A 57671-nucleotide genomic window follows, 5' to 3' on the forward strand; every position below is an offset into this window, starting at 1 on the left:
ACAAAGTATTCATATTCCGACTGTGAAATAAATCGCTAACAATATTCTGCCATTTTTATCCTTGGTTCCTGTATGCACGTAGCTATATTCTTCCGGGAAAGCGAATGGTTCAGTAAAGTAAACTGCATTTTTATCGTATTTTTGAACAAATGCCTTATCAATACTTTCAATACCGTTTATCGCCAATCCTCTCCCTATTTCCATTTGATAACCAATACAATAAAATAACGCATTTGCAAGAATATACCCTGCGCTATTAAACGCTCCATCAACTACCATTGAAACCTCAACATTATCGCCTACTATTTCTTCATACTTACTAAATCCAAGTGTATTATAAACTAAGCATTCTTCAAATACATTTTCATACTTTAAAATTTGTATACTGGGCATTTCTTCATTATTTTTAAACACCTCTCGGTCAATTGCTCCCCTAAAAATTTGTTATAATTATCGTAGTAAAGTTCTCCATAGTTAATATCCTTTTTTACTCCTTTATAAGTTCCTTCTACTCCTTCAAATTTATGACTAATATTACATTCATAATCTAAAAACAGCCACAACTTTTAAACAAAGCTGTGGCATTATATGCTTTAATTTTATTCTATTGGCCCCATAAATTGGGTTATTAAATAAATATGTTCTTTTAATTTTACCCTTTGAAGATTCTCTACCTTTTCAGATCCACCTATCCCCAAAAGTGGAACATATCCAAAGCATTCTTCGTATTTTGGAATCCCATTTTTTTCAACTGCTTCTTGATATGGCATCCAATCCAAATCTTCTATTCTAAAATCTTCATCCTTAATATTTTGAAAAAAGAAATCAAAAGTAAATAAAATCGTTTTTACTATACCACGGCGATAATTTAATAATCTAACATAATTATTTGACCATATAATTAAATCACCCATACCTGTTGAAAAAATCGGAATTGCATCTTTCTCTCTTAAATATGATTCATTAACAAGTTCCGTAAATTCATCAGGGTTAATTATTTTTAAATAACCATTCATAAAACTACCAAAGCCATAATTTCTCCATACTTCTAACAAATCCTTAGGTAGTTTATCTTCATATTTATCAATAAGTTCATTTGTAACATTATTATTTAAAATAAAATCACTTAAAACTTTATTATTCACAAAAATCCTCTCCTAATGTTTTAATTTAACATTTAAATAAATATTCTTTTGCTGCTCTTCTGTCATTCCTTTTCTTAAATTACTAATCATTTGATCTACTTCACCAATTTTATGCTTCCATTGAGAACCAATTGAAGAATTAATTGCTTTATCGCCTAATCCACCAATATCTAAGGGGTTCCCTCCAGCTATTTGGTCTGGATTATGTAAAGCAGCTTGGGTTTTTATCCATTCAGATGCTTTTTTCTTAGCTTCTTTTAAAGAGAGGCCTTTTTGTTGTAACTCATGTACTTTTTGTGCTAGAGCTTCTTCTCTTGCTGCTTGTTGAGCCGCATTTCCTTCAGGCGCTCTTCCTTTTTCTAAATATCTTTCTCTGTTACTTAAATATTGATCAACTGTAAGTTTATTCATGCCTTCTTCCTGCGCCTTTAATTGTCTAGCAAATTCTTCAGGATCATGCTTAGGGTTTCTTTTAAATTTAACTTCAATTTTATCTAAACGTGATACCCCATCAACTTTTCCTACAAAGCTACTTGATCGAATAGCAGAATTACTTGAACCTTCTTCAACCCTCCGAGCAGTAGCCCCACCGCCGCCTTCTCTACCAACAGCCTTCATCATAGTGTCTTTAGCACTTTTAAAGACATCTCCGACAGTCGTTTCCACTTTCCCTATTCCCGCAAATTCCGGTTGTAAAACCTGCGGGAGGCGGATGTTTCCTACCTTTTTAACAATCTGATTTGTTAAGCCGAGAGATTGGTGTTTGACTGCTTGAAAGGTATTGCGAAAGGCGTTCTTGATGAGATTGGGGTGAAGGACATTTTTGACCCCTTTAAAAAGCTTGGCTCCTTCTTCACTCATCTTAATCATTTTAACACCTTTTATGCCGGTTTTCACAAGCAGTCCGGCTCCTCTTGCCGGCGGGAAAAATGATGAGGCAACCATGCCAAAGGCTAGAAGCCTGTCTCCAAAGCCTAATTTTTCACCGGTGACTGGATCATACTCGCCAAATAAGCGCTGAAAGTCATGAATAGGCAGGACCTCTGCTACTGTATCCCAGATATGCCCCAGTGCGGATTCATCTGCTTGACGAAACTGCGCTGCTGTTCTTTTCACAATAGCTTGAGATTGGTCCAGAAGGTCTTGATAATGTTCAATATGGTTGATTAATTGTTGATGAAGAGAGCTTGCGTAGCCCCCTTCGATGTCTGTTACTTCGGCTATAAGGGAAGTAAAATGCCATTTTAATGCCGATAATGCATCGCCGCATGAACTTTTTGCATCACCGAGCTTGTCAGCAAGCTGTTCCAGACGGTCTGGCTCTACTTTAATTTGTCCCATGGCGTTCTCCTAATCCACATGGCTTGCCTTTTGGCGGTATTCTGCTGCTTTGCGGCGCAACTCTTGGATTAATTCTTCTGCGACGTTATGTGCGGCAAACTTTGTGGCATTTAATTCATGTTGATGAGATAGAAATTGCTGCTTCTTTTCCCCTTCCCAATCCGAACCATAGGTATTAACCCCTTGTTCATATTGATTCGCTGCTTGGTTAAATGATTCGAGCGCCTGGCGGACATTACCTGTAAAGCCGTCAATGGCGTCAGCTTCCAGATTATATTTTGCCTGCTTGGCTTTTTTCTCGAGCCAATCAATTGGATTGCCCATAGACAACTCCTCCCCTGATTTCACACATACATTTTCGAAAAATTTCTATTAAAATTTAATTTTATAGCTTCTTTAAATTTAACTTTACGAAAAGAAAAAGAATTCACTTCCAATTATAAACAACTTCTTTCCAAAGCGGATTGCCGTTCATGAAATCAATACTTTATACCCATGGCTCAAGGGCAAGTGTTTTCGGACTATTGTCGCATAATATAGGACATTTTTATCAGCAGATATTACTTAAAAGGAAAAACCCCGCACCAATAAACGGTACAGGGCATATTGCTTCAATATTTCTATTATATCTTCTCAATTTCTTCAAGAATTAATTTGTTAACCATAGGCGGATTAGCTTTGCCTTTACTTGCTTTCATCACTTGTCCGACAAGGAATCCGAGCGCACGGTCTTTACCGTTTTTATAGTCGATCATTGATTGTTTATTTTCTTCAAGGATCGGAATGACAATTTTCCGCAGTTCACTTTCGTCGGAGATTTGCACGAGGCCTTTGGATTTAACGATTTCTTCAGGGTCTCCGCCTTTTTCAATGAGTTCTTTGAAGACTTTCTTTGCGATTTTCGATGAAATCGTGCCTTTTTCAATCAGCCCGACCATTTTGGCAAGACCTTCCGGCGTTAGAGCAACATCTTCAATTTCTTTGTTGTTAGAGTTCAAGTAAGCGGAAACCTCGCCCATCATCCAGTTTGATGTAAGCTTGGCATCGGCGCCTTCTTTAATGGCTGCCTCGAAAAAGTCGGACATAGATTTAGATGCTGTTAATACTTGTGCATCATAAGCCGGCAAGTTCAATTCATTAATGTAACGTTCACGGCGAGCGTCGGGCAGTTCAGGAATATCTTCTTTGACCTTGTCCATCCATGCTTGGTCGATGTTTAATTTTACAAGGTCCGGTTCCGGGAAGTAACGGTAGTCGTCTGAACCTTCCTTAACACGCATAAGAATCGTCTTCTTCGACGCTTCATCATAACGGCGGGTTTCTTGTTCAATGACTCCGCCTGATAACAGCACTTGTTCTTGGCGTTTTTCTTCATATTCCAAGCCTTTTTGGACAAAGCTAAATGAGTTTAAGTTCTTAAGCTCCGTTTTCGTGCCGAATTCTTCTTGACCGTACGGACGTATTGACAGGTTCGCATCGCAGCGAAGCGACCCTTCTTCCATTTTACAGTCAGAAACACCTGTATATTGCATGATAGCTTTCAGCTTTTCAAGATAAGCGTACGCTTCTTCCGGCGTGCGAATATCCGGTTCTGAAACGATTTCGATCAGCGGTGTGCCGACACGGTTAAAGTCTACGAGTGAATGGGCACCGTCATCAGCGTGTGTCAGCTTGCCGGCATCTTCTTCAAGGTGCAAGCGTGTGATACCGATGCGTTTTTTCTTTCCGTTCACTTCAATTTCTATATAGCCGTGTTCGCCGATTGGTTTATCAAATTGAGAGATTTGATAAGCTTTCGGATTATCTGGATAGAAATAGTTTTTCCGGTCAAATTTTGTTTCTGTTGCGATTTCACAGTTAAGCGCCATTGCCGCTCTCATGGCAAATTCAACGGCTTGCTTGTTTAAAACAGGCAAGACGCCAGGGTGGCCTAAGCAAATTGGGCATGTATGCGTGTTAGGCGGCGCGCCGAATTCTGTTGAACAGCCGCAGAAGATTTTTGAATTTGTTTTTAGTTCTACGTGAACCTCAAGACCGATAATTGTTTCAAAGTTCATTAGTCCCTCACCCCTTTAAGCTCAGGCTTCAGCCCATGATTAGCTGCTTGTTCATAGGCATGGGCTGTACGATAGATCGTTCCTTCATCAAATGGTTTGCCGATGATTTGCAGGCCTGCCGGCAGACCGTTGACGAGACCGCACGGCACACTGATTGCCGGTACGCCTGCAAGGTTAACAGGAATGGTTAAAATATCATTGGCATACATTGTTAATGGATCATCGATTTTTTCTCCGATTTTAAAGGCAGGCGTCGGCGTTGTCGGACCGACAATGACATCATATTTCTCAAAAACTTTTTCAAAGTCTTGCTTAATCAATGTCCGGACCTGCTGCGCTTTTTTATAGTAAGCATCATAATAGCCGGAGCTTAACGCAAACGTTCCGAGCATGATCCGGCGTTTCACTTCATCTCCAAAGCCTTCGCTTCTTGTTTTCTTATACATTTCTAAAAGATTGTCAGCTTCCGCGCGGACACCGTAGCGGACACCGTCAAAACGGGCGAGGTTCGCTGAAGCTTCAGATGAAGCAATAATATAGTAGGCAGCTACTGCGTATTTAGAATAAGGCAGGGAAACTTCTTCCCAAGTTGCGCCAAGGGCTTCCAATTGCTTCAAGGCAGTGATGACACTGTCTTTGATGGCAGGATCAACGCCTTCACCCAAATATTCCTTCGGTACAGCGATCTTTAAGCCTTTGATATCGCCGGTAAGGTTAGAAGCAAAGTCTGGTACATCCACATTGGCGGATGTGGAATCATACTTGTCATGACCGGAAATAGCTTGCATAAGATATGCATTGTCTTCTACTGTTCTTGTAATCGGGCCGATTTGGTCAAGAGAAGATGCAAAGGCTACAAGTCCGAAACGCGACACACGGCCATAAGTTGGCTTCATGCCGACAACACCGCAGAAAGAAGCCGGTTGGCGAATGGAGCCGCCGGTATCTGATCCAAGCGCGAACAATACTTCCCCTGCTGCAACAGATGCCGCAGAACCGCCGCTTGAACCGCCTGGCACGCGGTCAAGATCCCATGGGTTTCTTGTTACTTGGAAACCGGAGTTTTCGTTTGATGAACCCATAGCAAATTCATCCATATTCAATTTTCCGATAATAATCCCTTGCTGATCTTTGATTTTATGAATCACCGTCGCATCATGCATCGGCTCGAAATTCGCTAACAACTGGCTTGAACAAGTTGTCCTCAAACCTTTTGTAACGATGTTATCTTTAATACCGATAGGCATACCGTACAATGGCGCGTCTTCGCTTACGCCTTTTTCGTCCAAAGCCTTTGCTTCGCGGAGCGCTTCCTCTTGATTAAGTGTCAAAAATGCTTTAATTTCTCCGTCAACTTCACTGATACGCTTGTACGATTCATTGACAAGGTCAGTGAACGAAATGTTTTTATTATGTATTTGATCTTTCAGTCGAACGAGTCCTTGATCAAATAATGACATGCCATTCCCTCCTTTATTTCTTGTTCAAAAAATAGACAAACAGAGCCCGGCATCCGAAGGCCGTTTTTCCGTACCTTTTAAACAACTTCCTCTTTTTACTCTTGTTCCAATACTGCTGGAACTTTAACTTGACCGTTTTGTTGATCCGGTGCATTTTTTAATGCTTCTTCACGAGTCAGCCATTCACGGGAGATATCTTCACGAAGGACGTTAGATATGTCTAATACGTGGGTAGTCGGTTCAACTCCGCTTGTATCTAACTCATTTAACTGTTCGGCAAAATCTATAATATCACCGAGCTGGCTTGTAAATGTTTCCACTTCTTCGTCTGTAAATGAAAGTCTTGCCAGATTAGCAACGTGCTTAACTTGTTCTTTTGTAATCTTTTGACCCATCTTGTCACCTCCAAAAACGCTCATGCAATAATTAGATGATACCAAAATCCCGTATATTAAAGCAATAGAGAGAAAAAGGCATTCGCTTATTTGGCGTTTTAAATGCTCTTTCCTTTAAAATAGCCAATTATAGGAAACCCCTTATCAGAATGTAAGAAAATCTCACATAAAAAAAGATATTGATTAAACAACATGATATAGTAAGAATTAATTTATTCAAAAAATTTTAAGAAAAAATTCTGCAATCAAAATGTGAGGTTTGACTGACGATGATAAGAAACGCAAATGAAAAAGATCTTGCCCCGATATTAGATATTTATAATGATGCCATTATCAATACAACGGCGGTTTATGATTACGAACCGCATACCATTGAAGAAAGAATTGTTTGGTTTCGGGAGAAGAAAAAAGACAATTTGCCTGTCTTAGTCTTTGAGGAAGAGGGCAAAGTGGCCGGCTTTGCAACATTCGGTCCGTTTAGACCCCGCCCTGCTTATCAATATACCATTGAGCATTCTGTTTATGTGCATAAGAATTACAGAAAAAAAGGGATTGGGACCGCTTTGTTAAAAGAAATCATTCGAATAGCCAAAGAGCAAAAATACGCGACGCTTGTCGCCGGCATAGATGCCTTAAATGAAAAAAGCATAAAAATACATGAGAGATTAGGTTTTACTCATTGCGGAACGATACAAAACGCCGGATATAAATTTGACAAATGGCTTAGTCTCGTTTTTTATCAATTGGATTTGAGAGGTTCCAAAGTTTAAAATAATGATAAAATAGAAATACTTTCAGGCTGATAAAAATGGCGGCCTGAAAGTATTTTAACCTTATTGTTCTATCCGGTTCAGGAATTGTTTTGTCCGTTCATGCCGAGTATGCTCAAAGACATCGTTAGGACTGCCATGTTCAACGATATTGCCATTATCGATAAAAATCACTTCGTCGGCAACATCGCGGGCGAAGCTCATCTCATGTGTCACAACAACCATTGTCATGCCTTCCTCTGATAAATCTTTCATGACTTTTAAGACGTCACTGACAAGTTCAGGGTCAAGCGCGGAAGTCGGTTCATCAAATAACAGCACTTCCGGGCCCATCGCCATCGCCCTGGCAATGCCGACCCGCTGTTGCTGTCCGCCTGAAAGCTGATGCGGATATTTATCCACATGATTGCTTAATCCGACTTTCTCAAGCAGTGCTAGGCCAGTTTCACGGGCTTCTTCTTTTGATTTTCCTTGGACAATAACCGGTCCTTCCATGACATTTTCTAAGGCTGTCTTATGAGGGAATAAATTATAAGACTGAAAAACCATGCCTGACTGCTTGCGAAAGCGTGTTTTTACTTTTTCATTTATTTTTTGCCCTTTAAAGGCCAATTTTTCCTTTCCGAGTTCAATCGTTCCGCTGTCAGGAATCTCAAGCAAATTTAAGCACCTTAAAAAAGTTGTTTTTCCCGATCCCGACGGCCCGATGATAACGGCTGTTGTCCCTTTATCAACATTTAAGCTAATATCTTTCAGAACCTCATGTTGATCAAACTTTTTAGATAAGTTCTCAATTCGAATCATAATGATTCACTCCTGTTATTTAGCCACATGCTTTTCAAAATGTTTTTCAACATAGCCTTGTAAATAGGTTAAGATGGTACAAAAAATAAGATATACGAATGCCACTTCGATATACATCCAGAGCGGCTCATAATTGACCGAAGCGATTTGCTGTCCTTCCCGGAATAATTCCGTCAAAGTGATGGTTGCGGCAAGCGATGTATCCTTAATTAAGCCGATAAATGAGTTGCCTAAAGGCGGAATAGATACGCGGGCAGCCTGCGGGATTATGATCCTTCTCATCGCTTGACGTTTTGTCATGCTGATAGAATAGGCCGCCTCCCATTGGCCTTTATCAATTGATTTAATCGCTGCACGAATAATTTCTGAATTATATGCCCCCATATTTAATGTAAAACCAATAACAGCTGCAACAAATGGACTGAGTGTAAGCCCTATGCTCGGCAGACCGTAGAAAAGGATAAATAATTGAACTAAAAGCGGTGTGCCGCGAAAAATCCAAACATAAAATCTTGCAATTAAATCAAGTAATCTAAAACGGGAAAGTCTGGCCATTGCAGTTAATAATCCTAAAATAAGACCAAGTATAAATGTAATTAATGTAAGCGGGATTGTAATCAGCAATCCCGCTTTAAGAATAGGCCAAAATGATGTAATTAATAAATGTATAACTGTGCTTGTACGATCGTCCATTGGGCATCCACCTTATTTAGAGACGTCTGTACCAAAATATTTTTTCGATATTTTTAAGTAAGTGCCGTCTTTCTTCATATCTGCTAAAGCTTTATTGACTTTTTTGACCAGCTCGCCGCTGTTCTTTCTGAACATCAACCCGTTTTGCGTGGCGTTATTAATTTTATCAACAACTTTGATTGGTACATCCGGGCGGCGCTTCTTCAAATCAAGGTAAGATAAATTATCATTGATCGTTCCATCAACACGATTAGATGTTAACAAGTCTACCGCATCGTTAAAGCCGTCAACAGATGTAATTTTTGCACCATGCTGTTTTGCAATTTTATACAAGTTGCTCGTCAGTGATTGTGCAAATGTTTTTCCCTTTATATCATTAAAGCTTTTAATTGTATGATTATCTTTACGAACGATTAACACTGCACGAGAAGCAATATATGGTGACGAAAAGTCATACTTTTGTTTTCTTTGGTTCGTAATGGCCACTTCATTAGCTACCATATCAAACCGTTTGTCATCAAGACCGGCGATCATGCCGTCCCACTTCGTTTCAACAAACTTCGGCTTAACACCTAACCGTTTGGCAACTTCTTTGGCAATATCAACATCAAAACCTGTAAGATTGCCGTTTTTATCATGATATGTAAACGGCGGGTATGTACCTTCTGTCCCGATGGTCAGCACGCCTTTGCTTTTTACTTGGTTGTATAAAGAACCTGAAGTATTATTCGTGCCTTTTTTTGATTGATCGGATTGTTTATTTGCAGTACCGCAAGCGGCTAGCATCGAGATTAATAAAATTGATACTAAGACCGTCATGACTTTTTTCAATTTAATCACTCCTAAATTTATTTTCTATAAAGTTGATGAGATTACTAGGAATTGTTTTTATTCTACTTATACCCTCATATTTAGTCAAGATTTTTTTAACATATTGTTTTTATATTTTTATCGTTCCTATTTATACCGATACTATGCAATTTTCATTAAAGAAAACTTGCCGATTGGCAAGCTTGAAAGGTGTAGACAAAGGCCGAGTACTCCAGAGCACAAGTCTCGCTGACTCACTGCGTTCGCAGTCTTGCTTTGTTGAACTTATACTTTATACCTAAAATTGGCCCTTACGCCGAATTATCAACATCACTGCCAATTTATACTTTCTTAAAGTGTGAATAAGCCTTTTTGCAATTGCAAAAAGGCTTTTTAATTAAACGTTTGTTTAAGTTCTTAAATAGCGTTTATTTTATATACCGAATTTTTTGAGGCGGTATTGAAGACTTTGCCTGCTTATACCGAGAACATCTGCTGTCCGTGAAATATTATGGCCGTTTTCTGAAAGAATTTGTTGGATATAAAGCTTCTCTACTTCATCAATTTTATCTTTTAATGCTTTTGAATCATGGTTTTTTTCAGATACTAGGTCAGCTCTGTTTGAAGGCATTTGTTCATTATTTATTTGTCTTTTTTTACGAATTCTCATCGGTAAATGAGTGTCTGTGATCAATTCTTCATCGACAATGAGATTCATTGTCCCTTCTATCAAATGTTCCAATTCCCTTACATTACCCGGCCAATCATGTTGGAAAAGAAGTTGTTTCACCTCACCGCTGACACCGGTTACATTCATTTGAAAAAGGGTATTATACTTTTCTATGAAATGTTCAACGAGCAGTTCAATATCTTCCTTTCTATCTTTTAACGGCGGAATAAACAAAGTAACAACGCTTAGCCGGTAGTATAAGTCTTTTCTTAGATGTCCGTTTGAAATAGCTTCAACAGGGTCCTCATTAATTGTAGCGATAATCCGGACATCAACTTCTTTATCTTTTGTATCGCCAACCCGTCTGACTGTTTTATCTTGGATGACTCTCAGCAATTTGGCCTGAAGTCCCGGGTTCAGCGAGTTGATTTCATCCAATAACAATGTGCCGCCATTGGCTTGTTCAAACAGCCCCGGACTATCCACAGCGCCTGTAAAAGCACCTTTTTTTGTACCAAACAGAAGGCTTTCTATTAAACTATCAGGAATCGCTGCGCAATTTTGTGAGATAAACGGCGCTTGAGACCGGTTGCTTCCGTTATGAATACTTTGGGCAAACAACTCTTTGCCAGTGCCTGTTTCGCCTACAAGCAATACGGATGAAGATGTTCTCGTCGCCCTTTTTGCTTCGTCAATGACCTCAGAAATAGCCTCACTTTCACCAATAATTTGGTCGAAAGTAAATTTAGTATTTCGCTTTTTCAGTACGTTTTCTTTAATTACACGTTCCAATTTTGTAACATCACTGGCAATCTCAACCGCCCATGTCTTACCGCTTTCTACTGTTATGGGAAAGGTGTTGTTAATGGTTGTAATTTCCTTGTCTCTATTATTATAGTATGTTTGTTTGACGTTTCTCGTTGCTTTTCCGTTCTTTAAGGCGTCAAGCAGTGTGCTGTCTGCATCATTTTCAAATTTAAAGACATCAAGTATATCTTTATCAAGTACATCATCACGATCCATTGCTTCGATTTCCGTCATTTTTTGGTTGTATACAATCGTCTTGCCTTCCTCGTTAATGACATGGATCCCGACGTCAATTTCATCCAGCAGTTTTTTATATAAATCATTCATATCGTTTAAAGTTTCAAGCGTTTTATTTATTGCCAAAAATAACCCTCCCTCTATATCATTAAAGAAAACTTGGCTGGCGCCAAGCCTTAAAATCGGTACGGCTTCTACTCAAATCTGCCCCTAAGGAGCAAAGATATACTTTTAGTTTAAACAAAATTTAGGCAAAACGCAAAAATAATTTGCACACTTTTCATTCCAAATCGCACCGTGCGCAAAACTAATTGGCACCTAAGCCCTTTTTAGCGGCTTTTTAAAGTTGGCATAAAAATTGCATAATAGAAAGTTGTAAAAAGCTTAATCTTTACTAAGTTTTTTTGGAAGCTGTTCAAAAAGCTTTTATTAAAAATACATTTAGCCCCCCAAGCTATGCTTTTTGAACAGCTATTTTTAATAAATCTTTATTTTGGAGGAATAAAAATGACAACATCGGCAATCACTTCAAAAGAAATTATTGATCAAACTTCCCGGTACGGTGCACATAACTATCATCCGCTTCCAATCGTCGTTTCAGAAGCAGACGGCGTTTGGGTTAAAGATCCTGAAGGCAAAAAATATATGGATATGTTAAGTGCTTATTCAGCTGTAAACCAAGGCCATAGACATCCAAAGATTATCCAAGCATTAAAAGATCAAGCAGATCGCGTGACTCTTACATCAAGAGCCTTTCATAATGACCAACTCGGCCCATGGTATGAAAAGGTGTCTAAATTAACAAATAAAGAAATGGTTCTGCCAATGAATACAGGCGCGGAAGCTGTTGAAACCGCTTTTAAAGCAGCGCGCCGCTGGGGATATGATAAGAAAGGCATAACCGCTGACCAAGCAGAAATCATCGCTTGCGAAGGAAACTTTCACGGCAGAACAATGACTGCTGTATCCCTTTCATCCGACGCTGAATATCAACGCGGATTCGGTCCGATGCTCCCGGGCATTAAGCTGATTCCTTACGGAGACATCGAAGCGTTAAAAGCAGCCATTACTCCGAATACAGCTGCGTTTTTAGTTGAACCTATTCAAGGTGAAGCCGGCATCGTCATTCCGCCTGAAGGCTTCTTGAAACAAGCTTCAGAGATATGTAAGGAAAATAACGTTCTATTTGTTGCGGACGAAATCCAAGCAGGCTTGGCTCGCTCTGGGAAAATGTTCGCCTGCGATTGGGAAGACGTTGAACCAGATGTCTATATTCTTGGCAAAGCACTCGGAGGCGGCGTCATGCCAATTTCTTGCGTAGCTGCAAATAAAGACATCCTTGGTGTTTTTGAACCCGGCTCCCACGGTTCGACATTCGGAGGCAACCCATTGGCTTGTGCTGTTTCAATTGCTGCGTTGGATGTTCTTATTGAAGAAAAACTTGCAGATCGTTCCCAAGAACTCGGAAATTACTTTCAAGATAAATTAAAAGAAATAAAAAACCCTGTCATTAAAGAAGTACGCGGAAAAGGACTGTTTATCGGAGTTGAATTAACTGAACCTGCCCGTCCTTATTGTGAGAAGCTGAAAGAAGAAGGTCTGCTCTGTAAAGAAACACATGACATGGTGATTCGCTTTGCACCGCCGCTCGTTATTTCTAAAGAAGAACTTGATTGGGCAATCGAGAAAATTCATAATGTATTATCATAATTGCTTATAACGTATAACTTACATCAGCAGGGGTTTTGTTCATCCCCTCACTGATGGTTAGGTTGAACTTATCAGGGTATTACTGTCCGTTATCTCCCGCTTAAACATCAATGATTTTTTGAAACGGAAGACTTTTGTCGGAAAATGATATACTTTAGAGATCAGATACGGAGTGGAGACAAATGCTTAAAGACATTTCAATTATCGGAGTACCAATGGATTTAGGCCAAGAACGCCGCGGCGTAGATATGGGGCCAAGCGCGATTCGTTATGCCGGAGTCACAGAAAGATTGGAAGCACTGGGTTATAACATTGAGGATTTAGGTGATATTGCTATTGCCCCCCGCAATACACGTGCAAAGCAGTCAAGCGGTGACGAACATTTAAAAAACTTAGATGAGGTGGCTGAAGCAAATAACAAGCTTGCTGATGCTATATCTCAAGTAATTGAAAAGAAACGGTTCCCTCTTATATTCGGAGGCGATCACAGCATTGCCATTGGTACATTGGCCGGTGTTACCAAGCCATATAAAAACCTTGGTGTGATTTGGTATGATGCACACGGAGATTTAAACACTGCTGAAACATCTCCCAGCGGTAACATTCATGGTATGCCACTTGCAGTAAGTTTAGGTTTGGGGCATCCTTCATTAACTGGCATCGGCGGCGATCAGCCTAAGGTTAAACCGGAAAATATCGTCATCATCGGCGCCCGTTCTTTAGATAAAGGCGAAAGAGAACTTATAAAAGAGAAAAACATCCGCGTCTACACGATGCATGAAATAGATCAATTCGGTATGACAAAGGTTATGAATGATGCCATTAATTATTTAAAGGAAAAAACTGATGGTGTCCATCTCAGCTTAGACCTTGATGGATTAGATCCAAGTGATGCCCCTGGCGTAGGAACACCGGTATTAGGGGGCATTTCATACAGAGAAAGCCATTTAGCAATGGAAATGCTTTCTGAGGCAGATATCTTAACATCAGCCGAGTTTGTTGAAGTAAATCCTATTTTAGACGATAAAAACAGAACAGCAGACGTCGCTGTTGCATTAATGGGTTCTTTATTCGGGGAAAAACTCTGTTAAATAATAATGAAGTGAAGGCATGCCAAGAAAGGCATGCCCAGCTTTATTAATGAATGACAAATATATCATACTATTATTTATCATCTATAATAATATTTTCTCAGCTGGAATTGGCATTGTAGCCGTTCCAGCTTCTTTTATGAGGCATGTCAAACAGGACATGCCTCAATTTTTCATCCTCTGTTGCCATTCAGATTACGAAGCGGCAGCGGCGGTGATATCCTTCGGGTTAAAAATGACACAACTATAATTGTTACAAATCCCGTGATCATTGAGAAAGTATGAAAAGGAAATAAAACTTCACCATGATCGACCATAGGATAAGGAAGGAATGGCGGTATGTGAAATGCCGGTTCTCCCCCGCCTAGCCGTAAAAATAACGATACTATAAAACCGGCTAACGATCCGTACCAATTCGCCCATTTGTAATAGAGAGCGCAAGTTAACTGCGGGAATAAAATGCTGTATACTAAGTCACTGGATAAATTCCAAAGTGTGTATACGCTCTCAACATTTAAAGCGATTAATGTGGCTGCCACACCAATTATGATAATAGATCGTCTAATAATCTTTTGAAGTTGTTTTGGACTTGCCTTAGGTTTTACCAGAGGACGGTACACATTCCAAGATGTCATACCGGATGCTGAAAGAAGGGATGCAGCTACAGCGCCATAACAGCTGCCGCCAAGCCGCCAAGTGCGATTGCACCGACAAAATCAGGAGTCATATACTTAAAAACATAAGGAAGTATCATTGACGCATTATCCGGAGCCGATGTACCCAGCGCTCCCCAATCTGCATGTGACCCGGCTATAGCTGCTAAAGCCGGCGGAACCGCTGCTATAAGGCAGATAAAACCGGCTAGTATCGATAACCACATCGCCACTTTTGGGCTCCGTGCGGAAAGCACGCGTTGAAAGTAAATTTGCCAAGTGATGCCGCCAAAAATAAGTAAAAAGGCATTATCCCACCAATGCCAATACATATTCCCCCAATTCGGATCCTTCCAGCCCATTAAAGGCGGGAATAGATTCATAGATTTATGCATCCCGGAAGTGTAATGACTGAACGATTGCCCAAGACCGCCGGCATGATAGAATGCAAACGGCAGAACAATAAGCAAGCCGATAAACATGATAATAATTTGCAATACATCGGTCTGTGCAACAGCCCAAAGACCGCCGACAACAGTGTAACCAACAGCCACTGCGGCTGATATAATAATAGACATTGTAAAATTAAAACCAAGTATAACCCCGAATGTTGTTCCAAGAGATGTTAAAATAGCCGCGCTCCAAAAAAGTTCACTAAATAAAGCTGGAAGATAAAGAAGTCCTGTCATCTTTTTCCCATACCGTGCTTCCAATGGATCCAACATTGTTGTAAATTCCATTTTACGCATTTTTCTGGCAAAGAAAATACCGCCAATCATTAAACTCAATGCATAACACCAAGGCGCTTGAGTCCATACCAGACCTTGACTATAAACAGTTTCGGCTGTACCGACAATATAGCCGCCTCCAAGCCATGTTGCAGCCATTGTAAACACGGAAATCCAAAGCGGCATTGATCTGCCTGCAACAAGCATATCATCTGCCTGCCCTTTTCTTTTTGAAACCGATTTGGCACCTATGTAGTAAAAAAGGCAATATAAAACCAGCATTAAAACCAAACCCGGCCAGTAAATTTTGCTTTTTGTAAACAGTGAATAAACGAGAGTAACAGCCATAAAAGCAATAAAGCCAACGATTGAAGTCTTTAATGGCGTCCAAAAGGTCGTCTGATTGTTTGTCTTAACAGAAGGTTTCGTATTCAAATTACTCAAATTTAAGTCACATCCCTTAAAGATCGTTTTTGAAATTGGCCTAATGTTCTAAACAAGAAAAAAATAGGGGGACATACGAAGGACAGACTCCGTATGTTTTTATTCAAAAATTAACCTAAGGCTCAATTTCATCCGGTTTAACGGGAAGAAACTTAAAGATTTCTTCAGATTCGATTGAACTGACAAGTTGTTCAAGCCAGTGATAGTACACTTTTGATTCTTCTAACTGATTGAAATCCATTTCTGCCTCCTTTTTAATGTCCTCTTCAATGTCGGATGCATCAAGCACCTTTTTTAACTGGTTTTCCGCTGAAGCAATGGCTTCAAGATTTAAATTAACCTCACGCATCCATTTTTTACAGAAAAACTTAATAAATGAACGGAAAAAGTTTTTCTCTGCCATGTACATATCTTTACGTGAACCTTTTTGCCAAACTTTTTGCACCATATGAATGTCCTGTAATTTTCTCACTGAAGTGCTCATGCTCGGCTTGCTCATTCCAAGGTCATCCTTCATTTCATCAAGTGTCATCGGATGATGCTTGAAATACATCGTACCGTACAGCCTGCCAATCGAGGGCGTAACGCCGTATAAATCCATCGTTTCGGCAATAGCATTAATAACAATTTCCCGCGCCTCTTCAATCAGTGCCTGCGGCTCTTTATCTTCTTGCATGGCAGTCAACCTCCTTTTTATAAAGTGAAACTTCCATCAGTGGGAGTTTTGTTTATCCCCCCATTGATGGTTAGTTGAACTTATCGGGGTGTTATCGTCCGTTATCTCCCGCCTAAACTTCAGGGCTTTAACTCAAGTTTTGAGACGGGAGTTTTACGTACGGTTGCACCGGGATAAAAACTGTTTTATTTATTCAATTTGTTAAATATAAATTTAACGGATATAAGACACTATAACGTATTTAAAAAGAATGTCAAATGCATGGATAAACAAATTTAATACTCTTGAACGGGGTTTACAACAGTAAATGACTGTGTTACATTCGAATTGTTCAATACGTTAAAAAAATATTTAACAAACTTAACGGAATGATCGGGGAGGGAGAGACAACCATATGAAAAAGATGTTCATAAACGGAGAATGGGTTGAAGCCCGCTCTGGACAAACGCGAGAGATTATTAACCCATACAACCAAGAAGTCATTGCGGTTGCAGCTGAAGGAAATGCGGAAGACGCGAAGCTCGCCGTCACTGCAGCCCGCCAGGCGTTTGATCAAGGTGATTGGCGGCGTACACCCGCTCATGAGCGCGGTCAATATGTTAATAAAATTGCTGAATTGATCGAAAGAGACAAAGAAGAACTGGCTGAATTAGAAACGCTTGATACTGGAAAAACGATTGTTGAAAGCCGGGCCGATATGGATGACATTGCTAATGTATTCCGATACTTTGCCGGCCTTGCCGATAAGGACGGCGGCGAAATGATTGCCTCGCCAATTGCCGACAGTACAAGTAAAGTCGTTCGTGAACCGATTGGTGTCTGCGGTCAAATAACTCCGTGGAACTACCCTTTGCTGCAAGCCTCTTGGAAGATTGCTCCCGCTCTCGCTGCAGGAAACACGATTGTTATCAAACCAAGTGAAATCACGCCGTTAACAACAGTTAAGGTAACAGAGCTTATGGAGGAAATCGGCTTTCCAAAGGGTGTTGTCAATCTTGTGCTCGGTGAAGGGGCTACTGTCGGTCAGGAACTCGCTGAAAATAAAGATGTTGATTTCATTTCATTTACCGGCGGTATCGAAACGGGTAAAAAAATTATGTGTGCTGCCTCAGGGAACGTTAAAAAAATTGCGCTTGAATTAGGCGGCAAAAATCCAAATATCGTCTTTGCCGATGCTGATTTTGAAACGGCTGTTGATCAAGCATTAAATGCTGTTTATTTCCATGCAGGGCAAGTCTGTTCTGCCGGCGCACGGCTGCTTTTAGAAGATGACATTCATGATAAATTTGTTGAATCACTTATAGAACGTGTTGGAAGAATTAAGCTTGGCAACGGCTTTGATGAAGAAACACAATCAGGTCCGTTAATTTCTGCTGAGCATCGTTCTAAAGTCGAAAAGTTTGTTGAAATCGGCATCAAAGAAGGCGCAAAACTCGTCATCGGCGGAAAACGTCCGGACGACCCGGCATTACAAAAGGGATTCTTTTATTTGCCAACAATTTTTACAGATTGTTCATCAAATATGCGTATTGTTCAGGAAGAAGTGTTTGGGCCTGTACTGACGATTGAACGTTTTAAAAGTGAACAAGAGGTCGTCCAGCTTGCTAATGATTCCATTTACGGGCTTGCCGGCGCTGTATGGACAAACGACGCCGCTAAAGCTGAACGGGTTGCCGCAGAACTTAGAATGGGAACCGTCTGGATTAATGATTTCCACCCTTATTTTGCTCAGGCGCCATGGGGCGGTTATAAGCAATCAGGCATCGGCAGGGAGCTCGGTAAACTCGGATTAGAAGAATATACTGAAGTCAAACATGTCTACCGCAATCTTAAACCAGAACCTGTGAATTGGTTTAAATAAAGAAAGCTTGCTAATTGGCTGCCCTCAAAAGGCGCTGATAATCACAACTTGAAAAAGCTTCTGTACTGCTTTAATAACATATAAAAAAATTTTCGGGGAGGAAAAAAATATGAGTTTAAACATGCGTATTGAAAATATGGCCAAATTCCATACCTTTGAAATTCCGACTGTGATCAAACATGGCATCGGAGCTATTAAACATCTTGGGGATGAAGTAAAGAAACTTGGCGTAACCAGAGTCATGCTTGTGACAGATCCTGGTATTTATAACGCTGGTGTAACTAAACCTGTTGAAGAGTCTCTTAAAAAAGCAGGAATTGACATTGTGTTATTTAATAAAGTTGAAGGTAATCCTCCTGTTCGAATTGTCAATGAAGGATCAAACACTTTTATTGAAAACAACTGTGACGGTCTGGTTGCTGTCGGCGGCGGCAGCTCCATGGATACAGCAAAAGCTGTCGGTGTAGAAGTCGTTCATGGTGAATCCGTCCTTGAATATGAAGCAGCTGAAGGGAAAAAGCCGCTTTCAAAACGAATTCCGCCTTTAACTACTGTGCCGACAACAGCCGGTACAGGATCAGAAGTGACTCAATGGGCGGTCATTACCGATGAAGACCGGGAATTCAAATTTAACACCGGCGGTCCGTTAATTGCGGCACATTTAACGATCATTGATCCGGAATTACATACATCAATGCCGCCGCATGTTACAGCAATGACAGGCATTGATGCTCTGTCCCACGCTATCGAGTGTTACACGATGCACTACGCTCAACCGATTACCGATGCTGTAGCTCTGCTTGCCATCGAGTATGTTGCTAAATACTTACACCGGGCCTATGCCAATGGGCAAGACCTTGAAGCACGTTACGGTATGTCACAAGCTGCCATGTTAGCTGGTCTTTCTTACGGCAGTGAATCCGCAGGGGCAGCGCATGCAATGGCTCAAACGCTTGGAGGAATCATTCCGGTTGCCCATGGGCAATGCGTAGCAGCAATGCTCGGTCCCGTTATGGAATACAACTGGAAAGGCCATCCCGAGAAATTTGCCAGAATCGCCAAAGCCCTTGGTGTGAAAACTGACAACATGTCCACAGAAGAAGCCGCTAAAGCAGCTGTTCTCGAAGTTTATAAACTAGTAGAAGAAATGGATATTCCATCGCTTGAAGAGCAAGGAGTTCCAAAAGACATGATTCCCCGTCTTGCTAAAGAAGCCATGAAGGATCCGCAAACCGTCGGCAATCCTCGCGATTTAAATGAAGAAGCATACAAATGGATTTATGAACGCTGCTTTGATCTTACTCCGTTAACAATTAAATAATTCTATTAGCCCTCCATACTTAAAGCCTCGCATCTATTTGCGAGGCTTTATCCACATTATTCACATTATCCACAACTTTTTGGGGTCTGACCCCCGGCAAGTTGCAAAACTGTATGGTATAAAACATTTGCGCCGTCTTTGCAATCTTCTTCGGTGCTCCATTCTTCAGGGTTATGGCTGATACCGTTTTGTGAGCGGACAAAGATCATGCCGATTGGACAAAAGTCTTTAAATTGCATGCCATCATGCCCTGCTCCGCTAGGCAATGTAAATATTTCTTTTCCTGTTTTTACAAAAGCTTCTTCGATAGATTGTTGAATGGACGCTGAACAAGGTGAAGGCGGAACTCTTTGCAATGTACTTATTTCTAGTTCAATGTCCCTTTCTTTACAAACTTGGCAGGCATAAGAAGTAATCGCTTGTTCAATCTTGTCCCTTGTATCTTCATGAATATCACGTAAATCCAATGAAAATTCTATTTGACTTGGGATGACATTAAACCCGCCCGGTTTAACGGCTATTTTTCCGATTGTTGCAACAGCAGTCGGGTATTTTTTTGTCTCTTCTTCGATATATTTTATAATTTGCGCAGCTGGTATAACCGGATCCCTTCGTATATCCATTGGCGTAGCGCCCGCATGGCCGGCTTCGCCTTTTAATGTCCATTTCAGCCATACTGGTCCTGCAATGCCGGATACGATACCAACAGGTAAATTGTGATTCTCAAGTACTTTACCTTGTTCAATATGAAGTTCAATATAAGCTTTAATACTATTGCCAACTCTTGCTGAATCAGCAATCTTGTCAGGATCCAGCCCGTCTTTTCGCATTGCTTCCCGGATTGTAACACCGTCTTCATCAACGTGCTGCAAGTCTTCTTGTTGCAGTGTCCCGGCAAAACCCCGGCTGCCAATCATCCCAAAGCCAAATCTTGACCCTTCTTCATCAGTAAAGGCAATAACTTCAATGGGATGAACAGTTTTAATGCCTTGTTCATTCATCGTTTGGCAGACCTCGATCCCTGACAGGACACCAAGCGGACCATCGAAGTCACCGCCATTTGGCACTGAGTCAATATGGGAACCTATAACAACAGTTTGGGCATCCGGCCGGGATCCTTCCTTTCTCCCTATTAAGTTTCCAACGGTGTCTTCTCTTACCTCAAGGCCTGCTTCTTTCATAAATGAAGATACTAATGCCTTTGCTTGTTTAGTTTCTTCTGTAAAAGAAAAACGTGTGACACCGCCTTTTTCCTGCCTTCCTACTTTGGACAATTCAGAAATCCTATGCCATAATCGTTTTTGGTTAATCAAACATATCTCCCTCATTTCCCGAATTTATAAAAACTAGGGTGCCCCATAATCATGAGGCACCCAATTCTATAATAATTATTATAATTTTTCAGTATATGTTTTCGCTTCAAGGAAGTTTTGCAGATAGTCAGGACCGCCTGCTTTTGCATCAGTACCAGACATTTTGAATCCGCCAAATGGTTGATAACCGACAACAGAGCCAGTGCATCCGCGGTTGATGTAGAGGTTGCCTACGTGGAAGTCGCGGTGCGCTCTTGCAATATGCTCGCGGTTTCTGGTAATTACAGAACCTGTAAGCGCATAGTCTGTGTTATTAGCAACGTCTAAAGCTTCATCAAAATCTTTAACTTTACTGAAAGCAACAACCGGGCCAAAGATTTCTTCTTTCATGAGACGAGCTTCCGGGCTAAGGTCAGCAACAATCGTTGGTTGAATATAGAATCCCTTAGATTCATCAACTTCACCGCCGAAAACGACCTTGCCTTCTTGTTTGCCAATTTCAATGTAGCTTGCAATTTTATCAAAGGCTGCTTTATCAATAACAGGTCCCATATAGTTTTCGTCTTTTGGTTCGCCGACAGTCAAGCCTTCAGCAATCTCCACGGAACGCTTAAGCACTTCATCGTAAACATCTTCATGAATAACAGCACGGGAACAAGCGGAACATTTTTGGCCGGCATAACCGAAAGCTGCATAGACGATTGATTCAGCAGCTAATTCAAGATCAGCGTCTTTATCAACAACGATAGTATCTTTTCCGCCCATTTCAGCAACGACACGTTTCAACCAAACTTGGCCGTCTTGTACTTTTGCAGCACGTTCATAGATTCGTGTACCTACATCGCGTGAACCAGTGAAGCTGACAAAGCGGGTTTTTGGATGATCAACAAGATAATCGCCTACTTCGCTACCGCTGCCAGGAATGTAGTTAACAACGCCTGCCGGAAGACCTGCTTCTTCAAGAACTTCCATAAATTTAGCAGCAATAACAGGTGTGTTGCTTGCCGGTTTCAAAAGAACAGTGTTGCCGGTTACAACAGCGGATACAGTCATACCGCACATGATTGCAAGCGGGAAGTTCCATGGCGGAATAACGACGCCAACGCCCATTGGTTTGTAGTACATTTCATTATGTTCGCCTTCTTCAGCTAAGCACTCATAGCCTTTGTCGAGTCTTAGCATTTGACGACCGTAGAATTCCATAAAGTCGATGGCTTCCGCAACATCGCCGTCTGCTTCAGCCCATGGTTTACCGCCTTCATAAACCATCCATGCAGAAAATTCATGCTTGCGGCGGCGAACAATTGCAGCTGCTCTGAAGAGAATGTCAGCTCGTAATCTGGCAGGCCATTTTCTCCATGTTTCAAAGGTTTCAAGTGCAGTTTGCATTGCTTTTTCCGCAAGTTCTTTATTCGCTTTAGAAACAACACCAATCACTTGGTCCTTTTTACCAGGATTGATGGAAGTAATTTTTTCGTCAGTTGAAATATGTTCTCCACCGATAATTAGGTCATACTTCTTGCCTAATTCGGATTCTACTTTTTTAAGTGCCTCCTGAAATGCTTTTTTGTTTTCTTCTTTTGAGAAGTCTGTTAGTGCTTCATGTTTATAAGGTACCATGTTGTAAAGCCTCCCTGATTAAGCGTTTTCATTTAGCCCCTTGTCTATTGTAACTGAAAAGTTGGACGAATTCAATTACAATTAATTTAATAGTTTTGTAAATCTAAAAAAGAAAAAAAGGGGGCTTTCCCCCTTTTTATTTTAAAAAACTTATTGATTTCTTTTCCTTGCCTCTTCCGGTCCTTCTAATTTGGTTGCGCCATCATAATGAAGAGCCTGATCACGATCGGATTCAACCCTTCTTGATTTCTTAAGCTTTTTTTCTTGACGATCTCTTCCCAAAGTAAAACCTCCTTTCTTTTTTATTATGAGATAGGCCTTGGATATTCATGCTTTATTTCTGGAAAATAAAAAACTCGCAGGCCGGTGGCTTGCGAGTTTTTTCATTATTGATGATATACATGAACAAACGGTTTATCCATATCAGGATTCTTCACAATAATCGATTCCGGCTGTTCATTGGATTTTATATAAATTTGTACAGGAATGCTGCGGTCGAATGGGAATTTACTTTGGAGAAGCGATGCGACGTATTGGGTAAACCCGACTATCTCCGTCTTATCATAAAATTTAAGGTTAATATTAAAGGTTAAGTTGCTAAGCTCGTTGTCTTTATAATAGCCTTCTCCTGTAATCCCGATAAAATTATCAAAGTAATTTTGAACATCTGATTTAAATTTATCAAAGCTTTGTTCGTCTTCTTTATGCTTGTCGCCAGCTGATACAGACGGGAACAGGGCATATTTTTGATTGACTGTTTGCCATCCGCCGATATTTGAATTTCCTTGTCCTACATAAGCCTTATCAAAGAAATAACCCGGTACTAATGAATCCGGCGATGCTTCAAGATATAAAGTGACGAATATCGGCACATTCTTTAAATTTTTATTTTGGCGGACTCTCTGTACCACTTTTTGTGCATAATTTTTGGCATCTGCTTTGACTTTACTCGTATCTAAGTCTACATCAACGTCATAAGTTTGCCCTTTACTGTCCATGACTTTGTCTTGATAAACAGAGTTAAAGGAGATGGCAAGTGAGATACCGCCAAGTTTGTACTTGTTGTCAGATTCCTTTGTTAAATAATCTTGTTCAAGGACGTAACTTAATTCTTTCGGACTGTTCATAGCCTGTTCTTGAACATTGCTGCCTTTACCTAACGGCGGGTTCAGCCCATTAGGGGTTTTCTTGCTTTTCCTTCCAAGCATGCCGTCGATTTCGTTTTCGCTTAGAAAACGTCCTTCCTGAAAAGCATATTTATCAGGACTGAAATGTTCTTTAGAAAGACTCATTAAGCCCATTTCCATTTCATCAATATCCTTGCGGTTAGTAACACCATAACCGATATAACCACGTGTTTGACTTGGCGTTTTTGAATGAATGGTTTGATAATCTTTACTGTTGTCTTGCGGTATAACTGTTACTTTTTCCTTGTCGCCCTTAGTGTTATTTTTAATTACTTTATTATTACTATCGTCATTTGAGGAACAGCTTGCCAAAACTAACAAGCAGCTTAAAATGACCAGTCCCAACCACTTTTTCATTTTGCTTTACACTCCTCATCCTTCTAACGCATCCAATAACTGCTCTTCATCCCAAACTTCAACGCCAAGATCTCTAGCCTTTGTTAATTTAGATCCTGCATCAGCACCCGCGATGACAATATCTGTATTGCTGCTGACACTGCCTGTCACTTTACCGCCGCGCTTTTCAATCTCTTCTTTCGCTTCATTTCTTGAAAGTTTTTCAAGTTTTCCCGTCAGCACAATTGTTTTATTGCTAAAAGGTGAATTTTCATCAGTTTCAGTTGGATCCGGGCCGTTATATCGCATATTTAAGCCATATTGTTTTAATTCATTAATAAGCTTAATGACATCTTCATTTTGGAAATAAGTTAGAATAGCATCAGCCATTTTTTCGCCGACTTCATTAATTGCTATTAAATCCTCAAAGGAAGCTGCCATTAGATTATCCATAGTTTTAAAGTTTTGCGCCAGCAGTTTGGCTGCTTTGGCACCGACATGGCGAATACCCAAGCCAAATAACAAATGCTCTAATGAATTTTCCTTAGAAGCATTAATAGCATCCAACAAATTATTAACTGACTTGTCTCCCATTCTCTCCATTTGAATTAAATCTTCATATTGTAAATGGTAGAGGTCAGCTACATCCTCAATCAGAGCGTTCTTAAACAGTTGGGTAATGACCTTCTCTCCCAAACCGTCAATATTCATAGCGTTTCGGGAAACGAAGTGAATAAGGCCTTCCCTAATCTGAGCCGGACATTTCGGGTTAATGCAGCGGAGCGCAACTTCTCCTTCAATACGTACAAGCTCACTGTTACATTCCGGGCAATGAGCCGGCATTGAATAAGGTTCCTCTTTTCCTGTCCGCTGCTCTGTCAGTACATTAACGACTTCCGGTATAATATCTCCGGCTTTTTTTATAACAACTTGGTCGCCTATTCTTAAATCTTTTTCTCGAATTAAATCTTCGTTATGAAGGGAGGCTCTTTTGACCGTTGTTCCCGCAACACTTACGGGCGTGAGCAAGGCTGTCGGGGTAATCACACCGGTACGCCCGACGCTGACCTCAATCCCTTCAAGCTTAGTAACGACTTCTTCAGCCGGAAACTTATAAGCGATCGACCAGCGCGGACTTTTTGCCGTTGTACCCAGCTGTTGCTGCTGACTAATATTATCAACCTTTATAACGATGCCATCAATCTCATACGGAAGCTCGGGACGCTTTTCAGTCCACTCTTCAATGTAGGCGAACACTTCTTCAATTGACTCGCAGCGGCGCCACTTCGGGTTTGTTTTTAAACCAAGCGCCTGAATTCTTTCAAGTCCTTGGCTATGTGATTCAATGGTCTCCCCTTGAAACTCGCCTATGCCATATAGAAAAATATCCAATTGCCGTTCTGCAGCAATTTTAGGATCTAATTGGCGAAGCGACCCTGCCGCAGCGTTGCGGGGGTTTGCAAACGGTTCTTCGCCATTTTCTTCACGTTTCTTATTTAATGCTTCAAATGATCGCTTAGGCATGTAAGCCTCACCGCGGACTTCAATTGTTACAGGTTCCTTTAATTTCAGCGGAATGGAGCGGATTGTTTTGAGATTACTCGTGATATCCTCGCCAATGGTGCCATTGCCGCGTGTCGCGCCAAGAACAAACTTGCCATTTTCATAAGAAAGAGACACAGCCAGTCCATCAAATTTTAATTCACAAACATATTGAACATTATCGCCCGCGCCTTGGCGGACCCTGCGGTCAAATTCCCTTAAGTCTTGCTCATTAAAAGCATTAGCAAGACTCATCATTGGGATGCGGTGCTGTACTTTTGTAAAACCTTTCAACGGTTCGCCGCCTATCCTCTGGGTCGGCGAATCAGGTGTGATGAATTCCGGGTTTTCTTTCTCAAGGTGAATCAGTTCCTGAAGCAGCCGGTCATATTCCGAGTCGGGAACACTTGGTCTATCCAAGACATAGTATTCATAACTATATTGATCTAAAAGCTCTCTTAAAGAATCAATTTTCTTTTCAACGTTCTCGTCCAAGTTTTTCACTCCTTACCGGTTACTTCACTTTTTCTATTGGGGCAAACGATGCCAACAAGCGTTTCATGCCGACTGGCTTTGGAAAAGCGATATCCAGTTCCATGCTGTCCCCTGCGCCTTTAATACTGACAACGGTTCCTTTCCCCCACTTCTTGTGAAGGACCTGATCACCAACCTGCCAATCAGATGGTGAGTTGACATTTTGCTTCTTTAAAAACGGCTTGCTTGACTTCGGTGCCATCGTCCGTTGGCCAAACCCGCCGCCAGATGACTTAAAAGCGGTTGGCTGAGGTGTTTTATTTGTAACTAATTCGTCGGGGATTTCCGCGATAAATCTAGAGACAGGGTTAGTATTCGTACGTCCAAACAAAGTTCTCATTCTGGCATTTGTTAAAAACAATGCCTTCTCAGCCCGTGTTATACCAACATAAGCTAAACGGCGTTCTTCTTCCATTTCTTCTTCTTCATCCAGCGCCCTTATATGAGGGAAAATCCCTTCTTCCAACCCGATTAAAAAGACAACAGGGAATTCCAATCCTTTCGCTGAGTGCAGCGTCATTAACGTTACTGCATCATCGTTTTGATTGTCTTCTTCGTCTTTATCAATATCGGAATCCAGCGCAAGCTCCGTTAAGAAGGCAACAAGTGATTTATCATCATTATTTTTCTCAAAATCTTGTGTGACTGATAAAAATTCATCAATATTTTCTAAGCGGCTTGTCGCTTCGATTGTTTTTTCTTCTTTTAATGCGTCTCTGTATCCTGTCTTATCTAATACCTCTTCAACAAGTTCTGTGACAGATAAATATTCCTGCATCTTCGACCAATTAAGGATTTGTTCGCCAAATTCACTTAACGCGCCGGCCGCCCGCCTTGATACGTTCGTCTGTTCTACTTCTTGAATGGCTTGCATAAGCGATAAATCATGAGCCAATGCATAATCAGCCAGTTTGTCCATTGACGTAGCGCCAATGCCCCTTTTTGGTTCGTTAACAACACGAGCTAAGCTGATATCATCGTCAGGATTTGTGATGAGTCTTAAATAAGCTAAAATATCTTTAATTTCCTTACGATCATAGAATTTAATGCTGCCAACCATCCGATAAGGGATATTCGACTTCATTAAGGTTTCCTCAATGACACGGCTTTGAGCATTCGTCCGGTACAAGACGGCCATATCAGAATAACGAAAGCCTTCCTTATTTAATTCGCTCATTTTTCCGGCCACAAAATAGCCTTCTTCTTGTTCCGTTCCGCCTTGAAAGTATTCAATAAATTGGCCGTCATCATTGTCGGTCCATAAATTCTTCGCCCTTCTGCCATGGTTATTCTTAATGACATGGTTAGCGGCTTGCAGTATCCGCTTCGTTGAACGATAATTTTGCTCAAGTAAGATAACCTTGGCATCCGGATAGTCTTCTTCAAAGGATAGGATGTTTTTAATATCCGCGCCGCGCCAACGATAAATCGATTGATCCGAGTCACCGACAACACATAAATTTTTAAAACGGTCGGCTAACATATTGACAAGGACATATTGGGCACGGTTGGTATCTTGATATTCATCCACATGAATATACTGAAACTTTTTCTGATAATAGCTCAAAGTTTCAGGCACTCGTTTGAATAAGTGAATTGTTGTCATAATCAGATCGTCAAAATCGAGGGATTGATTTTTTAATAGACGCTTTTCATATTCAACATAAACATCTCTAACAATCTCTTCGTACGGACCCTTAGCCGTTTTCTTAAAATCATCGGCTGTCTTCAATTCGTTCTTAGCCGAACTGATTGTTCCGAGAATGCTCCTCGGCGTGAATTTTTTCGGATCGACATTCTTTTCCTTTAAGATTTGTTTGATAACAGATAGCTGGTCTGTCGTGTCAAGAATAGAAAAATTACGATTGATACCAATTCTGTCGATATCACGCCGTAAAATCCTTACACACATTGAGTGGAATGTCGATACCCAAATATCTTCTGCCAACGGCCCGGTTAAATCGGAAATCCGCTTCTGCATTTCTTTCGCCGCTTTATTTGTAAATGTAATCGCCAAAACATTCCACGGTGCTACTTGCTTTTCAATTAACAGATAAGCAATCCTGTGGGTTAACACGCGGGTTTTCCCGCTTCCGGCACCCGCCATAATCAATAGCGGGCCTTCTGAATGCTTAACAGCTGCCTTTTGTTCAGGATTTAATCCTTCCAAAAGCTGGTCTACTATGTCTTGCATTATTTCACCGCCCTATTAAAGGTTGTTCAAAAATCTAAATCTAGTCGCCGTTCTTTACTTTTTTGACTGCCCGAACGGTCCTAAGCGCCTCTTTAAGATTATCATAGACAGCATTTCCTACAATAACCGTATCAGCAAATTGAGCCATTTCTTCTGCCTGCTTTTTATGATGGATGCCGCCGCCGTAAAAGAACTTTGTCTCTTTTAATTGGCTTCGCACTTTCTTTACAATGTCAATGTTTCCGTATTGCCCGCTGTACTCCAGATAAAAGACAGGGAGCTTAAACATCTTCTCAGCCATCATTGCGTAGGCCGATACATCATCTATAGAAAGATTCGTTTGTGCTTCGGTTAATTGCGCCGCTTTAGCATCCGGATTTAAAATGCAATAACCTTCAACGACAACTTCATCCCAGTTAATCGTCTCTCCAAATGCCTTAACAGCCTCATGATGTTTGCCGACAATCCAATCCGAATCGCCCGTATTTAATACCGTTGGGATAAAGTAATAATCAAATCCCGGTGTTACAGCATCAAGATTAGATATTTCTAAAGCACAATCGACAGCAAATTGCCTTATGCGGCTAAGCAGGTACAATGTATTATCCAACGTTACACCGTCAGTACCGCCAACGATGACCGCATCGGTGCCCGATTCACAAATTTTCTCAATAGCATCATCGCCGATCGGCCGATTAGGATCTAATTTAAATGCATGCTGCCACTCTTTATAAGTTTCCATGCTTTATTTTCCTCCTAAAATACATTTCTAAGAGGATGTCCAAAAGGTAAAGGAGTATCATTTACCCTGTTTTTGAACGTACTCTAAAAGATTATTATAACAACAAAAAATGGACGCATAAAGCGCCCAAATATAAATTGATTATTCTTCCTTTTTATCTTTATGAATCCGTTCAAGTGTCATCTGATAGCCATCATTCCCATAATTGATGCAGCGCTTAACGCGGGAAATGGTTGCAGTGCTTGCTCCAGTGTCTTCTTCGATACGGTGATAAGTAAAACCTTCCATTAACATGCGTGCCACTTCTAACCTTTGAGCAAGTGATTGAATTTCACCCATCGTGCATAAATCATCAAAAAACTGATAGCATTCTTCAAGATCTTTAAGTGAAAGGATCGCATTGAATAATTGATCAAGAGTTTGACCTCTTAATTTATCTATTTGCATTTTTATCTAACTCCTTTTCATGAAACTTTATCTTGAACCTCTATGACCCGGGACTCTATCTTTGTTTCGAAAAAAGGGTAATCCCTATGTAATCGTCCACCCTTCTTCATTATTATATAAACATTATTGCGATTTTGTCTATTAATGTATTAGTCCATAAAAGTCACATATTTAATTAAGGGGTTTTGAAGGAACAATTACTTTTCTTCTCATAACATCAAACATCCCGAGCTGTGTGACGCGAATATAAGGCAAATGGGTCGATGAGAAAAATAGAAAGCTGTAAATTGGATCCTCAAACTTATAGCCTCTGCTCCTTAACTCAGTCATGAATTGCTTTTGCTCTTCAATTAATGTCTCCATAGGTTTGGATGACATTTTACCGCCGACAGACAGCTCCATACTCATGATCTCTTTTCCATTTTCCACAAGAACGAATCCGCCTTTTATTTGCTTCATCTTTTGAAAAGCTTTGATCATATCCGATTTGCTTCGTCCGATTAATATAAAGTCGCCTGTACTGGAAAAACTGCTGGCCAAACCCGAGACATTGTCGGCAAAGCCTTTTACAAAGGTGTTCATTACCCATTGTCCATGACGGTCAATTAATGTTAAATAACTGACACCGTCAGGAAGCTCATTTTCTTTTGGAAGATTTTCAAGTTCAAAAGGCTTAGTGATAACCGCATTTATCATTTCTAAGCCTATCGTTTCAGTTGCCTCAAGCATACTTTCTTGGAGATCCCAATTAATTTCCAGGGGTTCAAATGCTTCTTTTAATGAAAATTGCGCTTCAAAGGGATAACATGGATCATTATTCTTCTTCACCCACTCACCTTTTGCAATCACACCGTCCGGATTAGGAGACTTTGGAGATGCTAAAATGTTAATATGCGCAACCCTTCCAGGTGCAATATGACCAAGAATATCATCCATGTTGTAGTGATTGCTGACGTTCGATGAAGCCATCATATAGGCATCAATCTCGGGCACGCCTTGTTCTAATGCAATTTCCACGCAGCGATCCATAACACCTTCATCATAAAAGGCTGGTGTCATCCCATCAGTGTTCATATATGCATGATCAAAATTTGTAATGCCTTCCTCAATCATTTCTTTTAAAATTACCGGTAAATCCGGACGTATCGAAGAATACCGCAGCGATGTTGTATATCCAAGTCTCAGCCTTCTTATCGCTTCCTCACCTGTCATTGCTTCATGGTCGCAATCAACGCCTAAAAGTTTCATTTGTGTGAGCGTCTTTTCAGAGGCTCCCGGCAGATGTCCTTCCACCGGTTTTCCTAATTGCTTCGTTTCTTGCATCCATTGCAAAATTTGATTATCGCCATAAAGGACTTGCGGCCAGCTTGTCAGTTCACCGCCTTGTATAACCGATGGGTGATTTATCCAATTCCGAACGCGCCCGTCAGAAATTTGATCTTCTAAAAGCTCTGTTTGCAAATCATACCGGCACCACCAGTATAAAGATACCGGAAGCTTATCTAATTGATTAATAATTTCAAAGCTTTTTTCGTCTGAAAAACTTTGATAGAAAACTTGGTTATCACATATTAACGTCGTCGTTCCATGCTTAGCAGCATAAGCTGAGAGCGTCTCAGGATGGTAGAGCTGAAACGGATGAACATGCGGTTCGATATAACCCGGGACTAGATAGTACCCTTCGCAGTCAATAACTTCAATCCCTTCCAAGTCTAACGGTACGCGGCTGCCGACATAGACAATCCGATCTTGATATATCCATATATTCGCTTGTTCCCAGCGTTTTAAATAACTATTTAAATAAGTGCCATTTAAAAGTACCTTAGTGGGCTGAACTTCCCCTTTGACTACCGCTGCATGAGTTCTTAACTGATCAATGCTCCATAGTTTACGATGAACAACCATTGTTAAAACCTCTTTTCCAGAACTTTGCTGCTAAAGTAATTAATTGACTGAATAAATATAATATCAACAAAATTAAAACGCTTACATAACCTTATAATCATTATTTTACCATACATTCGCAAAGTAAATAACTAAAGCGGTTATTTTTAGCTTTTGAAAAAAACGGGAAGAATGCGCTTCCCGTTTTTTAAATACTTGTAACTAACAAATAGAGCCCTGTAAAAAGAAGTATAATGTATGTAATCATTTTGAACGCTTTTTGACTAATCCATTTAAATAAAAAAAGTCCCAGTAATATGCCCACCATTAGCGGCGGAATTGCAATCATTGATGAAATCCAAACTTCTTGACTTGTGCCATCAAAAAATATTTGCATCACTAAGCTGACAAAATATACAAATAGATAATATGCTAAAGTCGTGCTGCGAAGTGTTTCCTTTGCAGTTCCAACGCCTGCAAAATAAACCAGCAAAGGAGGACCCGGCACCCCTATGCTTGTTGTTAATAAACCTGAAATACCGCCGGTTAAAAGATCCCTGTTCGTTGCCCGTTGAATGGTCAGTTTTAAAATTAACAGTACAGTCGAAATAATGATAAGTGCGCCGACCGTTATTTTTAACCATTGAACATCTAAATAGAGATATATAAAAATTCCAAGAATTAATCCTAATATGCTTCCTTTAATCAGTCTCCATAATAAGTCTTTGTCTATTTCGTTTCTTATTTTATAAATCATGCAGCCCGAAATACAAAGGGAAAGGATAATATTAATTTGTATGGCTGTATGAGCCGGATAAAGCAAAAACAAAAAAGGTGTGCCAATAATAGAAAAACCGTAACCCGTGCTTGTTTGCAGAAAGGCTGCTGCAAGAACAATCAAAACAAGTATGATCCAATCCATAATGCACATCACTTTCATAAGTTATTTGTTGATTATTAATATAATTATATAATTTTAATGCAGCCTCGAAAACTAAATCAGTGAAAGTCGCTCATAAAAAAATCAGGCTGCCGAAATCGGCAGCCTTGATTTTTTATACTTTCTGTAATGCGCGATATGCAATATCACTGCGGTAAAATGCTTTAGCGCAATCTAACTTTTCAATTTCATCATTTGCCTTTTGAACTGCATCTTTTAAAGTGTCTGCGGAACCAGTCACGAGTAAAACCCGTCCGCCGTTCGCCACCCACTTGCCGTCAACCTTTTTAGTACCGGCATGAAAAACTTTTGTCTCTTCATTAAGGTTTTCGAATCCATCAATCAGGGTGCCTTTTTCGTAAGCACCAGGATAGCCTTCAGACGCCAGTACAATACCTGCTACTGCCTGATTGGACCATTGTAAAACCGGTTTTTCGCCGCTTAATACGTCCATAAGCACTTCAACTAAATCCGTTTGAAGGCGCGGAAGAACTACTTGAGTTTCCGGATCGCCAAAGCGGCAGTTAAATTCTATCACTTTTGGCCCTTGGTCGGTCAGCATCAGGCCAGCATATAAAACACCGGTAAATTCACAATCCTCTTCTATCATAGCATTTGCTGCCGGTTTTAAAATGGTTTCGACTGCTTCATCCACAATTGACTGTGATATATGCGGAACCGGCGAGTAGGCACCCATGCCGCCTGTATTCGGCCCTTTATCACCTTCAAAGGCACGTTTGTGATCTTGGGAAATTTCAAGCGGAACAACCGTTTCACCATGGACCAGAGCCATTAATGAAAACTCTTCCCCTGTCAAAAACTCTTCTATGACAACGCGCTTTCCAGCCTCGCCAAATTTTTCATCAGCCATTATCTCTGATAAACCGTCCATCGCCTCTTCTTCTGTCATGGCGACGATGACGCCCTTACCCGCAGCCAAACCATCGGCTTTTAATACAATAGGTGCACCTACTTTTGCTACATAATCTTTTGCTTCCTCATAGTCGGTAAACACTTCATAGCTTGCTGTCGGAATATGATAGTCTTTCATTAATGCTTTAGCGAAATGTTTGCTGCCTTCAATTTGTGCCGCCGCCTGGGTTGGACCAAAAATCTCCAGTCCCTCTTCTTTAAAACGATCGACGATGCCATCAACAAGCGGCTGCTCTGGCCCAACTAATGTCAGATCAATCGATTCCTTTTTTGCAAAATCTACTAATCCGTTAAAATCTGTTTCTTGGATATCTACACATTCCGCAACATTCGCTATTCCGTCACTTCCAGGGGCCGCATAAACATGATCAACACGCTCGCTTTGCGCAACTTTCCATGCTAAAACATGTTCTCTGCCGCCTTTACCAATGATTAGGACTTTCATGATATCCTCCTTTTCCGGGTTGCCATTCATTCCGGTGCTCAAATCAGTGATCAGATAAAGTGAAACTTCCATCAGTGGGGGTTTTGTTCATCCTCACCGATGGCTGCTGAACAAATCGCGGTAACCGTCCGTTATCCCTCTCCTAAACTTGAGCGCTTGAACTCAGGTTTTGAGACAGGAGTCATACGGACCTTGTACCGGGATATAAATTCATTGAGATCATCTTAGGATCCCTAATCTTCAACCTCAAGATTCTGAATTAATGCTTAAAATGACGCATGCCAGTAAAAACCATGGCAATATTATATTCATTGGCTTTATCGATAGATTCCTGATCACGAATTGATCCGCCTGGTTGAATGATTGCAGTCACACCGGCTTTTGCCGCTTCTTCAACAGTATCATTCATCGGGAAAAAAGCATCAGAAGCCATAACAGATCCTTTACCATTTTCACCCGCTTGTTCGATGGCAATCTTCGCGGCGCCAACACGATTCATTTGTCCGGCACCGATACCAATGGTCTTATCGTCTTTTGCCAGAACGATCGCATTGGATTTTACATGCTTGACTGCCTTCCATGCAAAGGATAAATCTTTTAATTCTTTTTCAGTTGGTTTACGGTCAGTCACAACTTGAAGTTCTACGTCATCTAAGCCTTTCACATCTGTATCTTGAACAAGCAAACCGCCGCCGACAGAAGTATATTGAGGCACCGCTTGTTTGTCATCATTCAGATCAACGGTTAATAAACGAATATTCTTTTTCTGTGTGAGTATATCCATTGCTTCTTCTGTAAAACTCGGAGCAATAATAATCTCTAAAAAGATTTGGCTAAGAAGTCCTGCCGTTTCACCATCAATTTCCCGATTAGCCGCAACAATGCCGCCAAAAATAGACACAGGATCTGCCTCATAAGCCTTTTCATAAGCTGCCTTAACCGTTTCACCGACACCAATGCCGCAAGGATTCATATGCTTAACAGCAACAACGGCTGGTTCGTCATATTCTTTCACTATGCCGAGCGCGGCATCAGCGTCTTTAATATTGTTATAAGATAACGCTTTGCCATGAAGCTGGTGTGCTACAGCGATCGTTGAATTGTTTTTGATAGGCGCGGAATAGAAAGCTGCCTTTTGGTGAGGATTTTCCCCGTAACGCAAGTCTTGTTTCTTTTCATAAGTGATTGTCAGCTTTTCCGGGTAGACAACGCCTGCTTCTTTTGTAAAATAGTCAGCAATGAGTGCGTCATATGCTGCGGTATGGCGGAACACTTTAGCTGCTAACTGCTGTTTGATTTCAAAAGGTACTTCCGCTTCATCATTAAGGGATTCAAGCACTTTTGAATAATCCGCAGGGTCGCAAATAACTGTTACAGACTGATGATTTTTCGCCGCTGAACGAAGCATGCTTGGTCCGCCGATATCAATATTTTCAATCGCGTCTTCATATGTGACGTCAGGTTTCGTAATGGTTTCTTTAAAAGGATAGAGATTGACAACGACAAAGTCGATCGTGCCAATGCTTTGTTCGCGAATAGCATCCATATGTTCCGCTTTCCCGCGGACAGCAAGGAGCCCGCCGTGAATAGCCGGATGCAGCGTTTTGACTCGGCCGTCCAGAATTTCCGGAAAGCCTGTGACGTCAGATACGGATAATACAGGAAGTCCAGCATCCTCAATTAACTTTTTCGTTCCGCCTGTTGAAATAATCTCAACCTGATGATCAACTAAAGCCTGGACAAAAGGAATAAGCCCCTCTTTATTTGAAACGCTAATTAACGCACGTTTTTTTGTCATGGTGAATCTCTCCCTTTTCTTATGTGTGTTCAAAAAGGAGGAACGAGCGACGCTTCTCAAACTTTACTGTTTCGCCGCTATTTTTCCCGGACTTTTTGAACATTCTCTTCTAGCAAGTTTGCAATAGTTTTCGGATAAAGGCTGTGCTCTGTTTGATGAATCCGTGCTTCTATTTCATCTATCGAGTCATTTTCATAGATTCGTACCGGCTCTTGAGCAATAATAGGACCTGTATCCATGCCTTCATCAACATAATGTACCGTAACGCCTGTAACTTTCACACCGGCACGGACGGCTTGTTCAATTGCGTTAAGCCCGGGGAATGCCGGTAATAATGATGGATGAAGATTAACGATCTTGTTTCTGTAAGCGGACAATAGCGTTGTCCCAACAAGCCGCATATAACCGGCCAAAACAATCAAATCAACATGACGCCCTTGACATTGTTCGAGAATTGCCTGTTCGTAGGCTGATTTATTTTCAAAGTCTTTCGGGGATGCCGCAAATGTTTCTATTCCAAAAGACTTGGCTCTCTCAATAACATAGGCCTGCTTTTTATCACAGACAACAAGTACGATTTCAGCATAGAGTTCGCCGGACCGAACGGCCTCGGCAATTGCCTGAAAGTTGCTGCCGTTCCCTGAGGCGAAGACAGCTAATTTATGCATGCTGTTCACCCTTTAATTTAAGCTTTCCGCCATCTGTAACTGATCCTATATGATAAGCGCGTTCACCCGTTTCAATTAATTGGGCTATCACCTGTTGTACGTCTGCTCCATTAACAGCAAGCACCATTCCTATGCCCATATTAAAAGTGTTATACATATCGGCATCAGAATAGCCGCCGGTTTGCTTAAGCCAATTAAAAATTGACGGGGTTTCCCATGAATCTAATCGAATTTCAGCACCCAGACCATTGGAAAGCATGCGCGGGATATTTTCATAAAACCCGCCGCCTGTAATATGAGCCATGCCCTTGATCTCGAATTTTTTCAATAACGATAACAGCGGCTTAACGTAAATACGTGTCGGTTTTAAAAGTTCGTCACCGATCGTTATGCCGGTTTCGTCAAAACAATCCTTAAACGTCAGTCCCGCTTCGGTTATTGTTTTTCTGACAAGGGAGTAGCCGTTGCTGTGAATGCCATTGGAAGCAAGACCGATAAGTTGATCACCCGGTTTGATTGTTTCGTTCGTTATCATTTTTGCCTTCTCAACGACCCCAACCGCAAAGCCGGCAAGATCATAATCATTTTCTCCATACATGCCCGGCATTTCTGCGGTTTCACCGCCAATTAAGGCACAGCCTGCCTGCTCGCAGCCATCGGCAACTCCTTTGACAATCGCTTCAACTTTTTCCGGCACAAGAGATCCTAAGGCAATATAATCAAGAAAATATAACGGTTCCGCCCCCTGGGTGATAATATCATTGACACACATTGCAACAGCATCGATACCGATCGTTTCATGGCGGTCACATTCGATGGCAACCATTAATTTTGTTCCGACACCGTCTGTTCCAGAGACTAATACAGGTTCTTTGATGTTTAAGGATGATAAATCGACGGCACCGCCAAAGGCGCCAATCCCTCCGAGAACTTCGGGACGCATCGTTTTCTTTACATGTTGTTTCATTCGTTCTACTGCTTCGTAACCGGCTGTAACATCTACACCAGCCTCTTTATATGCGTTAGCCATCGTGATCCTCCTTTATACTGGCAATTCTTTCTCATGGGGCAGAACGGTATCAGGATAAATTTCTGTCGGATACTTCCCGGTAAAACATGCCAGACATTGGCCGCAATGGTTCATTGATGAATCTCTGCCGATTGCTTTGACCATGCCTTCAACACTAAGGAAAGTGAGAGAATCTGCTTCAATAAGTTCACGCATTTCCTCCACAGAATGGTTTGCGGCAATTAATTCGTCTTTTGACGATATATCAATGCCGTAAAAGCATGGATGAGCAATTGGCGGTGAACTGATCCGTACATGAACCTCTTCTGCACCAGCCTCTTTCAACATCCGGACAATACGCCGGCTTGTTGTCCCTCTTACAATTGAATCATCGATCATGACAACCTTCTTCCCCTCAACAATGCCTCTGACAGGTGAAAGCTTCATTTTAACCCCTTGTTCCCTGAGTTCCTGTGAAGGCTGTATGAAAGTCCGGCCGACATAACGATTCTTAATTAATCCTAGTTCATAAGGAATGCCTGACTCTTCGGCGTAACCAATCGCTGCAGAAATACTGGAGTCAGGAACACCGGTGACAACATCGGCGTCAACAGGCGCCTCTTTGGCAAGCTGTATACCGAGGTTTTTCCTCGCTGCGTGGACATTAATACCTTCAAGATTGCTGTCAGGACGAGAGAAATAAATATATTCCATGCTGCAAATCGCCCGCTGAACGGATGATGAAAATCGTTCTGATCTCATGCCGGTTTCATCAATGATAATTAATTCACCCGGTTCTACATCCCGGACATAAGTTGCGCCAATCAGGTCAAAAGCGCATGTTTCAGAAGCAAGTACCCAGGCTTCGCCTAAACGGCCAAGCGACAGCGGTCTTAAACCATTTGGGTCGAGTGCAGCCAACAATTGATTTTCATGAAGGATGACAAAGGCATAAGCGCCTTTTATCATCGAAAGGGCATACTTCACATTATTGACAAAGCTGAGCGGTCCGCCGCGTTTAATTAAGTGCGCTAAAACTTCGGTGTCTGACGTTGTTTGAAAAATGCTGCCCTGTGCCTCAAGCTGGGATTTAAGGGCATGGGCATTAACGAGATTGCCATTATGGGCAAGCGACAGCGTATCTGTCTGTGAACGAAAAACGAGCGGCTGTACATTAACATAGTCTTTGCCGCCTTGTGTTGAGTAGCGGACATGGCCAATGGCTGCATAACCCTTTAGCTGTTCCAGCTGTTCGGGTGTAAACACATCATTAACTAACCCCAAACCTTTATGATCGTGTACCATTTGCCCGTCAGTAACAGCAATACCCGCGCCTTCCTGTCCGCGATGCTGGAGGCTGTGCAAGCCGTAATACGTTAATTGTGCCGCTTGCTCATGTCCCCAAATCGCAAATACTCCGCATTCTTCTTTTAGCCCTCTTTCGTCATAAAACATGAGAGTGCTCCTTTCCAAGCGTCTTCAAGCTCAGCTGCTTCTACTTTTAATACTTCACCATCATTTCCGCTGATTGTGAGTATCGGATTTTCAGTGACACGTCCAAGATAAACAGCATCGTTAACTATTTCCTCAAAGTCTGCACGTACATTCTCGGGAACAGATACAACAAAACGAGATTGCGTTTCACTAAATAGTTCATTTATAACATCATCAGCCAATTGAATGTCGGCACCCAGTCCTGAATCAATGAGACATTCAGCCAGCGCAACGCTGAGTCCGCCGTCAGAAAGATCATGTGCCGATTGAACAACACCAGCCTTGATCGCCTCTAAAAGCTGCGTTTGACGCAGTTTTTCAACCGTTAAATCTAATTGCGGCGCGCGTCCTGAAGCTTTTCCTTCTAGTAACATCTGGCAAGCACTGCCCTCAAATGACGCATCCGCTTTGCCGATGACATATATAGCATCACCCGATTGTTTAAATCGTGACGTTGTGATGTGCTCGGTATCTTCAATTAGGCCGACCATACCGACAACAGGCGTTGGGTCAATCGCCTTTTGATTCGTTTCATTGTAAAGAGAGACGTTTCCGCTGATAACAGGCGTTTCCAGAACAGAACAAGCTTCACTCATACCAGCCACCGCTTTTTCCAGCTGCCAAAAGACTTCAGGTTTTTCTGGATTGCCAAAATTCAGGCAATCAGTAATGGCTAACGGGCGTCCGCCTGAACAAACAATATTTCTTGTCGCTTCCGCTACAGCGATTTTTCCGCCCATTTCCGGATCAAGAAGTAAATATTTTGCATTGCAGTCTGTTGTCATGGCTAAAGCTTTTTTTGTTCCGCGAATCCTGACAACAGCAGCATCTGAACCAGGGCTGACAACAGTGTTCGTTTGCACCATATAATCATATTGATTGTAGACCCATTCCTTGCTCGCTATCGTTGGCTGCTTTAATAATTGCAAAAGGACGTCTTTAGGCGAATCAATATTCGGCCGCCAAACCGGCTGCTTTTGGAAGGCCTCATAATAAGCCGGAACCTTTGATGGCATATGATACACAGGAGCTTCCTCTGCGAGTGCATCAACTGGTACGTCAGCTACAATCTCTCCTTTATGTTCAAGACGGAGGACTTTCTCTTCAATAACCTCACCGATTGTAACCGCGTGAAGATTCCATTTTGCAAAAATTTCTTTAATCTCTTCCTCGCGGCCCTTTTTCACAACAATCAGCATGCGTTCTTGTGATTCTGAAAGCATCATCTCATAAGGCGTCATACCTTTTTCACGCTGTGGAACGAGATCAAGATTCATATGAATGCCGACCCCTGCCTTACTTGCCATCTCACTTGAAGATGAGGTCAATCCAGCAGCACCCATATCTTGAATACCGACCAATGCGTCACATTTTATAAGTTCAAGGCATGCTTCAAGCAAAAGCTTCTCCATAAATGGATCGCCTACTTGGACAGCTGGACGCTTTTCATCAGACTGTTCATTTAATTCTTCAGAGGCAAACGTTGCTCCATGAATACCGTCACGGCCGGTGCTTGCGCCAACATACATCACGGTGTTGCCAATGCCCCTTGCTTGACCGACTTGAATATCTTTATGATTAATTAAGCCGACGCACATCGCATTAACGAGCGGATTGCCGTTATAGCATTCATCAAATTGAACTTCGCCGCCAACCGTCGGAATTCCAATACAGTTTCCGTACCCGGCAATACCGGCAACAACCTCTTCAAATAAATATTTAACCCGGGCTTGATTTAAGTCGCCAAACCGCAAAGAGTTTAATAGAGCTATTGGACGTGCGCCCATGGAGAATACATCACGAATAATACCGCCAACACCTGTGGCCGCACCTTGATAAGGCTCAATGGCTGAAGGATGGTTATGGCTTTCTATTTTAAATACAACCGCTTGATTGTCGCCAATATCAACAACTCCTGCGCCTTCTCCCGGCCCTTGAAGAACATGGCTGCCCGAACTAGGAAACTTTTTCAAAACGGGTTTAGAAGTCTTGTAGCTGCAATGCTCGGACCACATGACCGAAAATAATCCAATTTCCGTATAGTTTGGTTTTCGGCCAAGGAGATCTTTAACAATGCCGAACTCCGTATCAGAAAGACCCATTTGACGGTAAATTTTTTCTTCAGCAATCATTTCTGGTGTTGGTTCATGATGTAACAGCGGCATGCGATTCCCTCCAATGTTTTAATATTGATTGAAATAACTTAAGTCCGTCATTAGAGCCTAACAGAGCGTCCGCAGCTCTTTCAGGGTGAGGCATCATACCTAATACATTGCCTTTTTCATTGATAATGCCTGCGATATCTTCAATTGAACCGTTAGGATTTTTGCCGTAATATTTAAACACAATACGATTTTGTTCTTTTAATTGTTTAAGCGTTTCTTCATCACAGTAATAATTGCCCTCACCATGAGCGATGGGAATTTGAATGACGTCGCCTTTGTTATATTCAGATGTAAAAATCGTTTCGCTGTTTTCTACGGCTAAAGGGACTGTCTCGCAAATAAATTTCAATTTTTTATTTCTCAACATCGCACCTGGAAGAAGACCGGCTTCTAATAAAATTTGAAATCCGTTGCAAACACCGAGCACCGGTTTCCCATCATTTGCTGCTTGGATAACCGCCGGCATAATTTTAGAAAACCTGGCAATCGCACCGGAACGAAGATAATCGCCATAGGAGAATCCGCCTGGAATCATAACCGCGTCAAAACCATCAAGAGACGAGTCATCATGCCACACGTACTCAACTTCTTCGCCTAGACCGTCTTTGATCGCATAGTACATGTCTGTATCACAATTGGATCCTGGGAAGACAATAACCGCCGTTTTCACTGTGCGACCCCTTCCTCTATCTCGTAACGATAGTTTTCAATGACTGTATTTGCTAAAAGCTTCTCACACAATTCTTCAATTCTCTTAGTCAAGTCTTCCGAATCTTTCATTTCAAGCTCAATATATTTACCAATACGGACGTCCTGAACATCTTCATATGACATATTGTGAAGCGAGTTTTTTACAGCCTGCCCTTGAGGGTCAAGAACACTTTCCCGAAGCGTAATATAAATTTTTACTTTTTTCATTGGACATCCTCCAGCCTTTCTAGCAATTTTTCATAGACTTGCGGCAAGTCGCCGATATCCCGTCTGAAGACATCTTTATCGAGCTTTTCATGGGTCTTTTTGTCCCAAAGTCTGCAAGTATCCGGTGAAATTTCATCGGCAAGGACAATATTTCCGTTTGTTTTCAGCTTGCCAAACTCCAGCTTAAAATCCACGAGCAGCACACCTATTCCATCAAATAAATCGGTTAACACACGATTGACTTCTTGTGCTGCCTGACGGATAAGATTCAGCTCGGTGTCATCCGCTATTTGCATCATGCGAATATGATCATCATTAATTAGCGGGTCGCCAAGTTCATCATCTTTGAAATAAAATTCAATAATTGGCTGCTTAAGAGGCTTTCCCTCTTCTAAACCAAGCCGCTTTGATAAGCTGCCGGCAGCGATATTTCTTACTACGACTTCAAGAGGAATAATTTCAACAGCCTTTACCAATTGTTCGTTATCAGACAAGCGTTTCACAAAATGGTTATTAATGCCTTTTTTGTTCAGAATACCGAATAATTTAGCACTAATAAGATTATTTAAGCGCCCCTTGCCGGGGAGAACCGCCTTTTTCTTCCCGTTAAAGGCGGTTGCATCATCTTTGTAGCTTACAAGCAAGGTGGACGGATCGTCAGTTAGGAAAATTTTCTTTGCTTTACCTTCATAGAGCATTTGACTCATCGTTGTTCGGCCCCTTTATAGTTGTTATTCAAAAGACAGGGAAACAAGGGCATCTATGAAAAGATTAATCAGAGCTTACCCGCAAAACTGCATGTTGTTGCTTCGCCATTCCAATTTTCTTCCCTCGTTATCCCTTTTTTTGAACATATAAAATTAGTTATTTAAACCTAAGCGATCGAAAATAAAGTCAACATTTTTCAAATGATACGTTTCGTCAAAACAGTCATCAATTTCTTGTTGGGATAAAACATTTGTGATCCGGTCATCTTTTTCAACAATGCTCTTAAATGACGTTTCGGTTTCCCAAGCTTCCATGGCCCGCGGTTGAACCATGTCATAAGCTTCTTCACGGCTAAGCCCTTTATCAACCAGCGTTAACAATAAACGCTGCGAGAAAATCAAGCCGAACGTTTTATGCATATTGCGCTTCATATTCTCAGGGAAGACAGTTAAGTTCTTAACGATGTTACTAAAACGATTCAACATGTAATTTAAAGCAATCGTTGCATCCGGAAGAATGATCCGCTCTGCTGAAGAATGAGAGATGTCACGCTCATGCCATAACGGCACATTTTCGTAAGCGGTCATCATATAGCCCCTGATCACTCTTGCTAATCCCGTCATATTTTCCGAACCGATTGGATTGCGTTTATGCGGCATCGCCGACGAACCTTTTTGCCCTTTTGCAAAATATTCTTCAACCTCACGCGTCTCGGATTTTTGCAGGCCGCGGATTTCAACTGCGAATTTTTCAATAGAAGTCGCCACTAATGCGAGCGTCGATAAATAATGGGCGTGACGGTCACGCTGAAGCGTTTGCGTCGAAATCGGCGCCGGTTTTAGACCTAAATGTTCACAAACGTATTTTTCAACAAAAGGATCGATATTCGCATAAGTGCCAACTGCACCAGAGAGCTTGCCATAACGGATGCCGTCGGCTGCTTGTTTGAAGCGCTCAAGGTTGCGTTTCATTTCTTCGTACCATAGGGCCATCTTCAGACCGAATGTTGTTGGTTCAGCATGGACGCCATGCGTTCTGCCCATCATGATTGTGTATTTATGTTCTTTAGCTTTTTCTTTAATCACTTCTATAAAATTTTCAATGTCCTTTAAGAGGATCTCGTTAGCTTGTTTTAATAAATAGGATTGAGCGGTATCAACAACATCGGTTGAAGTGAGACCGTAATGCACCCATTTCTTTTCTTCGCCGAGTGATTCAGACACTGCCCTTGTAAAGGCGACAACATCATGTCTCGTTTCTTGCTCAATCTCATGGATGCGTTCGATTGAGAAGGCGGCGTTCTCCCTTAGCCTTTTTACATCTTCTTTCGGTATAACCCCTAATTCTGACCACGCTTCATCTGCCAAAATTTCGACTTCAAGCCATGCCTTAAATTTATTTTCTTCCGTCCAAATTGCTCCCATTTCAGGTCTTGTATAACGTTCAATCATACTGTTGCCTCCGACTGTTTCAAATTTGGCCATATGCCAAGTGCTGCAGCTTTTTGCAGTGCCTCTTCTATATTTTCACCTAAAATAGTAAGATGACCCATTTTCCGATTTGTTTTCGCTTCTTCTTTTCCGTAAAGGTGCAGATGCACGTCTTGAAATTGATCGATTCGTTTTAGAACAGGTTCAAGATGCTGTCCAAGAATATTAACCATAACGACCGGTTTTAACAGTGTTGTTTTCCCTAATGGCCATCCGCATACCGCTCTAATATGCTGCTGGAACTGTGACGTTTCACAGGCATTGATTGTAAAATGTCCAGAATTGTGCGGTCTCGGCGCACATTCGTTAGCATAAATTTTTTGATCCTTTGTTAAAAACATTTCAACAGCAAGCGTTCCGACTAAAGACATTTTCTCAGCCAATGTGACCGCCATGCCGGTTGCTTCTTTTTCGACTTGTTCGGACACGCGCGCCGGTACAATGGTATGGTGTAAAATATTATTGACATGAATATTTTCAGCGACCGGGAACACTGCGATTTCCCCTGTCGTGCTTCTCGTTACGATAACAGAAATTTCTTTATCGAAATCGAGCCATTTCTCATAAATAAATCTCGTCTTACCGTCAACAACATCCTTCACTTGCTCAAGGTCATCATTATTTTTGATAACATATTGGCCTTTTCCATCATAACCTCCCTGACAAGTTTTTAACACTCCCGGAAGGCCGATACGATTAACTGCCTCTTCTAAATCTTCTATTAAATTGACTGCTTTATACGGTGCCGCTTGCAGCCCTGAACGCGTCAGCATATCTTTTTCGTTAATACGATCTTTCGTCAAATCTAACAGCTTATGTCCTTGCGGCAGGTAAGCATTTTTCTCAAGGACATTGACTGTTCCGAGGTCAATATTTTCAAACTCATAAGTGATAACATCACTCGCCTCAGCTAATTTTTTGGCAGCTTCAAGATCATCATATGGTGCCACAATGGATTGATCGGATACTTGGGCACATGGATTATTGTCGGCAGGGTCCAGTACAGCCGTGTGAAAGCCCATCTCTTTAGCCGCGATCGCCATCATTCTGCCAAGTTGTCCTCCGCCTAGAATGCCAATAGTTTCTCCTGGTAATACACGGTTTATCATCAAGGCAATTCACTTTCCTTTACTTTATTTTCTAATGAAAGCCGGTAATCATCTAACCGCTTGGCAACACCCTCATCATGTGCAGATAAAATTTGTGCAGCAAGCAGGCCGGCATTGGTTGCACCCGCTTGGCCAATGGCTACTGTCGCAACTGGTATCCCCGCAGGCATTTGCACAATGGACAACAGAGAATCAAGCCCATTTAGCGCTTTTGATTGAACCGGAACGCCAATAACCGGAAGCGTTGTTTTTGCTGCAGTCATACCTGGCAGATGAGCAGCGCCTCCCGCACCGGCAACAATAACCTTGATGCCTCTTTCTCTTGCATTTTCCGCGTAACTGAACATATCATCAGGTGTTCTGTGTGCAGAAACGATTTTCTTTTCATATGGAATGTCTAATTGTTCCAGGACATTGCAAGAATGCTTCATTGTCTCCCAATCCGACTTGCTTCCCATAATGACGCCTACTAACGGCTCCATTTATGACACCACCTAATTTTTATAATAATAATCTATTAAATATAAAAATCCAGAAGGACCGCATATACAAGAGAAAGCGGAACCTTCTGGACTTAATTCTCAGAATATAATCCGAGCTGAATGCAGAACGCTCTAACTTTCTCTCATAGTCCGGCAATTTACGGTTGCCGGGTAGAGACTTATGGGCCATATTCCCAAGATTATATGAGAGATTGTTCAAAATAAGTGTTTTTCTCGCTTTTGAACATTATATTAAAATGTTATTTCCTAATCACATTTTCATCATATCAAGGTTATTCAGCATATGTCAACCGGAATATCGAACGTTATTTTTTATTTATATTTTATTGTTCGGATTTTTCGTCTAACCGTCCCTCAAAAACAATCGATCTGCCAATGACCTCAGGACCGTTTTTTCCTTCTTTAAAAATTGGCTTTTCGATACGCCGGACAGGTATATATCCTTCTTTATCCATTGATTTAAGGCAATCGTTGATAGAATCATTTATATCAACAACAAACTTCTTCTTTTTCGGCTTTTTCAAGATCTCATTCCCTTTCTAATAGACTTGACCCAGAATCCGCCATGGAAAGTCTTAGGCTCATGAGAAACAATAAATGCGTTAGGATCTAAAGATTTAATCGTATCCATAAGATCGAATTCATTTCGTCTTGGCGTTAATATCTCCATCATTAGACGCTGCCCTTTTCTGCCATGGGCTGTCCAATGCGTTACACCGTAGCCGCGATTTCTCAAATGTTCCGGCAAATCCATTTCAAGCTTGCTTGTAATCACATTAACTGTAATATATCCAAGTGCAAGTTTTTCTTCGATCTTTATGCCGACCATGACGCCTGATGCAAAGCCTAGTGCATAAGCAATCAGATTTTGTATTTGGTCTAAATGATTGAGTACTAGACCTAGTCCCAGAACATAAATGCAAATTTCAAAAATACTTACAAATGCCGCCAAGTAACGATAACCTTTAAAAGTTAAAATCATTCTAACCGTATTAAGTGTCACATAAATAATATTAATGACAAATATAATAACGACCATCCCCAGGACATTACTTAACATCAGGCATCCTCCCTTTTCATTTCATATGGATATCAAGGTCATCATAACATAAAAATCTTTATAACAATAAAGAAAATATACCCAAAATTTTTAACAGCAAATTGAACACATTTTGGTTATTTACCCATAAAATAAATGACGAAGGGTGTGAACAGAGTGGATCAAAAACAAAAATTTAATGAGTGGAAAAAATCCGTTTCAGATTTTCTCGGAAAAGATTTTTGGCATGACTTTCAAGACATTTTTATGAGAGATTGGCCGCTTATTAACCTTTACGAATCATCAAGCACCATTTATTGCCTTATTGCTCTTCCGGGGCTTGTTAATCAGGAAGATGTAAGAATATTTATCAACCATCAAACCATCACATTAAAAGGACATGTTAATTATCCAGTTAATGGCTATCAAACGATCCATGAAGAATTTTCAAAAGGGCATTTTGAAAGAACGATTGAACTACCCCACCCTGTATATCAAAAGCCGATTGACGCCGTTTATAAGAAAGGCCTTCTGACCCTCATACTTAAGCGTATTCAAGATCAAGAGGTAAGCGAGGTAGTTGTTATTGAGGATGAAAATAGTTAGTGGGTTAAGCGCATTAACGAAATACAAAACCTAAGGCAACAAAACCGAAAGCAATAACGATTAATCCGACAATTGAAGCCGCAATTCTAATAAGGTACCACGGAATATAATCAAGTGCTTTGGCTTCAATTCCTCTTACGATGCTTGCGGAATTATCATTAAACTCTAACGACTCTTTACTTTTTCTTAAATCATGCTGAGCATGCTTTATTTTAAATACAAAATATTCCCCGCCAAATATAATCAGTATTCCAACCAGCCAAAAAATAATGGATATAATTAGAGCAACCATACAAACACGTCCTTATATTGTTCTATATTAAAAGTATGGACGTCAGGTTGTTATTTTATGATGAAAAAAACTCGCCACCAGGGCGAGTTTTAATGTGCATTCAAAAAGGAGCTGTTTTTCCGGAGTTATGAACTTCCTTTTTAACTTAAAAAAATAAAATATAATATAAAGATAACAAACAATACGTATACAATTGGGTGGACGTCTTTTATTCTTCCTTTAACAGCCATTGAAATTGGATAGATAATAAACCCTAATGCAATACCTGTTGCAATACTGTAGCTTAACGGCATCCCGACGACTGTCAAAAATGCAGGTATGGCTATTTCCAATTTACCCCAATCAATATCTTTAAGGGCTCCGGCCATTAACACACCAACAATAATCAGCGCCGGTGCTGTAATTTGTGATGTTACCACCGTAAGCAAAGGTGAAAAGAACATCCCAAACAGAAACATAATACCGACGACAACTGAAGTAAAGCCGGTACGGCCGCCTGCTGCAACCCCTGCAGATGATTCAATATAAGTAGAAGTCGGCGAAGTTCCGACTAAAGCACCTACAACAGTTGACGAAGAATCCGCAAATAAAGCCCTGCCTATTCTCGGCAGTTTATTATTTTTAATAAACCCGGCTTGACTGGCAATCGCAATGATTGTACCAGCTGTGTCAAAAAACACAACAAATAAGAAAGTAATGACGACAACAATTAAATTCATCGTTTTAATATCAGTAATATGGCTTAATGCTGCGCCCAAGGTTGGCGTAACACTTGGAACAGATGAAACGATGTGATGCGGCAATGGCACAACTTTAAAGATCATGCCTGCTATTGCAGTAATAACTAATCCGTAAAATATACCGCCCTTAACATTGCGAATCACTAAAATAATTGTCACTAAAAGCCCGAAAATAGACAGCAATGTGCCAGGTTTTGATAAGTCACCTAAAGAAACGAGTGTATCTTTATTGGCAACAATAATACCAGCGCCTTTCAAACCAATAAAGGCGATATAAATCCCTATGCCGGCTGCAGCCGCGCGCTTTAATTCCTCAGGAATGGCATTGATAATCATTTCTCTCAGCCTAAAGACCGTTATAAGTAAAAAGATAATGCCCGCAACAAGTACCCCGGCTAATGCCGTTTGCCAAGGAATTCCCATACCAATCACAACAGTATAAGTAAAGAAAGCATTGGTTCCCATCCCCGGTGCAATAGCGATTGGATATTTAGCAACAATTCCCATCACCAATGTTCCAAATGCCGTTGCAATAGCTGTTGCCGTAAATACGGCCCCCTTGTTCATACCGGCATCAGATAAAATGGTCGGGTTGACAAATAAAATATAGGCCATCGACAAAAAGGTTGTTAACCCCGCCACTGTTTCTTGCCTAAAAGATGTATTAAAATGAGAAAAACCAAAATAACGAGCAATCCAATTATTATTCAAGGTTGACACTCCATTCTAGAGGTTAGAGGTTGGAAATTAGACGTTAGACTCGGATAAATTGCAAAACGCCGATTTATGGTCATTGTTTATACTTCCCAAAAGTGAAAAAAACTCCAGACGATATGCCTGGAGTTTTATTTAAACCTACAGAAGGACAACCTCATATACGACCTGCTGCCCTTCGTAGTAAAGCCATTTACGGTGGCTTTGTAGAAACTCCCGGGCCCTATTCCCAAGATTATACGAACGTTGCTATAAAGTTTCCTTGTACATTATAGCAGGCAGGTCAGTAAGGGTCAATTAAAAACCGAACATTTTATTTTCATTTTTTTCTATCGTTCGTTATTTATTCCCATTCAATCGTTGCAGGCGGTTTCGAAGTCACATCATAAACAACACGGTTAATGTGATCAACTTCATTAACGATACGTGTCGAAATTTTTCCTAACACATCCCATGGAATCCGGGCCCAATCCGACGTCATGCCATCGATTGAAGTTACTGCGCGTATAGCTACGCAATAATCATAAGTCCGCGCATCTCCCATAACACCGACACTTTTTATATCTGGAAGAACAGTGAAGTATTGCCAGATATCTCTGTCTAAACCGGCTTTCTTAATTTCATCGCGAAGGATTGCATCAGATTCACGAACAATTTCAAGCTTTTCTTCAGTGATACTTCCTAAAACCCTGATGCCAAGTCCCGGTCCCGGGAAAGGCTGGCGCCAAACGATTGCATCCGACAAACCGAGTTCAGAGCCCAAGCGGCGTACTTCGTCTTTAAAGAGTGTATTTAATGGTTCAATCAAGTCAAACATCATACGCTCCGGGAGCCCGCCGACATTATGGTGTGATTTAATCGTTTGTGCTGTTGCCGTCCCGCTTTCGATAATATCCGTATAAAGCGTTCCTTGAACAAGATAGGAGATATCTTTAAGTTTGTTAGCTTCCTCTTCAAAAACATAAATAAACTCATTGCCGATGATTTTCCGTTTTTTCTCCGGATCACTGACACCTTCAAGTTTATTTAAAAAGCGTTCTTTAGCATCTACTTTAATAAAATTCATATTGAATTCGTCGCGGAATGTTTTAACAACCTCTTCCGCTTCGCCTTTTCTTAACAGGCCATGATCAACAAATACACAATATAGCTGGTCACCGATTGCCTTATGAACAAGCGCTGCAGCAACGGATGAATCAACACCGCCGCTTAATGCACAAAGCACTTTCCTGTCGCCGACGCTGTTACGGATTTCTTCTACTTTTTCATCAATAAAATGTTCCATCGTCCAAGTCGCGCGAGCACCGCAAACATCAAATACGAAATGCTTTAACTGCTCATCACCATATTCGCTATTACGGACCTCCGGATGATATTGAATACCGTAAAGTTGACGGCTTTCATCACTCATAGCCGCTACAGGACAAGAAGCGCTCTTAGCATCAACAGAAAAACCTTCAGGCGGAGCTTGAACAAGATCACCATGGCTCATCCATACACTTTGCTCTTCAGGCTGCCCTTTAAACAACGGACTTGACGTATTCACTTGGACGGTAGCTTGTCCATACTCACGATGATTTGCACGTGATACTTCTGCACCAAAGTGGGCGCTCATCAATTGCATGCCATAGCAAACGCCTAAAATTGGGACGTCTAATTCAAATAGCTTAGGATCACACTTTGGAGAATTTTCTCCATAGACACTGTTTGGTCCTCCAGAGAAAATAATACCTTTAGGCTTTTTAGCTGCCAGTTCTTCAGCCGTCATTGTATGCGGAAGCAATTCGCTAAAAACGCCTAAATCACGAATTCGTCTGGCGAGCAGTTGATTATACTGGCTGCCAAAATCAATAACTATAATGTTATCTTGATGCTGTTCCATAACTTCACCTCGTAAATTTTATAGAAAAAACTAACAGACTTAGTTTTCAACATCCTAAACAGGTGTTCAAAAAAGCGAGATGCGAATAAAATTTTGACAATAAAATTCCCGGACTTTTTGAACGTCTACTTTTTATGGATTCATTCTATCAATGTACAGGCCCTACTTCAAGGTCGCCTCCCTTTTATTCACTTTTCCTATTATTAAGAAATAATGATTAAATATAAAAAAGGCTCCCGTTAGACGGAAGCCAAACTGCAATTTGAATATTCATCTCTGCAGCTTTATACAAATTTTCCCTATACCTTTTGAAATGCCTTTAAAAACTATATATTAATAGGCGTCAAGCTTCACATGATCGCTGACGATTAAATCGGGTTCCGTAGCTTTCTTTATATCTTCTACCGTATATCCTTTTGCCACTTCGACAAGGACAAGTCCCTCAGATTTAACATCGATCACAGCCTGATCGGTAATAATTCTGTCGACGACGCTTTCTCCTGTGAGCGGCAAACTGCATTCATTGACAATTTTAGGATCTCCATTTTTATTGACATGATCCATGATGACGATCACGCGTTTGGCACCGTGAACAAGGTCCATGGCACCGCCCATGCCTTTAACCATTTTCCCGGGGATCATCCAATTGGCAAGACTGCCGTTCTTGGATACTTCCATACCGCCTAAAATAGCGATATCGATATGCCCGCCGCGAATCATTCCAAAAGATTCCGCACTGTCGAAATACGCAGCCCCTTTAGCAGCTGTTACTGTTTCTTTTCCGGCATTAATGAGATCGGGGTCCACTTGATCTTCGGTTGGAAAAGGACCAATACCGAGCAATCCGTTCTCAGACTGAAGCATAATTTCCTTATTATCTGGTATGTAATTGGCGACAAGCGTCGGCATACCAATACCCAGATTAACATAAAATCCGTTTTCAATTTCTTTTTCGGCTCGCCTCGCAATTTTTTCTCTTACGGCTGCTTTATCTTGTTTAGACACGCTCATTCCCCCCATCTACCGCGTTGTCAGTTTTTCAATTCGTTTTTCCTGTTTTCCGACAATTAATCGTTGTACATAAACACTCGGTGTATGAATGTGGTCTGGATTTAATTCTCCCGGCTCAACCAGTTGTTCAACTTCGGCAATCGTCACCTTGCCTGCCGTTGCGATAATCGGATTAAAATTACGGGCCGTTTTATTGTAAATTAAGTTCCCGAACTTGTCGGCTTTTGCTGCACGAACAAGACTGAAATCAGCCGTGATTGCCTCTTGAAGCAAATAGTCTTTTCCATTGAACGTTCTGACTTCTTTTCCTTCTGCAAGCGGCGTTCCTACTCCCGCTGGCGTATAAAATGCCGGAATGCCCGCACCGCCCGCACGAATTCGCTCTGCAAGCGTTCCCTGCGGCACCAGCTCGATCTCTATTTCGCCGGACAGTACTTGACGCTCAAATTCTTTATTTTCCCCTACGTAAGAACCGACCATTTTTTTAATTTGTTTGTTTTTCAACAACAGCCCGAGTCCCCAATCATCGACCCCGCAGTTATTTGAAATGACCGTTAAATCTTTAACACCAGAGTTTTGCAAGGCAATAATTAAGTTTTCAGGAATCCCGACGAGTCCAAAGCCACCAACAAGAAGAGTCGCGCCGTCATGGATGTCACTGACGGCCTCTTCAAACGAAGATAATATAGATTTCACATACATCACTCCTCAAGACAAATTAAAGGGCTTTCATTTTTACTTAAACAAGAATAAAAAACAATGGCATTGAATGTGAATGGCTGTACCAAATCCAGCTGCTTTTAAAAATATCCTATACAGCCTTGAAATCTCTTAATGGCAGCTGCCTTTTCTCCCTCATTTCCATTTTATCAAATTTTCATATTTTTAGCATGATAAGAAATTGCTTGAACACACCAAGGCTGACCTTATGTGATACCTCTGAAACGTTTTATTGCTATAAAACATAAACCTATAAAAATTGAACAAAAGAAAGCACTATCCATATGATACGACGTAAAAATATTTACCAAAGATAAATAAACAATAGTAAAAACAAGAAAAAATGCCATGCGTTTTTGAGTAAATAAATAAGGAATTAAAAAACTTGCAAGCCATAGTAAAATTAAAAACACATAAACCTTAAACAAGTCGGTTAATCCCGGCCAATTTCCATGAACAATAAAACTCAAATTTTTTTCAAGATCACTGAAAAAATAAATGACCCATAATTTTTGAAAGTATGGTGTATGGTAAAAAAACGTCTTATGTAACACTATCAACACAGCTAAAAAGTTTAATGGAAAGGAAAGCCAAATTGGGAATCCCAAATAAGATATTAAGAAGGAAAAAACCGCAAACAAGGTAAGCCAATAAAAATGTCCTGTGCGTGTCAAAACATCAAGGGTACTTAACCATTCCAACAGCAAAAATAGTCCTAAGAAATATAGAAACAAAATCAGCATCTTGGACTTCATTAAGCGCATGGCAATCACCTCGCAACACTATGAATGTTTCTAAGGAATAACCTGACTATATAATTTTGACGCCAAGGCAAGAAAAACCTTCAAGATGCCTTTTTTAGACAAAAAAATACCCCACCTCAAACGAGAGGGTGAGTATATGGGATACGCTGGCGGATATGGTGGTGGTGCTGGATTTGAGCTAATCGTTGTCTTATTCATCTTGTTAATTATCGTTGGAAAGTGATCAGAAATTGAAATGATTTTTTAAAGCAACCATTCTCAACAAAACCCCAAACCCTGACTGAAGGGACTCCATTTAGGAGTCCCATTAGTTTGGTTATTATATATCGTTTATTGCTTTTACCTCCAATAATAACCATTACAAACTACGTGAACAAAAGAAAAAGAGAGAATAGGTATAGTAATTATATATGTCTATCGTCCTAGTATAGTTAAGCACCATAAGTGTAAAAAGGGGTACTCTAAAAAGAGTACCCTTCTAAAAACGTTTGTATGGAGGTGATTCCATATGTCATTTTATTCACTTCGTCGAAATTATGTTTGGTGTAATCCAATTGGTATTTAATACAATCTTAAAACAACTGCTTGTTTCTTTCCAAATCATTACTGCCAATTAAATTAAAAAAAGGTTAACTCCATAAAAATGAAGTAACCTTTTTATAACAACTACATAATATATGGGTGTAAATGAAATGCCTATGTGGCTGCTAAGTCCGTATCATTTACATCCGGATCAACTGTATTTGTTGCACTGTTATAATTATTAATTACGTGAAAATCACCTGTTGGAAAAGATCCAGAACCACCCCAAATTTTTTCAGCCGTCTTTGGAGAAATGTAAAAAGCGTCTCCGTTATTAAAAACAGCACCCGATTCTTGTGCGGTAATTTTTATAGGACCTAAAATTATTGATGGCATATATTTTTTATCTCCCTTCCGTTTTTTATGATCGATTATCTTATAAATTTTCTAAGCGGATGCAATATTTGTATCATTTACATCCGGATCAATTGAATTTGTCTCACTAAAATCATTATTAATTACATGAAAATCCCCGGTACCGTTACCTCCTGAACCTTTAAATGTTTTAACGGTTGATTTCGGCTCTAAAGCCAAACTATCTCCTGAATTTATGACTCCACCTGACTGAAGTGCATTAATCTTTATCCCATTTAATAAGATTGACGGCATATTATTATCCTCCCTTTATATTGGCAGTTACAATATCCTATAAATATTTTGACTATATTGACTGTACTCTTGTAGATGCTTTTCCTTTTAATTTTTAGTTATATAATTCATCTTATAAGAAAAACGCAAAAACCGATTTTCCTTAAAAAAGAAGAATCGGTCTATTGCTTTTTGTTACAAAAGGTTAATAATAGAAAATGGATTATTTTTTATCAGGAACAAATTTATAACGGATTAAAGCAATAATAAAAAGGCAAGCTGGAAAAATATACTTGGGAAACATGCCAAAAATATGATCTGAATTGAAATTTTTAACCAGTGTCATAAGGTTAGGTGCAACCCAAACTTCTAAAAAGACTAATGAAAACCCAATAGGTAAAACCAAGTGACGGTAATCATTAAGTTTTAACCATTGGGAAGTTCCTAAAGTCAATACATAAATAAATAAAGTCATTTTAATAAACATACCAAGAATCCAAATGGCCATAACAACCGCTTCAACATGTGTTAAAAAGTCTGCAACACTTATATAACGGGCAACTATTATAAAAGGATAAAGAAACTTGTCTGTAAGATCTCCGAGTACAAAAAGAATAGTAAGGCTAACGGATGTCAATGTAAGTGTCGACATGAGGAGAGAGATTATAACAGATTTCTTTACTTTTTTTAAAAGGCAGCAAAAAGGTCAGAATAAAGTTATCCCCAAACCATGCTGATGCTACAATTCCCCCTTTTAACGGGGGAGTAAAGCCATTTTCCAAAATCGGAAATAAATTTAATATGTTGACTTCAGGTAAAATAAGTATAAGCATAAAAAGGAAAAGAACAATGATAACTGGCAAAAAAATTTGAGCACAACGACCTATGGCTTCAATGCCACTCAAAACAGCAAAAGAGCATACAATAACCAAACTACCTATAATAATAATTTCAGGGGTTTTAGGGAAGAAGTTATCAGCTAAAAATTCACTGTATTCCCCTAAATTAAAGAGGGATACATAAAAGATATAAAATAGGCAAATGAAACCAAGTGTTTTTCCAACCAATGTTCCAAAGAGGTCCGTACTATATTCAATTAAAGTTTTTTTAGGATAACTCTTATTTAAATAGAAGTATATGTATATAAAAACAAAAAAAACAAACGAAGCGAAAATATAAGAAATCCAAAGGTCCTGTTTAGCATATTTATAAGCGGCACCAGGCAAGGAAATAACTCCTGTTGCTGTTTGAAGCTCAAACAAGAGAATCCCTAATTGCAGTGGTGAAATCTTTCCTTTTTCAAGCATATCATCTCGTCCGTTGTAAATCCCTGTGCTTTTTCCATAAAAGGAACCTTTAATAAGAAAAATATCTTGCAATCGGTCTTATTCGTCAGTTAGGGTTTATTAGATATTATTGTCATGAATAATCCTATCCTTGCTAACTTGTACTTGGCATTTTAGTTTTTGCACGCCTTTGAATTGTTCCAACACCTAATAAAAACAATGGGTAAACAGCTAAGGTAATATATGCCCACGGTATGACGGCTGTAGAGAAAAAAAGTACCAGATCCTGAAAATTAGGTACAACCCAAATACTGAATAACGTTGATAAAAACCCTAAAGGAAAAACTATCGGACGATAATCGGATAAATTCAACCACTGAGCAGTACCCAGGACAAGTACATATAGCCAAACTGACAATTGAATAAAGTTTCCTCCTATCCAGATAGCCAAGATTATGGCATCCAAATGTTGAAGGAAATCTGCAATGCTAATGTACTTTCCAACGGTATATATCGGAAAGTTAAATTTTGCTGTCAAATCCCCTAAAACAAAAAGACCTATCAGGTTAGAGATGACCATTGTTAACATTAAAGTTAATACAGGAACCATTCCTCCCCTTAAGACTTTTTTTCGGCGATTCAAAAGTGGAAATAAAAATGAGATATAAAAAAACTCAATAAACCAAATATGTGGAGATATCGATCCCTTAATAGCTGGCATTAACCCACTCTCCAAAATTGGTAACATATTATACGGGTTTAAATCCGGTAACACTAAAATAATCATCACAAAAGAAAAAAGAATAATCATTGGAAGGAAAATTTGTGTACATCTTGCTATGACTTCGATTCCGCCTCGCACGGCAAAGATACAAACCAGTATCATAAATCCCATTACAACACCTATTGGGGTTTTATATAAGTAGGCCGCGGTAACAAATTCTCCATATTCCCTTGCAATAGTGCCATAGGTATGTAAAAGAAAGAATAGAAAAGGAAAACTGAGAATCTTGCCCAATGTACGACCAAGAATTTTTTCGCTGGCTTCAATAATTGATTCCTCCGGGAAAAGTTTATATAACTTCCATGCAATCCATACGGCAAGAATGCCGCTTAAGGAACTAAAGACTGGTGATAACCACATATCACGCCCAGCTTTTTGTGCTGTTATAGAAGGTACGATAAGAATAGCTGTTGCCCCGATCATTAAATACGTCATCATGCCCATCTGGAGCACAGAAATCTTTCCTTTTTCGAGCACAATGATCACCCTTCTCTAATTATTTGCTAAAAAAGATACTAAAATTTATAGGAGAGAAATCCTTTTAAAAAGTTATTAAGAGTATTTGTTACATCGGGAATTTTATGTGTTTGAGAGTTTTTCAGAAAATGTGGAGAACAAATGCAGGGAAAGTATGATCAACATTTTTATGCTCCTTTATTTTTTAATTAAAAGATGATCAACCAAGGATATTTAGCGACCGATTTTATGAACTTTCATAATATAGGAATGTTGACTGCCTGCACCTCAATATGTTATTAAATGGTTTTGTACCGGACTGACATTCTTACACCTGATGTTAGTTCGGATTTTTTAATTCGAACGTTTTAATCGCCAAGCTAATAAAATAAAGTATGGCTTAATATTAAGCCATCCCACTAATAACTCTCATTTAAAGGTTACTCAGAAAATTGAGCAGTCTTTTGCAAATTGTTATGGTTTATTTCCCCATTTAACTTTTGTTATAAAAGTGCAAGCCATTATTTTAAAGGTACATATAATTAATGTAATAAC

Annotated in this window: 50 protein-coding genes, 3 pseudogenes and 2 riboswitches (1 of these 55 only partly in view); of the genes and pseudogenes, 7 read left to right on the plus strand and 46 right to left on the minus strand. The window is 40.5% G+C overall.

All coding sequences use genetic code 11. From position 1 onward, the window contains the following. The 7 genes and pseudogenes from ACFQRG_RS10905 to gatC all read right to left on the minus strand — a co-directional run. Window positions 1-479, minus strand: a pseudogene (locus ACFQRG_RS10905) (suppressor of fused domain protein); it reaches 85 nt to the left of the window's first position. A 120-nt stretch (window positions 480-599) separates the two neighbouring features. Further along, window positions 600-1145: a T6SS immunity protein Tdi1 domain-containing protein gene (locus tag ACFQRG_RS10910; RefSeq protein ID WP_380965964.1), complete on the minus strand. Its 546-nt coding sequence runs from the start codon at window positions 1143-1145 to the stop codon at window positions 600-602. A 12-nt stretch (window positions 1146-1157) separates the two neighbouring features. Beyond that, on the minus strand, window positions 1158-2486 hold the full coding sequence (locus ACFQRG_RS10915; protein ID WP_380965965.1) for a polymorphic toxin type 15 domain-containing protein: 1329 nt from the start codon (window positions 2484-2486) through the stop codon (window positions 1158-1160). 9 nt (window positions 2487-2495) lie between these two features. Then, window positions 2496-2810 carry a WXG100 family type VII secretion target gene (locus tag ACFQRG_RS10920; protein ID WP_380965966.1) on the minus strand — a complete coding sequence of 105 codons (315 nt, stop codon included), beginning with the start codon at window positions 2808-2810 and terminating at the stop codon, window positions 2496-2498. Window positions 2811-3109: 299 nt separating this feature from the next. Further along, window positions 3110-4543, minus strand: coding sequence for an Asp-tRNA(Asn)/Glu-tRNA(Gln) amidotransferase subunit GatB (gatB, locus tag ACFQRG_RS10925; protein WP_380965967.1), 1434 nt, complete (start codon window positions 4541-4543; stop codon window positions 3110-3112). Next, window positions 4543-6003 carry an Asp-tRNA(Asn)/Glu-tRNA(Gln) amidotransferase subunit GatA gene (gene gatA / locus ACFQRG_RS10930; protein WP_380965968.1) on the minus strand — a complete coding sequence of 487 codons (1461 nt, stop codon included), beginning with the start codon at window positions 6001-6003 and terminating at the stop codon, window positions 4543-4545. Before gatA ends, gatB begins: the two co-directional genes overlap by 1 nt. A gap of 95 nt (window positions 6004-6098) precedes the next feature. Beyond that, the gene (gatC, locus tag ACFQRG_RS10935; RefSeq protein ID WP_380965969.1) at window positions 6099-6398 is read right to left on the minus strand and encodes an Asp-tRNA(Asn)/Glu-tRNA(Gln) amidotransferase subunit GatC; all 300 of its coding nucleotides are present in this window, start codon (window positions 6396-6398) and stop codon (window positions 6099-6101) included. 269 nt (window positions 6399-6667) lie between these two features. On the opposite strand from gatC, the gene ACFQRG_RS10940 reads away from it, so the two are divergent. Continuing rightward, window positions 6668-7168: a GNAT family N-acetyltransferase gene (locus ACFQRG_RS10940; RefSeq protein ID WP_380965970.1), complete on the plus strand. Its 501-nt coding sequence runs from the start codon at window positions 6668-6670 to the stop codon at window positions 7166-7168. A gap of 63 nt (window positions 7169-7231) precedes the next feature. Here the strand turns inward: ACFQRG_RS10940 and ACFQRG_RS10945 are convergent, their stop codons facing one another. The 4 genes from ACFQRG_RS10945 to ACFQRG_RS10960 all read right to left on the minus strand — a co-directional run bounded on the left by ACFQRG_RS10945 (window position 7232) and on the right by ACFQRG_RS10960 (window position 11279). Then, complete coding sequence (locus ACFQRG_RS10945) at window positions 7232-7972, minus strand: amino acid ABC transporter ATP-binding protein (protein ID WP_380965971.1); 741 nt, start codon at window positions 7970-7972, stop codon at window positions 7232-7234. Window positions 7973-7987: 15 nt separating this feature from the next. After that, on the minus strand, window positions 7988-8665 hold the full coding sequence (locus tag ACFQRG_RS10950; protein WP_380965972.1) for an amino acid ABC transporter permease: 678 nt from the start codon (window positions 8663-8665) through the stop codon (window positions 7988-7990). 12 nt (window positions 8666-8677) lie between these two features. Continuing rightward, on the minus strand, window positions 8678-9496 hold the full coding sequence (locus ACFQRG_RS10955; RefSeq protein WP_380965973.1) for an amino acid ABC transporter substrate-binding protein: 819 nt from the start codon (window positions 9494-9496) through the stop codon (window positions 8678-8680). A gap of 412 nt (window positions 9497-9908) precedes the next feature. Then, window positions 9909-11279 carry a sigma-54 interaction domain-containing protein gene (locus ACFQRG_RS10960; RefSeq protein ID WP_380966047.1) on the minus strand — a complete coding sequence of 457 codons (1371 nt, stop codon included), beginning with the start codon at window positions 11277-11279 and terminating at the stop codon, window positions 9909-9911. Between the two features lie 417 nt (window positions 11280-11696). Between ACFQRG_RS10960 and ACFQRG_RS10965 the strand changes: the two genes are divergently transcribed. Continuing rightward, window positions 11697-12899: an ornithine--oxo-acid transaminase gene (locus tag ACFQRG_RS10965; RefSeq protein WP_380965974.1), complete on the plus strand. Its 1203-nt coding sequence runs from the start codon at window positions 11697-11699 to the stop codon at window positions 12897-12899. Between the two features lie 182 nt (window positions 12900-13081). Next, window positions 13082-13990 carry an arginase gene (rocF, locus tag ACFQRG_RS10970; protein WP_380965976.1) on the plus strand — a complete coding sequence of 303 codons (909 nt, stop codon included), beginning with the start codon at window positions 13082-13084 and terminating at the stop codon, window positions 13988-13990. A gap of 173 nt (window positions 13991-14163) precedes the next feature. Here rocF and ACFQRG_RS10975 read toward each other — a convergent pair. Beyond that, a pseudogene (locus ACFQRG_RS10975) lies at window positions 14164-15719 on the minus strand (high affinity choline transporter 1). Between the two features lie 211 nt (window positions 15720-15930). Continuing rightward, entirely contained in the window at window positions 15931-16491 is a 561-nt protein-coding gene (cudC, locus tag ACFQRG_RS10980) for a choline uptake/conversion transcriptional regulator CudC (protein ID WP_380965977.1), read from the minus strand. A 394-nt stretch (window positions 16492-16885) separates the two neighbouring features. Between cudC and betB the strand changes: the two genes are divergently transcribed. Both betB and ACFQRG_RS10990 read left to right on the plus strand, forming a co-directional pair. Then, window positions 16886-18352 (plus strand): betaine-aldehyde dehydrogenase, encoded by a 1467-nt coding sequence (gene betB / locus ACFQRG_RS10985; RefSeq protein ID WP_380965978.1) that lies wholly within the window; start codon window positions 16886-16888, stop codon window positions 18350-18352. Between the two features lie 109 nt (window positions 18353-18461). After that, a complete protein-coding gene (locus ACFQRG_RS10990) occupies window positions 18462-19673 on the plus strand; it encodes an iron-containing alcohol dehydrogenase (RefSeq protein ID WP_380965979.1) in 1212 nt (403 codons plus the stop codon). Window positions 19674-19738: 65 nt separating this feature from the next. On the opposite strand, the gene ACFQRG_RS10995 is transcribed toward ACFQRG_RS10990, so the two are convergent. From ACFQRG_RS10995 to ACFQRG_RS11110, 24 genes are all read right to left on the minus strand, one after another. Next, a complete protein-coding gene (locus tag ACFQRG_RS10995; protein ID WP_380965980.1) occupies window positions 19739-20986 on the minus strand; it encodes a Zn-dependent hydrolase in 1248 nt (415 codons plus the stop codon). A 78-nt stretch (window positions 20987-21064) separates the two neighbouring features. Then, window positions 21065-22606: an L-glutamate gamma-semialdehyde dehydrogenase gene (pruA, locus tag ACFQRG_RS11000; RefSeq protein WP_380965981.1), complete on the minus strand. Its 1542-nt coding sequence runs from the start codon at window positions 22604-22606 to the stop codon at window positions 21065-21067. Between the two features lie 150 nt (window positions 22607-22756). Beyond that, window positions 22757-22888, minus strand: coding sequence for a YpzI family protein (locus ACFQRG_RS11005; protein WP_380965982.1), 132 nt, complete (start codon window positions 22886-22888; stop codon window positions 22757-22759). Window positions 22889-22992: 104 nt separating this feature from the next. Continuing rightward, complete coding sequence (locus ACFQRG_RS11010; protein WP_380965983.1) at window positions 22993-24150, minus strand: CamS family sex pheromone protein; 1158 nt, start codon at window positions 24148-24150, stop codon at window positions 22993-22995. A gap of 15 nt (window positions 24151-24165) precedes the next feature. After that, window positions 24166-26166, minus strand: a complete 2001-nt coding sequence (gene ligA / locus ACFQRG_RS11015) for an NAD-dependent DNA ligase LigA (protein ID WP_380965984.1) — start codon at window positions 26164-26166, stop codon at window positions 24166-24168. A 19-nt stretch (window positions 26167-26185) separates the two neighbouring features. Further along, window positions 26186-28399, minus strand: a complete 2214-nt coding sequence (pcrA, locus tag ACFQRG_RS11020; RefSeq protein WP_380965985.1) for a DNA helicase PcrA — start codon at window positions 28397-28399, stop codon at window positions 26186-26188. A gap of 40 nt (window positions 28400-28439) precedes the next feature. Continuing rightward, a complete protein-coding gene (gene pcrB, locus ACFQRG_RS11025; RefSeq protein ID WP_380965986.1) occupies window positions 28440-29141 on the minus strand; it encodes a heptaprenylglyceryl phosphate synthase in 702 nt (233 codons plus the stop codon). A gap of 141 nt (window positions 29142-29282) precedes the next feature. Then, window positions 29283-29588, minus strand: coding sequence for a YerC/YecD family TrpR-related protein (locus tag ACFQRG_RS11030; protein ID WP_380965988.1), 306 nt, complete (start codon window positions 29586-29588; stop codon window positions 29283-29285). A gap of 171 nt (window positions 29589-29759) precedes the next feature. Further along, complete coding sequence (locus tag ACFQRG_RS11035; protein WP_380965989.1) at window positions 29760-31493, minus strand: adenine deaminase C-terminal domain-containing protein; 1734 nt, start codon at window positions 31491-31493, stop codon at window positions 29760-29762. Between the two features lie 187 nt (window positions 31494-31680). Further along, window positions 31681-32394, minus strand: coding sequence for a sulfite exporter TauE/SafE family protein (locus ACFQRG_RS11040; protein ID WP_380965990.1), 714 nt, complete (start codon window positions 32392-32394; stop codon window positions 31681-31683). A 133-nt stretch (window positions 32395-32527) separates the two neighbouring features. Next, complete coding sequence (gene purD / locus ACFQRG_RS11045) at window positions 32528-33790, minus strand: phosphoribosylamine--glycine ligase (protein WP_380965991.1); 1263 nt, start codon at window positions 33788-33790, stop codon at window positions 32528-32530. A gap of 259 nt (window positions 33791-34049) precedes the next feature. Beyond that, complete coding sequence (gene purH / locus ACFQRG_RS11050; protein WP_380965992.1) at window positions 34050-35588, minus strand: bifunctional phosphoribosylaminoimidazolecarboxamide formyltransferase/IMP cyclohydrolase; 1539 nt, start codon at window positions 35586-35588, stop codon at window positions 34050-34052. A 77-nt stretch (window positions 35589-35665) separates the two neighbouring features. After that, on the minus strand, window positions 35666-36256 hold the full coding sequence (purN, locus tag ACFQRG_RS11055; protein ID WP_380965993.1) for a phosphoribosylglycinamide formyltransferase: 591 nt from the start codon (window positions 36254-36256) through the stop codon (window positions 35666-35668). Continuing rightward, window positions 36249-37286, minus strand: a complete 1038-nt coding sequence (purM, locus tag ACFQRG_RS11060; RefSeq protein ID WP_380965994.1) for a phosphoribosylformylglycinamidine cyclo-ligase — start codon at window positions 37284-37286, stop codon at window positions 36249-36251. The genes purN and purM overlap by 8 nt, the downstream gene beginning before the upstream one ends. A gap of 12 nt (window positions 37287-37298) precedes the next feature. Next, the gene (purF, locus tag ACFQRG_RS11065; protein WP_380965995.1) at window positions 37299-38720 is read right to left on the minus strand and encodes an amidophosphoribosyltransferase; all 1422 of its coding nucleotides are present in this window, start codon (window positions 38718-38720) and stop codon (window positions 37299-37301) included. Next, a complete protein-coding gene (purL, locus tag ACFQRG_RS11070) occupies window positions 38696-40924 on the minus strand; it encodes a phosphoribosylformylglycinamidine synthase subunit PurL (protein WP_380965996.1) in 2229 nt (742 codons plus the stop codon). The genes purF and purL overlap by 25 nt, the downstream gene beginning before the upstream one ends. Further along, entirely contained in the window at window positions 40905-41594 is a 690-nt protein-coding gene (purQ, locus tag ACFQRG_RS11075; RefSeq protein ID WP_380965998.1) for a phosphoribosylformylglycinamidine synthase subunit PurQ, read from the minus strand. The genes purL and purQ overlap by 20 nt, the downstream gene beginning before the upstream one ends. Further along, entirely contained in the window at window positions 41591-41842 is a 252-nt protein-coding gene (gene purS / locus ACFQRG_RS11080) for a phosphoribosylformylglycinamidine synthase subunit PurS (RefSeq protein ID WP_380966000.1), read from the minus strand. The genes purQ and purS overlap by 4 nt, the downstream gene beginning before the upstream one ends. Then, a complete protein-coding gene (purC, locus tag ACFQRG_RS11085; RefSeq protein WP_380966001.1) occupies window positions 41839-42549 on the minus strand; it encodes a phosphoribosylaminoimidazolesuccinocarboxamide synthase in 711 nt (236 codons plus the stop codon). The genes purS and purC overlap by 4 nt, the downstream gene beginning before the upstream one ends. Before the next feature lie 153 nt (window positions 42550-42702). After that, entirely contained in the window at window positions 42703-44001 is a 1299-nt protein-coding gene (gene purB, locus ACFQRG_RS11090) for an adenylosuccinate lyase (protein WP_380966002.1), read from the minus strand. Continuing rightward, a complete protein-coding gene (gene purK, locus ACFQRG_RS11095; protein ID WP_380966004.1) occupies window positions 43998-45149 on the minus strand; it encodes a 5-(carboxyamino)imidazole ribonucleotide synthase in 1152 nt (383 codons plus the stop codon). Before purK ends, purB begins: the two co-directional genes overlap by 4 nt. Beyond that, window positions 45149-45631 (minus strand): 5-(carboxyamino)imidazole ribonucleotide mutase, encoded by a 483-nt coding sequence (gene purE, locus ACFQRG_RS11100; RefSeq protein WP_380966005.1) that lies wholly within the window; start codon window positions 45629-45631, stop codon window positions 45149-45151. Before purE ends, purK begins: the two co-directional genes overlap by 1 nt. A gap of 126 nt (window positions 45632-45757) precedes the next feature. Further along, window positions 45758-45859: riboswitch (purine riboswitch) on the minus strand. Window positions 45860-45975: 116 nt separating this feature from the next. Continuing rightward, complete coding sequence (locus ACFQRG_RS11105) at window positions 45976-46176, minus strand: NETI motif-containing protein (protein ID WP_380966006.1); 201 nt, start codon at window positions 46174-46176, stop codon at window positions 45976-45978. Then, complete coding sequence (locus tag ACFQRG_RS11110) at window positions 46173-46712, minus strand: DUF2179 domain-containing protein (protein ID WP_380966008.1); 540 nt, start codon at window positions 46710-46712, stop codon at window positions 46173-46175. The genes ACFQRG_RS11105 and ACFQRG_RS11110 overlap by 4 nt, the downstream gene beginning before the upstream one ends. 156 nt (window positions 46713-46868) lie before the next feature. Between ACFQRG_RS11110 and ACFQRG_RS11115 the strand changes: the two genes are divergently transcribed. Beyond that, window positions 46869-47297: an Hsp20/alpha crystallin family protein gene (locus tag ACFQRG_RS11115; RefSeq protein WP_380966009.1), complete on the plus strand. Its 429-nt coding sequence runs from the start codon at window positions 46869-46871 to the stop codon at window positions 47295-47297. Window positions 47298-47310: 13 nt separating this feature from the next. Here ACFQRG_RS11115 and ACFQRG_RS11120 read toward each other — a convergent pair whose 3' ends face one another. The 5 genes from ACFQRG_RS11120 to ACFQRG_RS11140 all read right to left on the minus strand — a co-directional run bounded on the left by ACFQRG_RS11120 (window position 47311) and on the right by ACFQRG_RS11140 (window position 52632). Continuing rightward, entirely contained in the window at window positions 47311-47589 is a 279-nt protein-coding gene (locus ACFQRG_RS11120) for a hypothetical protein (RefSeq protein ID WP_380966010.1), read from the minus strand. Between the two features lie 140 nt (window positions 47590-47729). After that, the gene (locus tag ACFQRG_RS11125; protein WP_380966011.1) at window positions 47730-49040 is read right to left on the minus strand and encodes an NCS2 family permease; all 1311 of its coding nucleotides are present in this window, start codon (window positions 49038-49040) and stop codon (window positions 47730-47732) included. 164 nt (window positions 49041-49204) lie between these two features. After that, window positions 49205-49306, minus strand: a riboswitch (purine riboswitch). Between the two features lie 80 nt (window positions 49307-49386). Beyond that, window positions 49387-50925 carry a glutamine-hydrolyzing GMP synthase gene (guaA, locus tag ACFQRG_RS11130; RefSeq protein WP_380966012.1) on the minus strand — a complete coding sequence of 513 codons (1539 nt, stop codon included), beginning with the start codon at window positions 50923-50925 and terminating at the stop codon, window positions 49387-49389. 333 nt (window positions 50926-51258) lie between these two features. After that, on the minus strand, window positions 51259-51936 hold the full coding sequence (locus ACFQRG_RS11135; protein WP_380966013.1) for a CoA transferase subunit B: 678 nt from the start codon (window positions 51934-51936) through the stop codon (window positions 51259-51261). 9 nt (window positions 51937-51945) lie between these two features. Continuing rightward, a complete protein-coding gene (locus ACFQRG_RS11140) occupies window positions 51946-52632 on the minus strand; it encodes a CoA transferase subunit A (RefSeq protein ID WP_380966014.1) in 687 nt (228 codons plus the stop codon). Between the two features lie 924 nt (window positions 52633-53556). On the opposite strand from ACFQRG_RS11140, the gene ACFQRG_RS11145 reads away from it, so the two are divergent. Beyond that, the gene (locus tag ACFQRG_RS11145) at window positions 53557-53643 is read left to right on the plus strand and encodes a YjcZ family sporulation protein (protein WP_380966048.1); all 87 of its coding nucleotides are present in this window, start codon (window positions 53557-53559) and stop codon (window positions 53641-53643) included. 473 nt (window positions 53644-54116) lie between these two features. Here the strand turns inward: ACFQRG_RS11145 and ACFQRG_RS11150 are convergent, their stop codons facing one another. The 4 genes and pseudogenes from ACFQRG_RS11150 to ACFQRG_RS11165 form a co-directional block, all read right to left on the minus strand. Then, window positions 54117-54338 (minus strand): spore germination protein, encoded by a 222-nt coding sequence (locus ACFQRG_RS11150; protein WP_380966015.1) that lies wholly within the window; start codon window positions 54336-54338, stop codon window positions 54117-54119. A 51-nt stretch (window positions 54339-54389) separates the two neighbouring features. Beyond that, window positions 54390-54611 carry a spore germination protein gene (locus ACFQRG_RS11155; RefSeq protein ID WP_380966016.1) on the minus strand — a complete coding sequence of 74 codons (222 nt, stop codon included), beginning with the start codon at window positions 54609-54611 and terminating at the stop codon, window positions 54390-54392. Window positions 54612-54813: 202 nt separating this feature from the next. After that, a pseudogene (locus ACFQRG_RS11160) lies at window positions 54814-55897 on the minus strand (GerAB/ArcD/ProY family transporter). Between the two features lie 133 nt (window positions 55898-56030). After that, on the minus strand, window positions 56031-57137 hold the full coding sequence (locus ACFQRG_RS11165; RefSeq protein WP_380966017.1) for a GerAB/ArcD/ProY family transporter: 1107 nt from the start codon (window positions 57135-57137) through the stop codon (window positions 56031-56033). Window positions 57138-57671 lie beyond the last annotated feature (534 nt).

The sequence above is a fragment of the Scopulibacillus cellulosilyticus genome (genome assembly GCF_042665295.1).
In the GTDB taxonomy this organism is placed as follows: domain Bacteria; phylum Bacillota; class Bacilli; order Bacillales; family Sporolactobacillaceae; genus Scopulibacillus_A; species Scopulibacillus_A cellulosilyticus.

Bases quoted from the DNA above. Each gene is read 5' to 3' on its own strand.
- ACFQRG_RS10915 (WP_380965965.1), bottom strand. From the start codon at position 2,486: ATGGGACAAATTAAAGTAGAGCCAGACCGTCTGGAACAGCTTGCTGAC.
- ACFQRG_RS10920 (WP_380965966.1), bottom strand. From the start codon at position 2,810: ATGGGCAATCCAATTGATTGGCTCGAGAAAAAAGCCAAGCAGGCAAAA.
- gatB (WP_380965967.1), bottom strand. From the start codon at position 4,543: ATGAACTTTGAAACAATTATCGGTCTTGAGGTTCACGTAGAACTAAAA.
- gatA (WP_380965968.1), bottom strand. From the start codon at position 6,003: ATGTCATTATTTGATCAAGGACTCGTTCGACTGAAAGATCAAATACAT.
- gatC (WP_380965969.1), bottom strand. From the start codon at position 6,398: ATGGGTCAAAAGATTACAAAAGAACAAGTTAAGCACGTTGCTAATCTG.
- ACFQRG_RS10940 (WP_380965970.1), top strand. From the start codon at position 6,668: ATGATAAGAAACGCAAATGAAAAAGATCTTGCCCCGATATTAGATATT.
- ACFQRG_RS10945 (WP_380965971.1), bottom strand. From the start codon at position 7,972: ATGATTCGAATTGAGAACTTATCTAAAAAGTTTGATCAACATGAGGTT.
- ACFQRG_RS10950 (WP_380965972.1), bottom strand. From the start codon at position 8,665: ATGGACGATCGTACAAGCACAGTTATACATTTATTAATTACATCATTT.
- ACFQRG_RS10960 (WP_380966047.1), bottom strand. From the start codon at position 11,279: ATGAATGATTTATATAAAAAACTGCTGGATGAAATTGACGTCGGGATC.
- ACFQRG_RS10965 (WP_380965974.1), top strand. From the start codon at position 11,697: ATGACAACATCGGCAATCACTTCAAAAGAAATTATTGATCAAACTTCC.
- rocF (WP_380965976.1), top strand. From the start codon at position 13,082: ATGCTTAAAGACATTTCAATTATCGGAGTACCAATGGATTTAGGCCAA.
- cudC (WP_380965977.1), bottom strand. From the start codon at position 16,491: ATGCAAGAAGATAAAGAGCCGCAGGCACTGATTGAAGAGGCGCGGGAA.
- betB (WP_380965978.1), top strand. From the start codon at position 16,886: ATGAAAAAGATGTTCATAAACGGAGAATGGGTTGAAGCCCGCTCTGGA.
- ACFQRG_RS10990 (WP_380965979.1), top strand. From the start codon at position 18,462: ATGAGTTTAAACATGCGTATTGAAAATATGGCCAAATTCCATACCTTT.
- pruA (WP_380965981.1), bottom strand. From the start codon at position 22,606: ATGGTACCTTATAAACATGAAGCACTAACAGACTTCTCAAAAGAAGAA.
- ACFQRG_RS11010 (WP_380965983.1), bottom strand. From the start codon at position 24,150: ATGAAAAAGTGGTTGGGACTGGTCATTTTAAGCTGCTTGTTAGTTTTG.
- pcrA (WP_380965985.1), bottom strand. From the start codon at position 28,399: ATGCAAGACATAGTAGACCAGCTTTTGGAAGGATTAAATCCTGAACAA.
- pcrB (WP_380965986.1), bottom strand. From the start codon at position 29,141: ATGGAAACTTATAAAGAGTGGCAGCATGCATTTAAATTAGATCCTAAT.
- ACFQRG_RS11030 (WP_380965988.1), bottom strand. From the start codon at position 29,588: ATGCAAATAGATAAATTAAGAGGTCAAACTCTTGATCAATTATTCAAT.
- ACFQRG_RS11035 (WP_380965989.1), bottom strand. From the start codon at position 31,493: ATGGTTGTTCATCGTAAACTATGGAGCATTGATCAGTTAAGAACTCAT.
- ACFQRG_RS11040 (WP_380965990.1), bottom strand. From the start codon at position 32,394: ATGGATTGGATCATACTTGTTTTGATTGTTCTTGCAGCAGCCTTTCTG.
- purD (WP_380965991.1), bottom strand. From the start codon at position 33,790: ATGAAAGTCCTAATCATTGGTAAAGGCGGCAGAGAACATGTTTTAGCA.
- purH (WP_380965992.1), bottom strand. From the start codon at position 35,588: ATGACAAAAAAACGTGCGTTAATTAGCGTTTCAAATAAAGAGGGGCTT.
- purN (WP_380965993.1), bottom strand. From the start codon at position 36,256: ATGCATAAATTAGCTGTCTTCGCCTCAGGGAACGGCAGCAACTTTCAG.
- purM (WP_380965994.1), bottom strand. From the start codon at position 37,286: ATGGCTAACGCATATAAAGAGGCTGGTGTAGATGTTACAGCCGGTTAC.
- purF (WP_380965995.1), bottom strand. From the start codon at position 38,720: ATGTTTTATGACGAAAGAGGGCTAAAAGAAGAATGCGGAGTATTTGCG.
- purL (WP_380965996.1), bottom strand. From the start codon at position 40,924: ATGCCGCTGTTACATCATGAACCAACACCAGAAATGATTGCTGAAGAA.
- purS (WP_380966000.1), bottom strand. From the start codon at position 41,842: ATGAAAAAAGTAAAAATTTATATTACGCTTCGGGAAAGTGTTCTTGAC.
- purC (WP_380966001.1), bottom strand. From the start codon at position 42,549: ATGAGTCAAATGCTCTATGAAGGTAAAGCAAAGAAAATTTTCCTAACT.
- purB (WP_380966002.1), bottom strand. From the start codon at position 44,001: ATGATTGAACGTTATACAAGACCTGAAATGGGAGCAATTTGGACGGAA.
- purK (WP_380966004.1), bottom strand. From the start codon at position 45,149: ATGATAAACCGTGTATTACCAGGAGAAACTATTGGCATTCTAGGCGGA.
- purE (WP_380966005.1), bottom strand. From the start codon at position 45,631: ATGGAGCCGTTAGTAGGCGTCATTATGGGAAGCAAGTCGGATTGGGAG.
- ACFQRG_RS11110 (WP_380966008.1), bottom strand. From the start codon at position 46,712: ATGTTAAGTAATGTCCTGGGGATGGTCGTTATTATATTTGTCATTAAT.
- ACFQRG_RS11120 (WP_380966010.1), bottom strand. From the start codon at position 47,589: ATGGTTGCTCTAATTATATCCATTATTTTTTGGCTGGTTGGAATACTG.
- guaA (WP_380966012.1), bottom strand. From the start codon at position 50,925: ATGGAACAGCATCAAGATAACATTATAGTTATTGATTTTGGCAGCCAG.
- ACFQRG_RS11135 (WP_380966013.1), bottom strand. From the start codon at position 51,936: ATGAGCGTGTCTAAACAAGATAAAGCAGCCGTAAGAGAAAAAATTGCG.
- ACFQRG_RS11145 (WP_380966048.1), top strand. From the start codon at position 53,557: ATGGGATACGCTGGCGGATATGGTGGTGGTGCTGGATTTGAGCTAATC.
- ACFQRG_RS11150 (WP_380966015.1), bottom strand. From the start codon at position 54,338: ATGCCATCAATAATTTTAGGTCCTATAAAAATTACCGCACAAGAATCG.
- ACFQRG_RS11155 (WP_380966016.1), bottom strand. From the start codon at position 54,611: ATGCCGTCAATCTTATTAAATGGGATAAAGATTAATGCACTTCAGTCA.